Below are 57,671 nucleotides of genomic sequence, written 5' to 3' on the forward strand. Positions count from 1 at the left end.
GAACTAGCCTGTTAGCTTGGGTATGCTGTAATCATTGGATTACTCGACCAAGAAGCCTCCACTTCAATGAGCCGTAGATGAAATAAGTGGAGTGTAGTTCACTGAATAGTGTTATTCTTATAAATTCAAGTAAAAGAAAAAAGAATACATATATGATACTGAAAGAAATATCTGAGATATTAAATGAAAATGATATTTCAACTGAAATAATAAACCTTCATGATTATAATATAAAATTCTGCAATGGATGCGAAGTGTGTGTAAAAAATGGAGGATGTCCGATAAAAGATGATACGGAATTGATACTGAAAAAAATATCAGATTCTGATGGTATTGTCATAGGAACTCCAGTGTACCTGAATAATATGAGTGGAATACTGAAAACATTCATAGATAGAACATGCAGCTGGTTTCATAGAAGTGAGGTTTATCAGAAACCTGTTCTAATTGCTGTAAATACACGGGGATCCGGTATAAAAAATACTAAAAAGTCAATAGACGAGGTTCTGATACAGTGGGGAGTAAACAGATGTGGCGTTGTATCGAGAACTGGTACAACGATGAAGAATTCTATTGATAAAAATGAAGTGTCTGCTTTTATTGATGCGATTAAAAAAGAAGGTAAAGGATATAAACCATCAATGAAAGAGATATTTACATATAATATGCAGAGAAGTATGGCAAATAATCTTTTTCAGATAGATAGAGGTTACTGGGAAACGAAAGGGTGGATGGACAAACCATATTTTCCAGAGAGTAACTCTGGAATAATAAAAAGTACTTTTGGAGAATTATTATACAGATTTATGTGCAAAGTGATAAAACCTATAGATAAAAACAAGATATGATGCACTATAATAATCTGATATAATAAAAATTAATAATGAATACACAAAGTAGGAGGAATTAATATGAAATTTACATTTGCACACAATAATATAAATGTATTCGACCTTGAAAAAAGTCTAAAATTCTATAAAGAAGCACTTGGACTTGAAGAAACTGGAAGAATAGAACCTGAAGATGGAAGCTTTATAATAGTATATCTTGGAGATGGAGTTACAGGACATAACCTTGAGCTTACTTGGCTTAGAGATTGGGATAGACCATATAACCTTGGGGATAATGAATTCCATCTTGCACTTAAGGTTGAGGATTTTGATGCAGCTCATGAACTTCACAAAGAAATGGGATGTATATGTTTCGAGAATGAAGCCATGGGTATATACTTCATAGCTGACCCGGACAATTATTGGGTAGAAATAATACCACAGGATAAATAAATATAAGGAGTAGTGATAAAATGACAATGAATAAAAAATACATATCAGTTGTTGCATCAGTTGCAATTGCATCAGGAGCACTAATGTCTACAGGTGCAATAGTATCAGCAGCTGAAAAAGAAGAACTATCAGGTGCAAACAGATACCAGACAGCAGTTGAAATAAGTAAAAAAGGATGGGCTAACGGAGCAGAAAATGTAGTTATAGTAAATGATTCAGCAATAGCTGATGCACTTGCAGCAACTCCATTTGCAGAATCAAAAAATGCGCCGATACTTCTTACAGGAGCAAAAAGTCTTAATCTGGATACAGCAGCTGAGATAAAAAGATTAAATGCAAAAAATATATATCTTATAGGAGGAGAAAGTGTTCTTTCAGAGTCACTTAAAGACTCATTCAGTGGAATGACAGTAGAAAGAATAAGTGGAGATACAAGAGAAGAAACAGCACTTGCAATAGCTGAAAAACTTGAAAATGTAAAAGAGGTTGCAGTTGTAAATGGTACTACAGGACTTGCAGATGCAGTAAGTATAGCATCTACTGCAGCAGAAAAAGATATGGCAATACTACTATCAAACCCTAAAAAGGGAGTTGAAGCATCTGAAAAATATATAAAAGATAATAATATAGAAAAAGCATATGTAATAGGTGGAACTTCAGCAGTTTCTGATGAAATAATGGATACTCTTCCTAATGCTAAAAGAATAGCCGGTTCAAACAGAAATGCTACAAATGCAGCAGTTGTAGATAAATTCTACACTTCTTCAGAATTAAAGAATATCTATGTTGCAAAAAATGGAATGGAGGATCAGGGACAGCTTATAGATGCACTTTCAGTTGGTGTTCTTGCAGCTAAGAATAACTCTCCGGTTGCAATAGTTTCTTCAAAAGGACTTTCTGATGAACAGAAAGAATCTTTCTCTAAAAAAACTTTCGCTACAGTTACAAAAGTAGGTGGAAATGGAAACGAAAAGGCATTCGAGGAGATATATAATCTTCATCCAGAACAGAACATAACAACAGTAACAGATCCTAAAAAGCTTGGAGAAGCGATAGAATCTGCACCTGAAAAATCTACAGTGACACTTAAGCCATCATCAGAGGTTTCAGATGCTCTTGAAATAAAGACAGACAAAGAAGTTACAGTAGTTCTTGAAGGCAAATATACAGGAAAAATCACTCTTGAAAGCAGTAAGATATCTCTAGTAAACAAAGGTGATATAAGTTCAATGGAAATAAAAGTAAATCCTGCATCATTTAAAAATGAAGTAGGTGCAACTATAACTAATCTTGAAGCTCTATCAGAGAATACTCTTGTAATAAATAATAGTGGTACTATAAACACACTTAAAGATACAAATCAGAAAGTTACTGTCGAAGGAAATAAACCAGTAGAGACAAAATAAATAAATCGAAGGAATAATGCCTGTTTTGAAGATTTCAAAACAGGTATTATTTTTTAAAAAATAAATTTATTTAGTATAATATAGATATAAATAAGTTATAGGAGATGGTAATATGTTTGGAGCAATAATCGGTGACATAACAGGTATGAAATATGAAAATACAAATGAAATAATAGATGAAAATAAAATAGAACTGCTGGATAGAAACTCATCGATAACAGATGACACAATAATGTCTATAGCAGTTGCAGAATCTTTAGCTGAAAATTGGGGTAGAAAATCAGATGAGATAAAAGAATCAATAGCTGATAATATGAAAAAATATGTACGCATATTCCCTGATGCAGGATACGGAGAAAAATTCAAAGAATGGGCACTATCAGATTCTAATGAAGGATATGAAAGCTATGGAAATGGATCAGCCATGAGATGTTCATGTGTAGGATGGATGGCAGAAAATTTAAATGATGTGAACATATATGCTAGACTTTCAGCTGAAGTTACACATAATAGCAGTATAGGAATAAAAGGTGCACAGGCTCTTGCATCAGCTGTATTTCTGGCAAGAAACGGATGTGGTAAAAGAGTAATACAGAAATATCTTAACAATGAATACGGCATAAAAATTATCTCATATTCTGATCTTATTACGGAAAATCCAGCCGATAGAGATTATAATGCGGTAAACACTGTCACATATTCGATGTCAGCATTTATGTCAGGAGAAAATTTTGAGGATGTAATAAAAAAAGCTGTTGCACTTGGTGGAGATACGGATACAAAAGCTTCTATTGCGGGAAGTATAGCAGAAGCATATTATGGAATCGATGAAAATGTAAAATCTGAAGCTGAAAAATTTATTCCAGAAGAGTTGAAAAAGGGACTTAATGAATACAAATATTATATGATGATGAAGAATATAAAGAGATTAAATGTATATAAGGAATTGACAAAGGATATTGAATTTTTCAAGAAGAAATCTGAGGAAACACGGAAAAAAAGAGTTCCGATATTTATGCAGCAATGGGATGAAACTCCGGTGGAAATAGAAGAACTTGTAAAATGTGTGGATAAAGAGGAAATAATAGATAGAGGATATGTTGATACTATAGAACTTCATAATTTATGCATGGATTTTGATGTTTATAAAAGAAACGCTGATGAAGCCGGAATATATCTCCTAAGGGCTATGCTTACAAGTATTGTAAAACAGGAAATATTTAACAGAGGAATAATTGATGAAGCCTGTGAAAAAGGAGTGATATACAGTATATTAAACTCTATGGATAAGATAATAAATAAAAAATAAAAAAATAGTGTTGACTTATAATGCTGAAAATGTTATCCTATAAACAAGTTAAAAATGGATAACCAATTTGGAGTGTTACTGGTAGAGCAGGCAAGACCGAATTTTATAAATACGCTATAGGTGTATTTTATAAAGTTGGGTCTTTTTTTGTTTATTATAACAGGATAAAGAGATATAATATATAGTTGAGAATTCAGAAATATATTAAGAGAGGCATGAATTTATTTATGAAAATAACTAAGGTGATAAACAATAACTTTGTATGTTCTCTGAATGAAAAAAACAAAGAAGTTGTTGTTATGGGAAAAGGAATTGGTTTCAAAGCCAAAGAGGGGGACCCTATAGATCCCGAAAGAATAGAAAAGACATTTATTATGGATGGAAAATCTGCAATAGATAAATTCAAGAGACTGATTGAAAAAATGCCTATAGAGCACTTCAAGGTATCAAATGAAATAATAAACTACACAAAGAGAACTCTCGGAAGAAGGTTAAATCAGAATATATATATAACACTTACCGACCACATAAGTTTTTCTGTATACAGATACGAAAATGGAATGAATTTTCCTAATCCACTTTTATGGGAAGTTAAGCAGTTCTATAAAGCGGAGTATCTGATTGGAGAATATGCAGTAAAACTTATAAATAAGAGACTCGGAGTGAATTTCGGTGAAGATGAAGTTGCAAATATAGCCCTTCATATAGTAAATGCCGAATACAACACAGAGATGAATGATGCTCTGAAAATGACAACACTTATATCGGAAGTGCTGAAAATAGTGGGGGAATCTCTTGATATAGAGCTGGATGAAGAAAGTCTTCATTATACAAGACTGATAACACATCTAAAATTTCTTTCTCAGAGAATATTCCTTGGAGAAATGCTGAAGGATACAGATGATATATTTGCATCGATGATAGCTCATAAGTATCCAAAAGAATATGAATGCAGTATAAAGATAAGAGACTTTATAAAAGAGAGATATAATCAGGAAATTTCGAATGAAGAACTTGTATATCTTACAGTTCATCTAAAAAGGGTGTCTACAGTTGAATAATTAACGAGGAACTTTAGAGGAATTTTTATAGTAAGTAGAAGAGGTGCTTTAAATGTTTAAAAAATTATTTGGTAAAAAGGCTGCAGTTGATAATTCTGCAAAAATAGCTTCTCCTATAACAGGTGAGGTAATATCTATAAAAGAAGTAAATGACCAGACTTTTGCAAGTGAAATGCTTGGAAAAGGAGCAGGAATAAAACCTGCTGAAGGAAAAGTAATAGCTCCTGCTGATGGAGAAATTACAATAGTATTCCCAACAAAGCATGCAGTATCAATGCTTGCTGATAATGGAGCAGAAATACTTATTCATATAGGTCTTGATACAGTAAATCTTAAAGGAGAACATTTTACATCTCATGTAGAAGTTGGTCAGAAGGTTAAAAAAGGAGATCTTCTTCTTGAATTTGATGTAGAAAAAATAGCTGAAGCAGGATATGATACAACAAGTCCTGTTCTTGTATGCAATCCTGATACATTCGCAGGATTTGAAAATATCAAATTCGGTGCAGTAGAAGCCGGAGAGGATATAATAAAACTTACAAAATAGTACAGAGTAAGTCAGCTGCTATGCAGCTGAATGTACAAAAAGAAATCGTTTATTCGGGCATAAAGCCCTGGAATAATAAAAAATCTATTATGAAAGGAGAATATTTCTCATGATGAAATATTTACAGAAACTTGGTAAATCATTAATGTTACCAGTTGCATGTTTACCGGTTGCCAGTATAATGATGGGTATCGGTTATTGGATTGACCCAACAGGTTGGGGAGCTAACAACGTAGTAGCAGCTTTCCTACTAAAAGGTGGGGGAGCACTTATAGATAATATGGGTATACTATTTGCAATAGGTGTTGCAGTAGGTATGGCAGATGACAATGACGGTACTGCAGGTCTTGCAGGTCTTGTTTCTTGGCTTGTTATAACTACTTTACTTTCACCAGCAGCAGTTGCGTTCTTCAAGGGAATACCAGAAGATCAGGTTGCAGCAGCTTTCACTAAGACTCAGACTCAGTTCATAGGTATATTAGCAGGTCTTATAGGTTCTTATGGATATAATAAGTTCAAAGGTACTAAATTACCTGACGCTTTATCTTTCTTCAGTGGTAAGAGAAGTGTTGCTATAGTTACAGCTGGTATATCAGTAGTAGCAGCAGTTATATTATTCTTCATATGGCCAGTAGTTTACAATGCTCTTGTATCTTTCGGTGAAGGAATAATATCTTTAGGTGCTGTAGGAGCAGGTGTATACGGATTCTTCAACAGACTTCTTATACCAACAGGTCTTCACCATGCACTTAACTCAGTATTCTGGTTCGATGTTGCAGGTATAAATGATATAGGTAACTTCTGGGCTGGTACTGGTGTTCTAGGACAGACTGGTATGTACATGACTGGATTCTTCCCAGTAATGATGTTTGGTCTTCCAGCAGGAGCTCTTGCAATGTATCACACTGCAAAAGACAGCAGAAAGAAAGCTGTATACGGACTATTATTAGCAGCAGCTGTTTCTTCTTTCTTCACAGGTGTTACAGAGCCTCTTGAATTCGCATTCATGTTCCTTGCTCCAGGTCTATATGTAGTACATGCTTTATTAACAGGTATATCTTTAGCAGTTTGTACACTTCTTCCAGTAAGAGCAGGATTCAACTTCTCTGCAGGACTTGTTGACTGGGTACTAAGCTTCAAAGCACCAATGGCATTAAATCCATTATGGTTACTTGGAATAGGTTTAGTTGTAGGTGTTGTATACTATGTAGTATTCAGATTCGTTATAACTAAGTTCAACCTAAAAACTCCAGGTAGAGAAGATGAAGATGAAATGGAAGCTGAAAAATCTATAGTTCTTGAAAACAATGATTTCACAACTATGGCAGCTATAATACTTGAAGGTTTAGGTGGAGCAGAAAACGTAACATCTATAGATAACTGTATAACTAGATTAAGACTTGAAGTAAAAGATAATACTTTAGTTGATGAAGCTAAAATAAAATCTTCAGGAGCAGCTGGTGTTATAAGACCAGGTAAAACTTCTGTACAGGTTATAATAGGAACTAAAGTTCAGTTTGTTGCTGACGAGTTCAAAAAACTTTGTAAATAATATATAAAGTAAATATAAATTAAATTATTGTCACATGAATACTTTTTTAGATATTCATGTGACAGTATTTTTTTTGCAAATTAAAACGACCATAAAGTATAGTTGTGTTTTATGGCCGTTTTTTATATTGATTATTATTTTATAAGTTTGAACTGATGTCCAGGTTTTATGAAATCAAGAAGCATAAGTTCTTCAGGTTTCACTTTTGCAACAAGATTTCTTTCACCATCATCAGGAATTTCTGTAAGAACTATTTCAAGCTCTCCTCTATAGTGCTCAAGATTATCATTTACTATAAGGACATCTCCTCTTGTAAATACATTTTTTTCAGGTTTTCTATAAGGAATAGAAGATTCCTGAGGAGATTTGTTTTCTTTGAACCATAATCTAGGCATAGAAGATCTAAGCATAAATGAAGAATGATCGTATCTATCCCAGTGAGGAGCAAAGTTATACATAATCTCTTTTTCATTTTCAGATATACCACATACCTCGTCTATCTTTATTTCTATAGACTGAAGGTCTATATTTGCAAGAGACTCAAGTTCTTCATCACTTGCAGGATAGTTTCCTATTATTATATCGTCTATATCTCCTGCAGCAAGCATATATCTTGCCTGAAGATCGATAGGCATATTTCTCATTATTTCAACAGTAGGAAGTCCGCAGAAAACTTTCCAAGGTCCTATTGTATTTTCGTTGTTACTAGATACGAAAGCAGCAGTACGAAGATTTAATTCTTTCCAGTAACGGTTGTATTTTCTGAAAAGATCAAAGTCAAGTCCAGTGTATCTTTCAGGATAGAAATTATGGCACATTATAATCTGGTCCTTATTTCCACCGCTTTCTATAAGAAGCTTTGTACCCATATCAAAACTAGCATTAAATTCAACTTTTATGTTGTATGGATTTCTTGTTATTTTTATATCTCCAGTAGTTCCAAAATTTCCATCAAGTCTTATTATATCAAGTCCAAGATCTGCAAATGGTTTTATATCATCTGGAGTAGCTCCAAGAAGTTTGAATACCTCTGGATTTGTATCTGCAGCAACTTCAAAACCAAGTTCGTGCGCTTTGTTTATGAATTCTTTGAACTCAACCATATAGCTTTCTCTTTTTTCCTCAGGAACAGATAGGAAACAAGTGAATATTCTACTGTATCCAAGTTTTGCAGCTTTTTCAAGATAGCTGAAAACTTCTTCCTTTGGTGATTTATCCGGATATACCGAAATTCCTAATTTATGCATGACTTACCTCCTTAAGGATAAAAATTGATTTGAATATAGATATATTCAGCTTGATTATATCAGTTTGTATAAACAGATTTTATAGGAAGTGAATTCCTAACAGTTAGGAAATAATAATGGAAACCTTGTCTACAATGGGTATAGTAATATATATAATATGAAAGGAGCGGTTTATATGATAAACAATAGACAGATGAATATAATAAATATTCTGAGTGATGCCGATGGACGGATGACAGGCAAAGAAATAGCCAGAATATTAAATGTGACAGACCGTACAGTACGTTCCGATATAGATGCGATAAATAAATATTATGAATGTCAGATTATAGTATCAAATAAAAGGACAGGGTATAGGATAGATAGTACGCTTATAGCCAAAAAAGATATAGAAATAAAAGAAATGATACCACAGACATCAGATGAAAGATGTATATGGATTATTCACGATCTTTTGTTCAGTGATAAAGAAATAAATCTTATAAAACTTCAGGAAAGAGTTTTTGTCAGTGGATATTCCATAGATAATGATATAAAGAAGGTTAGAAATATTATCGAGGCATATCCAAGTCTTAAAATAATAAGATCAAAAAATCATATAAGACTTGAGGGAGATGAAGCTGATAAAAGAAAATTATACAAATATCTTCTTACACAGGAAACACAGGGAAATTTCATGAATTTAAACTCCATAGCAAACTTCTGGAATGATTTTGACCTTATAAAGATAAAAGATGAATTTGTAGATGTATGTGATAAATATGATTACAAAATAAGGGAAACAGTATTTCCTATGATAATGATGCATGCAGGAGTAGCTATAGAAAGAATAATAAATAAAAATTACCAGAAATGTGAGACAGACGAAAAGCTAAAAGAAAGTACAGAATATATAGTTTCAGAGGAATTTTTTAGAAGAGTAAGTAAAATTCTCAATGTGGAAGTTGTAGAAAGTGAAATAGAATTATTTGCACTATTACTTATGGGAAAAGGCGCAAGTGATTACAGAAAACTTAAGAGCAGTAAAGAAGAAATAAAAAATCTTATTGCAGAAATTTTAGATAATCTTTCTGAATATTTCGGAATAGAGTTTTCAAAAGACTGGGATCTTAAAATTGGTCTTGAAACACACATTGCTTCCCTTATAGAAAGACAGAAAAATAATATAAAAGTCACAGATATATATTTGAAAGAGATAAAACGTAAGTATCCTCTTGTATTTGATATGGCAATACATGCCGCAAATATAATAGAAGAGCGTACCGGTTATAAAGTTGATGAAGCCGAAATTGAGTTTCTTGCTCTTCATTTAGGGTCTGCGTACGAAAGAATAAACAGTCATCAGAAATACAGATGTGTTATTATAATACCGCACAATCAGATGCTTTCAAAACCTTGTATAGATAGAATAAATTCAAGGTTTGATGACAGGATGGAAATAATAAAACGGTTCAGCTTTTTTGAAGAAAAACAAATTATGGAATATGAACCGAATATTATCATAACAACAGTTCCTGTCAAACACAGTCTTGATATACCGACAGTTCAGATAAATTTATTTTTTAGTCATGAGGATGAAAGTAAAATATTCCAGCTTCTTGAAAAAATGGATAAAAGAAGATACCAGGATGATTTTACAACTCTTATAAAAAAACTTATTAAAAAAGAACTTTTCCACGTAAATGAATCGTATGAAAGTTCAGCTGAAATAATAGAAGTACTGTGTGATGAGCTTATAGAAAAAGGATTTGCAGATAAGAGTTATAAAGAAGATGTATTCAAGAGAGAGGATGTATCGGCTACATCGTTTTTATATGGATTTGCAGTTCCGCATTCAATAAAAGTATCAACAAAAGAATCATGTATATCGACAATGATACTAGATAAGCCTGTCAAATGGGGAGATTTTGAAGTTAGGCTTGTAATACTTCTGGGAATAAGAGAAAAAGATAATAGACTTCTTAAAATATTTTTTGACTGGTTATCAAATATAGTAACCGATTCAAAAAAACTGAACCAGTTACTAAGTGTAAACAGCTATGAGGAATATATGAAATTTGTGGTCGAATAGGAGGAAATATGAAAAAAACAGTTGATAAAAACCTGACTTCGGAAGAAGCTGCATTAAGCAGAAGATTTTTTGCATATCTTATAGATTGGTATGTAGGTGGTCTGGTAACAGCATTACCAATAGGCCTTATATCACAAAAGTTATACGGAACAATGACGAATCAGAATATAATGGAATTTGACGCACCATTTGGTGTTATAGGAGGAGTATTGGCTGTTATATTTGGGATTTTGTATTTTGTGGTTATACCTTTGTTTGTATATAGAGGTCAGACTCCAGGAAAAAGAATATGCAAAATAAAAATAGTAAAGGTTGACAATAGTGAAGTCGATATTAAGTCGATGTGTTTAAGACAAATTATAGGAATGATAGTTATAGAAGGTGCACTTGTTACAGTAAGTGCAATATGGCACCAGATTTTTACAATTGCAACAGGTATAGATGTGGTTGTTCCTCTTATGTATGCTGGAATGGCAGTAGGAGCTGTAAGTGCTGTAATGGTTGTATTTATGAAGAATCATAGGGCTATTCATGACTATATAGGAAATACAAAAGTAGTATCGTGTAAATGATTTCCTATGCTTAGGAAAGGTATATACCACATAGGAAATGATAATAAATGTATAATAAAAACATAATAAAGATGGAGGTAACAATATGGAAGGTTTAGAAATGATAAGCTTTCAGATAATATCATCTGTAGGAATGGCAAAATCTATGTATATAGAGGCAATGAGATTTGCTGAAAAGGGAGAATTTGAAACAGCTGAATCAAAAATAAAAGAGGGAGAGAAAATTTTCCTTGATGGACATAAGGCACATGCACAGCTTATACAGAAAGAGGCTTCTGGAGAGAGTGTTGTACCAAATATGTTATTAATGCACGCTGAAGATCAGCTTATGGCAGCTGAAACAATAAAAATAATGGCAGAAGAAATAATAAAATTAAACAAACGCATAAATGCGTTAGAAAAATAGGAGGGGTTCAATATGAAAAAAATTTATTTATTCTGTAGCGCAGGAATGTCAACTAGTATGCTTGCAAGTAAAATGCAGGACGTTGCCAATGAACACAAATTACCAATAAAAGTGGCAGCATTTCCACATGGTCAGATAGGGGAAATAATAGAAACTGATAGACCTGACTGTATACTTCTTGGACCACAGGTTAATTATCTTTATGATGAGACAGTAAAAAATCATGGCGATAAAAATATACCAATAGCAGTTATAGATCAGGCTGATTACGGTATGATGAATGGAGAAAAAGTTCTAAAAAAAGCCATAAAAATGATAAAAGCAAACAAATAATAATCTAACAACAAGAAGGGAGAAGAAAAGGCTTATGATGAAAAAACTAGAAAAGATACTTATGCCTATGGCTGAAGCTATCGGACGTAACAAGTATCTTATGTCAATTCGTGATGGTTTCCTACTATCAACACCACTTCTAATAGGAGGGTCTCTATTCCTGTTAATAGCAAACTTCCCAATACAGGCATGGATAGACTTCCTTAATAATACTGTAGTAAACCCTAATACAGGGCGGACATTAGCATCTTATATATCAAAACCAGCAGATGCTACATTTACAATAATGGCGGTATTTGCAGTAATAGGTATAGCTTATTCATTTGCAGGAAAAATGGGAACAAATAAATTATTCGGTGCAGCGACAGCACTTGTTTCTTGGTTCCTTATAATGCCTTATACTGTTACAGGAGATGTAGAAATAAACGGTGTAGCTCAGACAGTTAATTTAACTGGTATACCACTAGGATGGGTTGGAGCAAAAGGTATATTTGTAGGTATATTCTGTGCATTTATAGCAGTTCATTTATATACATTTGTTGAAAAACGCGGTTGGACAATAAAAATGCCAGCAGGTGTTCCTCCTACAGTTGAGGAATCATTCGCAGCATTAATACCAGCAGCAGTTGTTATGATAGTATTTTTCCTTATAAATATAATATTCGGATACCTTGGAACAGACGTATTCCAGATAATATTCGAATTCCTTCAGACTCCGCTTCTAAACCTTGGGGATACATTAGGAGCAATGGTAACAGCATATATATTCCTTCATTTATTCTGGTTCTTTGGAGTAAACGGAGGTTCTGTTGTTGGAGCAGTATTCAACCCAATACTTCAGACTCTATCAGCAGGAAACGTTGCTGGAGAACATCACATAATATGCCAGCAGTTCCAGGATTTATTTGCAACATTTGGTGGAGCAGGATCAACTCTATCACTTGTTATAGCAATGCTTCTATTCTGTAAGTCAAAACGTATAAAAAATCTTGGTAAAATGTCACTTGTACCAGGTATATTCAATATAAACGAACCAATACTATTCGGACTTCCAATAGTACTTAACCCAGCTATGATAGTACCATTTGTAGTTGTTCCAACAGTAAATATAATAATATCTTATATTGCTATGGATATGGGAATAGTTCCAATATGTTCAGGTGTAAATATACCATGGACAACTCCACTTGTAATATCAGGATTCCTTGCTACAAACTGGGTAGGCGGTATATTACAGGGATTACTTCTTATACTTGGAGTATTTATATACATGCCATTTATAAAAGTTCTTGACAAAGAGTATCTAATGGAAGAACAGAATAATGTTGAAGAAGATGACGATGATGATATATCATTAGACGATTTATCATTTGATGATCTGTAGGAGATGATTGATTATATGAGAATTATAATGATTTATGACCAGATACAGTCTGGTGCAGGAATAAAGGATGACCATAACGTTCCTCTAGGTGCAAAAAAGGAAACTGTAGGACCTGCGATTATGATGGAGCAGACTTTAAAGAAAGTAGGCGGAAAAGTTATAGCATGTCTATACTGTGGAGATGGAACTTATGCTGAAAATCCTGATGAGGTAAGTCGTAAACTTTGTGCAATGGTAAATAAACTTAAAGCTGATGTAGTAATGTGTGGTCCATGTCTTAACTATCTTGGATATGGTAAAATGGCTGCAAGAGTTGCATATGATATAAATAATACAACTGATGCAAAGGCATTTGCGGCAATGTCACAGGAAAATGAAGAAACTATTTCAGAGTACAAAGATAAAATACATATAATAAAAACACCTAAAAAAGGTGGAACAGGTCTTAATGAGGCACTTGATGCTATGTGTATGCTTGCAGATGCTATGCACAATGAAAAAGACTGCAGTGAAATTGTTTCAAAATATTGTTTTTAATAATAGAGGAGAGGATGCTCAAAAGGCATCCTTTCTGTATAGGAGGTAAATTTTATGTGGGGAATAATAGCAACATGGCGTATGGCTGTGGAAGGAATAACAAAAGCTGATGAGATGTTAAAAGAAGGTGCTGATGCAGGGGATGCAATAGAAACAGCAATAAAAGAAGTTGAAGATTTTCCATACTATAAATCAGTAGGATATGGTGGACTTCCAAATGAGGAAATGGAAGTTGAACTTGATGCAGCTTATATGGATGGAGATACACTTGATATAGGAGCTGTTGCAGCAATAAAAGATTATGCGAATCCAATATCTATAGCGAGAAGACTTTCTCATGAAAAAGTAAACTGTATGCTTGTTGGCGAGGGAGCAGAGAAATTTGCTCACAAAGAAGGATTTGAACGTAAAAATATGCTTACAGACAGAGCCAAAATACATTATAGAAATAGAGTTAAAGAAGTTCAGCAGCAGGAGATAAAGCCTTACTCTGGTCATGATACAGTTGGAATGGTATGTCTTGATACTCATGGAAAAATGACAGCAGCAACATCTACAAGTGGACTTTTCATGAAGAAAAAAGGTAGAGTCGGAGATTCTCCAATATCAGGTTCAGGATTCTATGTAGATTCTAAAGTAGGTGGAGCAAGTGCAACAGGTCTTGGTGAAGATCTTATGAAAGGGTGTATATCTTATGAAATAGTAAGACTTATGAAAGAAGGAATGCATCCTCAGGAAGCATGTGAAACTGCTGTAAACAAATTAGATGAAGAACTTAAGGAAAGAAGAGGAAAAGCAGGAGATCTATCTCTTATAGCAATGAACAACAAAGGTGAATGGGGAGTTGCAACAAACATAGAAGGGTTCTCTTTTGCAATAGCTACTGAAAATGAAAAACCTATAGTATACCTTACAAAAAATGTTGATGGAAAATGTATACATGAAGTTGCAAGTCAGGAATGGCTTGATAACTATATGAAAACAAGAACTGCACCATTGGAGGAAAAATAGGATGGAATCAAAAATTATTCAGCAGGTTGAAAAAAACTCAGCTGAAATGATAGAAGGTATAAAAAAGATAGTAAGTATGCCAAGTGTTGAGTCTGAAGCTGAAGAAAATGCTCCTTTTGGAAAAGATATAGCGATGACTTTAGAGGAAACACTTAAACTTGCTGAAAATCTTGGGTTTAAAACAAAAAATCTGGATAATTATATAGGATGGGCACAGTACGGAGAAGGTGACGACTATATAGGAATAATAGGTCATCTGGATGTTGTTCCAGTGGGTGAAGGTTGGAAACATCCACCATTCAGTGCATATGAAGAAGATGGATACATATATTCAAGAGGAATACTTGATAATAAAGGACCTATATTATCATGCCTTTATGCACTCTATGCAATAAAGCAGTTAAATATATCTATGAAAAAACCTGTTCGTATAATATTTGGATGTGATGAAGAAAGTGGATTTGAGGATTTAAAATACTACTTAGAAAAAGAAAAAGCTCCTGTTATGGGATGGACTCCTGATTGTAAATATCCGGTAGTATATGCTGAAAGAGGTAGAGCTGTAATAGAAATTTCATCTGAAGAGAAGAATATAGATGAGTTTTTTGAGTTTGTAAATACATATTTTATGAATGCGAAGCCAAATGGTGAGAGATTAGGTGTTGATTATAAAGATGAAGAGTTCGGTGTAAATGAAATGAGAAATTACAAACTTATACATAGAAATAAAGAGGTTGTATTTTCTGTAACATTTTCATATCCAGCAGGTGTTGAGCTTGAAGACATGATGTCAGAAATCAGAAAAAGAGCGGATGGGTTCAAGGTGGAATGCGTACAGCATTACAAACCTGTGAGATTTGAAAAAGACTGTCCTATGGTAAAAGCACTTCAGAGTGCGTACGAAAAAATAACGGGAATGGATGGAACACCTGTAACAACGACAGGGGGAACATATGCAAAACTTATGCCTAATATAGTTCCATTTGGTCCTAGTTTTCCTGGACAGAAAGGAATTGGGCATCAGCCTAACGAATGGATGAAAGTAGAGGATATAATTTCAAATGCTAAAATATATGCACTTGGAATATATAATCTTTCGAATCTGTAAATAAGGAAAGGAGTGGGCAGTAAGTAACTGCTGTACTTATTATGAAAAGAATACTTGAAATATGCTGTGGAAGCTATGAAGATGCATACAATGCATATAAAGGAGGAGCCAAAAGAATAGAGCTAAACAGTGCTCTTCATCTTGGAGGGCTTACTCCGACACCTGCATCTGTAATAATGACTAAAGAAAATACGGATTTATCTGTAATATCTATGCTTAGACCGAGAGGAGCAGGATTTTTCTACACAGAAACTGAATTTGAAGTTATGAAGATGGATGCTGAAATACTTATGAAAAATGGATCTGATGGTTTAGCGTTTGGATTTCTTACTGAAGATGGAGAGATAGATGAGGAAAGAACAAAAGTAATCGTCGATATAATAAAGAAATATAATGGCGAGGCAGTTTTCCATAGGGCCTTTGACTGTGTAAAAGATCCTTTTACAGGTGTTGAAAAGCTTATAGACTTAGGTATAGATAGAATACTTACAAGTGGGCTTGAAGAAAAAGCATATCAGGGAATGGATATGATAAAGAAACTTCAGGAAAAATATGGAGATAAGATAGAATTTCTTGCCGGAAGTGGTGTAAATATATCAAATGCAGAGGAGATAATGAATTACACTGGAATACATCAGGTACACAGTTCATGTAAAAGCTGGGTATGTGATCCTACAACAAGAGGAAACAACGTAAGTTATTCATATGCACGGTCTCCAAATGAAATGAATTACGATGTGGTTTCATATGAGCTTGTAAAAAATCTGGCTGAAAAAATATAAATTTATTTGTTAAATAAGAATAATATACAGGAATAACCGGTTCTTTTAGAGAATATTCTCAATAGAGCCGGTTTTTATATTTATAAAAGAGATTCGATGATACAAAAGATTCAATCGGGGTATATTTATAATCGGAAAATTTATTGTAATAATCTGTTAAAAATATATTTTTTATGGTATATACTTGTTTTTTAAGCTAAAAATATTGGGGATTTATGTATAAATTATACGTAAAAAAAGGTTTTTCAGATAGATTGACAAAAAAATAGCTAAAAAAATAAAAAGATGTAAAATTCAGATAAAAGAATAAGATAAAAAACAACTTTCAAAAAAGTGGGAGTTGTACATAATGTGCAAATGTCATAAACTTCAAATGGTTTCAAAAAATATCAACGTTTTCATTAAGATATATTCTATAAAAATAAACATAACATATAAATCAATAAAAAATAAAATATTGAAAAATAAAGGAATTTAAGACTTTAAAATACAGTATACCTGTATACAAAATTCTTTAAAAATCAGAATGTAAGTTACAAAAAAATAAATGTGAAAACGTATTCATAAAAAGGGTAAAAACGATAGAATTAAAATCTATACATTCAAAATAAGTAAGAAAATTGAAGAAATGAAGAATGTAAAATGCAAAATTGAGCGTTTGAAAATTGACAAAAGCCCAAAATATAAATATAATAAATGTAATCGTATAATAATATTTAAAATTTTGGCCAATTTCAAAAGGACAGGTGGTGAAGAGATGTCATCAATTGAATTAATGAAAGTGATTAGTGAAACAGAAGAACAGGCCGACAAAATCAGAAAGGATGGTGTTCAGAGTGCAAAGCAGGTAGTGAATGATGCAAACAGAAAAGCATCATTTATAATATCTGATGCAGAAGAACAGGCAGATGCGGAGTATAGAAGTGCAATACGGAAAGCTGAAAAAGAAGCTGAAGAAATGTACAATGGTATACTTGATAAGACATCTGAAAAGTGTAAGGTGATTTTAGCTGAAGCAGATGAAAAAATCGCTGCTGGAGCAAAGGTTGTTCTAGAAAGGATTGTGAAGTCTAATGTCAATAGTTAAAATGAAAAAACTTTCTGTCATAGGACTAAGCACAAAAAAAGAGGAAATCATAAAACGCCTTATGGATCTTGGTGTTGTAGAAATCAGTCTTCAGGACAAGAAGCTTCTTGATTCTGAATGGGCTGATATTGTTACAAAAGATGGCAATGATGACGAAGTAAGCAGGATAGATTCTGAAATACAGAAACTTTCGGTTGTACTGTCAACACTTGCTTCGTATGACAAAGGCAAGGCACCTCTTATAAATACAAGAAGGGCTGTAACAGGCAAAGAGTTCAAAAATATACTGGAAGGAAGCGATATAGAAAAGTCAGCTGATAAAGTATATGAACTTCATAATAGTCTTGTGGCATTGAAGGGACAGGAAAACAGAATAGAGACTAATATAATATCTCTTAAACCGTGGCTTTCATATGACATTCCGGTTGAAAAAACAGAAACCAGATGTACAGAAATACTGATGGGGGTTGTACCAGCAGTAACTGATTTTGAGCAGATGAGAAAATCTCTGGAGGAAGTTACAGAGTGCTCAGTATTGAAGCTTATTGGAAGTGATGCAGATCAGCATTATATATCACTGATAGCTTTAAAAGATGAGCTTGAAGATGTTCTTGATTCAGTTCGTCAGTATGGATTCAACAGAGTTAGTTTTTCAAATATGGAAGGGACACCTGCCCGGATAACAGGAAACTTTGAAAAAGAACTTGCAGAAATAGCAGTTGAAAAAGAAAAAGTAGAAAAACAGATAACTGAAATGGTCTCAGAAAGAAAAAACATAGAATGTCTTTATGATAAAAGAATAATAGAAAGAGATAGACAACGGATAAGAGGAAGGCTTCTTAACACTGAAGCAGCATTCTACTTTGACGGATATCTTCCTGAGGCTGCAGAAAAAAGTGTGGCTAAAGTACTTGAAGAAAACGAATGTTACTACAAGTTTGCAGAAACTGAAGAAGGAGAGGACGTTCCGGTATTACTTCACAATACAGGATTTGCATATCCTTTTGAGGCAATAACAAATCTTTATGCATTACCGGATTATAAAGAGGTTGACCCGACAAAATGGTTGGCACCTTTCTACTTTATATTCTTCGGTCTTATGCTTAGTGATGCAGCATATGGAATAATAATGACCGTAGCGTGCTTCATACTAAACAAAAAATTCAGACTTGAAGGAATGATGAAAAAACTTATAAATCTTTTCTTCTGGTGTGGTATTTCTACAACTATATGGGGTGCATTATTTGGAGGTTGGTTTGGAGATCTTCCAACAGTGGCAGCAAAAACATTCTTTGGAATAGATAATTTTGCAATAGATCCTATATGGTTTAACCCGGTAAATGACCCTATGAAACTTCTTATATTCTCATTCATACTTGGTGGAATACATCTTTTCCTAGGAATGGGAATACAGGCTTATATGCTTGTGAAAGATGGAAAGGCTATAGATGCTATATGTGATATAGGATTATGGTATGTACTTCTTATAGGTCTTGTGTTATTCGGAGTTGGAGCAAATCTTGCACCAGCTGCAGTAACAGTAGGTAAATATATGTCTATAGTTGGAGCTTTGGGACTTTTATTTACTGGAGGAAGAAAGAAAAAAGGTATATTCGGAAAGATTACTGGAGGACTTGGAAGTTTATACAACATAACTTCATATCTTGCAGATATACTATCTTATTCAAGACTTCTTGCGCTTGGTCTTGCCACTGGAGTTATAGCACAGGTTATAAATACCATGGGAAGCCTTGCAGGCGGAGGAATAAAAGGATCAATAATACTAATAATAGTAGCTGTCTTCGGACACATATTCAATATAGCAATAAACGCGCTGGGAAGTTTCGTACATGCCAGCAGATTACAGTATGTTGAGTTCTTCGGCAAATTCTATACAGGCGGAGGAACAGCATTTGAACCATTCTATAAAAAGACTAAATATGTCGACATAGTTAAGGAGGAAGAATAATATGTCAATCGGTACAATGTTAGCAATTTTAGGAGCATCATTAGCAGCAATAGCAGGTATAGGTAGTGCAATAGGTGTAGGTATAGCAGGTGAGGCAGCAGCTGGAGTAGTTGCAGAGGATCCAAAGAAATTCGGTCAGACACTTATCATGCAGGCACTTCCTGGTACACAGGGAATATACGGATTACTTATAGCTTTCATAATAATGCTTAAGATAGGTCTTATGGGTGGAAGCGGAGTTATGGAACTTACAGTAGCACAGGGTGCAGCAGTACTTGCAGCAGCAGCACCAATAGGATTAGTCGGAGTATTCTCAGCTATAGCACAGGGAAAAGCAGCAGCAGCTGGTATAATGCTTATAGCTAGAAAACCTGAAGAACTTGCAAAAGGTATGATATATGCAGCAATGGTTGAAACATATGCCGTTTTAGCATTACTTGTATCTTTCTTAATGTTAAATGCAATAAGCTTCTAATAAGACAGTAACAGTTTAAGGATGTGGATATAATGAGTATTGAAAAAATAACAGAAAAAATACTTTCTGAAGCTCAGGAATTTGCAGATTCTGCTGTTGCTGAAGCAAAGATGCAGGGAGAAGCTATTGAAAAAAGAGCAGGTGAAGATGCTGAAAAAATACTTCTTGATGTCCAGACAAAAATAAAAGAGGAAACTGAAAAAGTATTCAACAGAAGAAATTCTCTTGCACAGCTTGAAACAAGAAAAATGCTTCTTAAAGCAAAGCAGGATGCAGTAAATAAATGCTTCGAAAGAGCTATGGAAGAATTTGAAAAAATGGGTAAAAAAGAATACACATCTTTCCTTGCAGATACACTAAAAAATATAGGCGTTGATGAAGGTGAAGTATTATTTAACCCTAAGGATGCTGAAAATATAGCTGAAAAAGTTATAGAGAAAGCAAACAAAGACGGAAAGAATTTCCGCGTAAGTGAGAAAAATATAGATGCAAAAGGTGGATTCAAAGTTGTATCTGGAAAAGTTGAAATAACAGCAACAATTGAATCTATGATAGATGATATAAAAGAAGAAATAACACCTGATGTGGTAAAGGCATTGTTCAACTAGAACACAAGGCTTATCCACTTTAAAGAAAGGGGATTGATCAATTTGGCAAAGATTAATAACAGAGATTATGTATTTGCCACTGCCTGTGTACGAAGCGGAGAAAAAAATATGCTTAGCCACGACAAAATCGAAAAAATGGTGGAAAGTAAAAGTCCGGAGGATGCTTTAAAAGTTCTTACAGAACTTGAATACGGAGCAGTTTCTGAGGATGTTTCACCAGAAGAGTTTGAAAAGCTTCTTACACGGGAGCACAAAAGAACATACGAATTTGTAAGGTCTATAGTACACGATTCAAAATATTTTAATCTGTTCCTTTATCCATCGGATTATCACAATATAAAAGTGATACTGAAAGCGGAATTTCTTGGAACAGACCCTGAACCATTTTTTATGGGCAGTGGAACAATAGATCCTCAGACACTTCTTGTTATGGTAAGAGACAGAAATTTTGTAGGAATGACATCAAACATGAAGGATGCCATAGAAGAGGTTCTGGATGTATTCGGTAGAACAAAGGATCCTCAGCAGGTAGATGTAATACTTGATAAAGCATGTTACAAAGATATGTCACTGCTTGCTGAACAGTCTGAAAATCAATATCTAAAAGGATATGTAAAACTTCTTATAGACACAATAAATCTTAGAATATTTGTCAGAATGAGACAGATGAACAAAAGCTGGGATTTCTTCTCAAAAGTGTTTATAGAAGGTGGAAATATAACTGAAAAATTCTTTATCGGTGGATATGATGAGCCGTTTGAGAGTTTTGCTGAAAAGCTTGGTGCATATGGACTTTCTGAAGTTCTTTCAGAAAGCGCTCCAATGCTTAAAGAAAAAGGAAGTTTCACAATGCTTGAGAAAATGTGTGATAATCGCCTTATGGATTATGTCAAAGATTCAAAATATAAATCTTTTGGAATTGAGGCGGTTGTCGGATATATACTTGCTAAAGAGAATGAAATAAAATCTGCAAGAATAATAATGGCAGGAAAACTTGCAGGACTTCCATCAGATAGAATAAGAGAAAGGCTGAGAGAAAGTTATGTATAAAATAGGAGTAATAGGAGACAGAGACAGTGTTATAGGCTTCAAAGCAGTTGGACTTGATACGTTTCCATGCTCAGGTGCAGCTGAAGCCAAAAAGGTTCTTGAAGAACTTGTAGCTGAAGAAAGCTATGCCATAATTTACATAACTGAAGGATTATGTAAGGATATGACTGAGGAAATCGACAGCTACAAATCTCTTATAACACCTGCAATAATACCTATACCAGGAATAGAAGGAAGTCTGGGAATAGGAATAGCAGGTGTGAAGAAGAATGTTGAAAAGGCCGTAGGAGCCGACATTCTATTCGGTGACAATTAAGAATCCAAATTATTAATTATATGATTAATATAGAAAGAAACGGTGATGAAATGAACCAGGGAAGAGTTGTTAAAGTATCTGGACCACTTGTCATAGCAGAAGGAATGCAGGATGCAAATATGTTTGACGTGGTTCGTGTCTCTGAACAGGGACTTATAGGTGAAATAATAGAGATGCGTGGAGACAAAGCATCTATACAGGTATATGAAGAGACTGCAGGTCTTGGACCTGGTACTCCGGTTGTATCTACTCACGCTCCACTTAGTGTTGAGCTTGGACCGGGTATGATAGAGAATATGTACGACGGAATACAGCGTCCACTTGAAAAAATGGTTGAGCGGGCAGGTCCTAATATATCAAGAGGTATACAGGTTCCAGCGCTTGACAGAGAGAAAAAATGGACTTTTGTACCAACAGTTTCAGTAGGAGATACTGTTGAACCTGGAGATGTAATAGGAACAGTTCAGGAAACAGTTGTAGTTGAACTTAAAATCATGGTTCCTGTTGGAGTAAAAGGTGTAGTTTCTGAAATAAAATCAGGAGATTTTACAGTTGAAGAAACAGTATGTGTTGTAAAACTTGAAGATGGAACAGAAAAAGAACTTTCTATGATGCAGAAATGGCCAGTCCGTGTAAGCAGACCATACAAGGAAAAACTTGTTCCTGATATGCCTCTTGTAACAGGACAGAGGGTTATAGATACAATGTTCCCTATAGCAAAAGGTGGAGTTGCAGCAGTTCCGGGACCTTTCGGAAGTGGTAAGACAGTTGTTCAGCACCAGCTTGCTAAATGGGCAGATGCAGAAATAGTTGTATATATAGGATGTGGAGAGCGTGGAAACGAGATGACAGACGTTCTTCGTGAATTCCCTGAACTTCAGGACCCTAAAACTGGCGAATCATTAATGAAGAGAACTATACTTATAGCAAATACTTCAGACATGCCGGTTGCAGCCCGTGAAGCATCTATATATACAGGTATAACAATAGCAGAATACTTCAGAGATATGGGATATTCGGTAGCTCTTATGGCAGACTCTACATCAAGATGGGCAGAGGCTCTTCGTGAAATGTCAGGACGTCTTGAAGAGATGCCAGGTGAAGAGGGTTACCCGGCATACCTTGGATCTCGTCTTGCTCAGTTCTATGAAAGAGCAGGTAGAGTAATAAGTTTAGGATCTAATGGCAGAGAAGGTGCACTATCAGCTATAGGTGCCGTTTCACCTCCAGGAGGAGATACATCTGAACCGGTATCACAGGCTACACTTCGTATAGTAAAAGCTTTCTGGGGACTAGACAGTGAACTTGCATACAAGCGTCACTTCCCAGCTATAAACTGGTTAACAAGTTATTCTCTATATGTTGACAGACTTAATCAGTGGTTTGATAAAAATGTAAATAAAAACTGGTCTGCACACAGAGCTGATGCGATGAAACTTCTTCAGGAGGAAGCAGAACTTCAGGAAATAGTACAGCTTGTAGGTGTGGATGCACTTTCATTTGCAGATAGATTAAAACTTGAAGTATCAAGAACAATACGTGAAGACTATCTTCATCAGAATGCTTTCCATGAGGTGGATACATACTCTTCACTTAATAAGCAGTTCCTTCTTTTAAAACTTATAATGCAGTTCTATCATAAGAGTGCAGAAGCAATAGAAAACGGAGCTGATTTCAACAAAATAGTAGAGCTTCCTGTAAGAGAAAGAATAGGAAGATTCAAATACGTAGAAGAAAAAGATATAGATGATGCATATGCATCAATAGAAGAAGAAATGTTAAGTTGCTTAGCGGATCTGACAGCTAAGGAGGTGGAGTAATTGATAAAAGAGTATAAAACTATTGCAGAAGTGGCAGGACCGCTGATGCTTGTAAAAGACGTAGAAGGTGTAACATATGATGAACTTGGAGAAATAGAGCTTCCATCTGGTGAGAAAAGAAGATGTAAGGTTCTTGAAATAAACGGAAGAAATGCTCTTGTTCAGTTATTCGAAAACTCTGCAGGAATAAACCTTGCAGAAAGTAAAGTCAAGTTCCTTGGACATGGTATGGAACTTGCAGTATCAGAAGAAATGCTAGGTAGGGTATTTGACGGTATGGGTAGACCAAAAGATGGTGGACCAGAAATAATACCTGAAATGAAACTTGATATAAACGGATTACCTATGAACCCTGCAGCAAGAGACTATCCGTCAGAGTTTATACAGACAGGTGTATCTGCAATAGATGGACTTAATACACTTGTTAGAGGACAGAAACTGCCTATATTCTCAGGATCAGGTCTTCCTCATGCAGAGCTTGCATCTCAGATAGCTCGTCAGGCTCAGGTTTTAAACAGTGAATCAAACTTCGCGGTTGTATTCGCTGCAATGGGTATAACATACGAAGAGGCAGACTACTTCGTATCTGACTTCAAAAGAACAGGTGCCATAGATAGAACAGTTCTATTTATGAACCTTGCAAATGACCCTGCTGTTGAGCGTATATCTACTCCACGTATGGCGCTTACAGCTGCTGAGTACCTTGCATTTGAAAAAGGAATGCACGTACTTGTAATACTTACAGACATAACAAACTACGCAGAGGCTCTTCGTGAGGTATCTGCTGCACGTAAAGAGGTTCCAGGTAGAAGAGGATATCCAGGATATCTATATACTGACCTTGCTACAATGTATGAGAGAGCTGGTAGAAAAATAGGATGTGAAGGATCAATAACAATGATACCTATACTAACAATGCCAGAGGATGACAAAACTCATCCAATACCAGACCTTACAGGATATATCACAGAGGGACAGATAATACTTTCTCGTGAACTTTACAGAAAAGGTATAACTCCTCCAATAGACGTTTTACCATCACTATCTCGTCTTAAAGACAAAGGTATAGGTAAAGGTAAGACAAGAGAAGACCATGCGGATACAATGAACCAGCTTTTCGCAGGTTATGCACGTGGTAAAGAATGTAAAGAGCTTATGTCAATACTTGGAGAGGCAGCTCTTACTGAAATAGATAAAAAATATGCCAGATTTGCAGATGCTTTTGAAAAAGAATATGTAAATCAGGGATATGAAACAAACAGATCTATAATAGAAACTCTTGAAACAGGATGGAAACTACTTACAATACTTCCTAAGAGTGAGTTAAAACGTATAAAAGATGCCAATATAGAAAAATATTATCCTGAAAAAACATATGACGGAGATGCTAAATAAAAGAAGGGGGTAGTAATATGGCAAGACTTAATGTAAATCCTACCAGAATGGTGCTTGCTTCTTTGAAAAAGCGTCTCAATGTTGCCAGCAGAGGACATAAACTTCTAAAAGACAAACGTGACGAGCTTATGAAAACTTTCCTTGACCTTGCAAGAGAAAACAAGGTACTAAGAGAAGAAGTTGAAAGTATGATAGATGGAGTATATCAGAACTTTGCAATAGCAAATGCAGTAATGTCGTCACAGGCTGTTGAAGAGGCACTTATGTATCCAAAGCAGGGTGTAATAGTAAATGTCGACAAGAAAAATGTAATGAGTGTTGATGTACCTGTATTTGATTTTGAAACTACTACAAATGATGTTACAGATATATACTCATACGGTTTTGCAACAACTTCAGGAGAACTGGATGCCGCAATAAGTGAACTTTCAAGGGTATTCCCTGTTATGCTTAAACTTGCAGCCATGGAGAAGGAAGCAAATCTTCTTGCCGATGAAATCGAAAAAACAAGACGTCGTGTTAATGCTCTTGAATATGTTATGATACCTAAGCTTCAGGAAACTATAAGATATATAACAATGAAGCTTGATGAAAACGAAAGAGGTAATCAGACAAGACTTATGAAAGTAAAAGACATGATGCTTCAGGAAGCTATCGAAGAAAAACAGGCGTTTGACGAAGCAGTGTACAACGAATACAAAAACAGTAATTCGTAAATATACGATAATTTATAGACCTTCAGAATATGCAAATAATATTCTGAAGGTCTTTTTTGCTTTGTATATAAGTAGTATATATTGAAAAAATTAATATATATATTTTCATTTCAGCAAAGATGTACACGTTATGTTAGAAAGGTGATATAATATAGAATGGTATAAACCTGAAGTACTCAGGTTTATATTATTTTAATGACATTTTATATATGGAATATGACAAAGTATATTTGTTAAGTGGAGGTATTTAATGAAAAACAACAAGACAAAAATGATGGTAATGACATCTATATTCTCGGCATTTATAACTATTGGAGGTTTCATAAAGATACCTTTACCAAACTTTGAATATATTACACTAAGGTTAATGTTTGTAATAATGGCGGGATTCATACTTGGAGAAAAGTGGGGAGCAATAGCTTCTGCAATACATGTTATACTGGGGCTTGTAGGATTCCCTGTATTTGCCTCAGGTGGAGGTTTAGGTTATGTACTGAAGCCATCATTTGGATATATAATAGGATTTATATCAGCAGGATATATCAGCGGATATGTTTATAGAAAAATAGGCAAAACAGATTTTAAATCATCTGCAATAGCAGCTGTATCGGCTATGTTATCTATGTATGTAATAGGTCTTGCATATAAATTTATGATACTTAGTAGTGTCAGTGATGTAACTGAACCAATTTATATACTTATGTTTGCATCTCTTCCGATAGAGATTCCAGGAGATCTGCTTCTGGCTTTAGCTGCAGCTTTTGCAAATGTAAAATTTTCAAAAATAATTTCCAGACATCCGGAACTAAAAATATAGAAATTAATTTTAAAGGGAGGTTTTTATGTGAGACGTGTACATTTAATGAATGAATTCAAAAGACTTTTTTCTATTAAGTCGGATCAGGCGGAAAATGAGGAAATAAAACAGAGAATCGATGAAGCCTCTGCAATAAGCGGAACAAATCTATGGATACTGATAATGGCAATATTCATAGCATCCATAGGGCTAAATGTAAACAGTACGGCTGTTATAATAGGTGCAATGCTTATATCACCTCTTATGGGAGGAATAATAAGTATCGGGTACGGATTTGCAATGGATGATGTAGAGCATATAAAACGCTCACTTACAAATTTTGGTATTCAGGTATTTATAAGTATTATAGTAAGTGTAATATATTTCACAGTGAGTCCTTTATCTGAAGCAAAATCAGAACTTCTTGCAAGAATAAGTCCAACTATATGGGATGTTCTTATCGCTGTATTTGCAGGAACTGCAGGACTTATAGCACTTACAAGAAAAGATAGAGTAAGCAATGTTGTTCCTGGAACAGCAATAGCAACAGCACTTATGCCACCATTGTGTACTGTTGGATATGGTATTGCGGAAGGAAAATGGAATTTTATACTTGGAGCGGCATATCTTTTCTTTATAAACTCATTTTTTATATGTCTTGTAAGTTCGCTTGGTTTCCATTTTATGAAGGTTGTCGATCCTTCACAGGAAAAAAAGGGTAGCAAAAAACATATTATATTCTGGAGTTTTGTAATAATATCCATACTTCCAAGTGTGTATGTGGCATGGAATATAGTAAACGAAACAATTACCCAGAACAACTATAAAAACTTTATAAACTCACAGTTCAGATTTGAAAAGACACAGGTATTCAGCGACAAGATTGACATGGAGAGAAAGAAAATAGATGTTGTACTTATTGGAGAAAAAATTTCAGATTCAGAAATAGAAGAAATAAAAGAAAACAGAAATGCATACGAACTGGAAAAATATAAAGTAAATGTAGAACAGATGGCAGTGTCAGAAGGTGTAACAGAGGACGAAATAAAGAATATTCTTCGGGGAGGAAAAACTGTCAATCTGAACGGTGAAGAAATACCAATATCTGAAATAATACATGATTCAGATGGATATGACGAAGTCAAAAATGAGCTTATGATTCTATATCCTGAAATTGAAGAGGCCGGAATAGCACAGATGAGGGATAAAGATGGCGAGGAAACAAAAGCACTGATAATCAAAAGTCAGAATGAACTGGATTCAGAGAATCTTGATATAATAAAAAAATGGATAAAAGAAAAAACCGGTTCGGAAATGGAAATAATACAGTCTATAGATACTGTAACAGAATAGAATAAAGAAGAGTTGGTAGCATGATAAAAAGAATAAAACAGTTCTATATAAATCTTACGGATAGATACGGGGAAAAGGATGATTTATTTGTCAGGAGTATACTTGATGATTATGAGTATTCTCTTTTCAGTAAACTTTCTGGATCGGAGAAAAAACATAGTGTAAGAGTAGCTAATGAAATAAAAAGAATTTCCCGGGAAAAGAATATTTCTGATACTTTGCTTATAAAGGCAGCGTTGCTTCACGACATAGGTAAAAGCAGAAAAAGAATAAATATAATAGATAAATCCATAATAGTGATTTTAAATAGTATAACATCCGGAAAACTCAGAAATATTAATACAGCAAAAGTACAGTGTTACTATAATCATTCGGAATACAGCTATGACATGCTGAAAGATTATGAAGATAATGAAAGATTATTGTATATCATAAAAAATCATCACAGGGATATATATGATGATGAGGAAATGATGATATTTCAATTTGCTGATGATAAAAGCTAGGAAAAGGAGGGATAATATGCAGGAAATAAAAAATGCCATAGATGAAGTACTATCGTCAAAGCTTATAAAGGCAGTTATAAGCAATAACAAGGATAAAAATGCTGAATACAGAAAGATAGGAATAAATCTAAAGGAAAAATCAAATGGAGAAGAATTTTATCAGATAGAGAAATTTACACAAAAGCAGGTATTTCATGAAAATATATCAGAAAAAGAGCTGAATGATAAGTTTATGGAATTTATGGAAATGGGGTATAGACAGGCTGATATATGGTCTGAGGGAATAAATTTCAATATAAAAATATCTAAAAAAGGAAAGGTATTTATCGGTAAAAAAAGAACAGATAATTCCTCTGTAGCTCAAAAGACAAAACAGCATAACAAGAAAAAGGAATATATACTAAAAGAGGGAATGGATATACAGCCTCTTATAGATTTAGGGGTATTTACAAAAGATGGAAAAGTAGTAAATTCCAAATACGATAAATATAAGCAGATAAACAGATTTATAGAGCTGATAGATCATGAGATAAGAAAACAGAACTTTGAAGAGCTGACAATACTGGATTTTGGATGTGGAAAATCATATCTTACATTTGTTCTTTATTATTATTTTACAGAAATCAAGAAGATAAATGTAAACATGATAGGTCTCGATCTTAAGGAAGATGTTATAAAAAACTGCAATGAAATAGCCAAAAGATACGGATATAAAAATCTCAGATTTGAGATGGGTGATATAAACGGATACCGTTTCAACAATAAGGTAGATATGGTTATAACGCTGCATGCATGTGATACAGCTACAGATTATGCGCTTTATAATGCGGTTAAGTGGAATACGAAAATGATTTTCTCAGTTCCGTGCTGTCAGCATGAGCTTAATGCTCAGATGAAGCCTCAGAACCTTTCTATTTTATCCAACTATGGGATAATACAGGAAAGAGTTGCAGCTCTTATGACGGACTCAATAAGAGGAAATTTACTTGAAGCTGCGGGATATAGAACACAGTTGCTTGAGTTTATAGATATAGCTCATTCTCCAAAGAATATTCTCATAAGAGCGGTTAAGGGAAATATTTCTGAAGAGAAGAAAAATAAATGTATAGATGAGGTTGAAAAACTTATATCAGAGTTTTCTTTCAATCCTACACTTTATAAATTATTCAGGGAAGATGGAATAATATAGAGAAATGCAATGTAAACTTATATTATAATTAGGTTTACATTGCGTTTTTTTTATGGTATTATATACAAAAAGGTAAACCTTGATTAAATAAAAGTTTACAAAAAAGAATATAATGGAGGATTTTATGAATACAAAAAAAATGGTACTTTGTGCGATGTTTACCGCACTTACAGCGATAGGAGCGTTTATAAAAATACCACTGCCGTACTTTGAATATTTTACTCTTCAGCTTCTGTTTGTTATTATGTCAGGACTGATACTTGGCTCAAAACTTGGAGGACTTTCGGTTTTATTATATGTTGTAATAGGGCTTGTCGGTTTTCCTGTGTTTGCTGCCGGCGGGGGACCTGGATATATACTTAAACCCACTTTTGGATATCTTGTAGGATTTGTGGTGGCAGCGTATGTTACAGGATATATAGAAGAAAGAATAGAAAAAAAGAGTTTCAGGGCATCTATGGTGGCCAGTATCGCAGGAATGATAATAATATATGCGGTAGGTATAGCATACAAATATGTAATACTTAATGTAGTAACAAAAGTAGGCGTACCGCTTCCGGTTATGATAATGTCATCAGTGCCAATGGAAGTTCCAGGAGACATTATACTTTGTATAGCTGCATCAATTATAAATGTGAAATTCAGAAAACTTGCATCACTTCATCCGGAAATGAGAATAGAATAAAAACTGGGAGATGATAATATGAATACATATTCTGTGAAAGAACTTGCAGACAGAATAATAAATGGATATAGAGTAAACAGAGATGATATAGATAGAATAAAAAACTCTGATATAAATGAACTGTCAGAACATGCAGATAGAATAAGAAAGGAACTTTGTGGAAATGGATTCAGCCTATGTACAATAATAAATGGGAAAAGCGGAAGATGTAGTGAAAACTGTAAATTCTGTTCGCAGTCGTCTTTTTCTGCATGCGATATAGAAGTATACGATTTTATAGATGATAGTATTATTTCGGAATCTGCAAAGAAAAACAGAGATTCTGGTGTTGGAAGATTTTCAATAGTTACATCAGGAAGAAAATTATCCGGTCTGGATCTTAAAAAAGAAATAGAAGCATATAAAAAAATATCAGATAAAACTGATATAGGATTATGTGCATCAAATGGACTTCTGGGATATGATGAAATGATCCTTCTGAAAAAAGCCGGTGTAACAAGATATCATAACAACCTTGAAACATCCAGAAAATATTTTGAAAAAATATGTACAACGCATACATATGATGAAAAGATAAAAACGATAAAAGCTGCTCAGAATGCAGGAATGAGTGTATGCAGTGGTGGAATAATAGGAATGGGAGAAAATCTTGATGATAGGATAGATATGGCCTTTGAACTTAAAAATCTGGATGTGGATTCAGTTCCGGTAAATGTATTAAATCCGATACAGGGAACACCACTTGAAAATGTTACTTCTCTTGAATATGATGAAATCATAAGAACGATATCTATATTCAGATTTATACTTCCTGACAAAGTAATAAGACTGGCAGGTGGAAGGATATGTATGAATGATAGAGGAAAAAGGACTTTGAAAGCCGGTATAAACGGATTTATAACTGGAGATATGCTTACAACTGCAGGAGCAGGTATAAAAGACGACATATCAATGGTATCTGAAAATGGATTTGAGGTGATTAAATTTGAGTAGATATAAACCGATATTCATAATAGGTACTGATACAGACGTAGGAAAAACCTTTATAGCTGGGCAAATAGCAAGAGAATCTGTGAAAAGAGGGATAAAAACGGGTTATTACAAGGCTGCACTTAGTGGAGCAGAAACAATCAACTCAGAAATAGTACCAGGAGATGCAGTATATGTAGAAAAAAATGCATGTATAGACACAGCAGATAAGAAAAATTTTGAATACAAGGTATCTTACATTTTTGAAGAAGCTGTATCACCTCATCTGGCTTCGGAGATAAATAATGTGGATATTGATCTAAATATGATAAAAAATGACTACAAAAGACTTGAGTCAAAAGCTGATTTTACAATATGTGAAGGAAGTGGGGGTATAGTCTGTCCGATATATATAAAAGGAGACAAAAGGATATTCCTTGAAGATATAATAAAAGAACTTTCTGTAGACACCGTTCTTGTATCGGGTTCCGGCTTGGGAAGCATAAATTCTACAGTACTTACAGTGGAATATGCACAAAGCAAAGGCATAAATATAAAAGCCATAATAATGAACAGATTTGAAGGTAATAATATAATACACAAAGACAATATGAAAGTAATAGAAAATATGACAGGAATACCTGCATATATCTGTAAAGATGGAAGGATAGAAAACCGATTTTTTGAAAATGAAATATTTGTAGATTAATACTTAAATAGGGCTTTTTCAGCCCTATTTTTATGCCTAAAAAAGAAGAAAAGTAGAATATTCTGAATATACAAGTGAAATAAGTCTGCGAATATAGTATAATCTGTATAGAGTAACAATTTGGGGGCGATAAATATGCTTGAAAAACTAAATAAAATACTTAAACTTGCAAAAGAAAACGAAGAGTATAAAAAACTTCTTCTGGATTCTCAGAAGGAAGATGATGTAATGCAGGCTTTTTGCGATGCTGCATCAAAAATGGGAATAGAAATCAGTGTTGGTGATATTTTCCAGATAGAGGAGGAATTTTCATCAAATCTTTTAAAAAGCTGCAATGGTGGAGCGGTATATCCTATAGAATCATGGGGAGACTGGTATGATGACTTTTTTATAGAGCTTAGAAATTCAAAATAAATATTTTATTTATAGATATATAGATAAAAAATACAGTTTTTATAGATCAATATCAAAATAGAAAAGGGTGATAAGATGATAAGTATAATATCTCCATCTAAAACAATGAAAAAATCTATTGAATGGAGAAATACAATAAGCTGTGATGATGTAACATATCCGGCTCTTTATAAGCAATCAAATATAATATTGAAAGAGCTGAAAGGATATCTTGCTGAAGAGATAGCAGGTCTTATGAAAATAAATGAAAGGCTTGCACAACTTAATTACGCAAGATTTCAGAGAATTAAACCCATGACTGGAGATGAGAAAGGAATCTGCCATAAGAAAAGCCCGGCTGTATTTTCATACGATGGAATACAGTACAAGTCTATGATGCTTTCAGAAATGAGCAGAGAAAATATGGAATTTATGAACAGCCATATAAGAATATTGAGTGGATTTTATGGGATATTAAGACCACTTGATATGATTGATGAATATAGACTTGAGATGCAGACAAAAATAAAGATAAATGGTTGTTGTGGACTTTATTCATTCTGGAAAGATACTATAGCAGAGGAAATTATAAAAACTTCAGAGACAAAAGGTGTTGTTCTTAATCTTGCATCAAAAGAATACAGTAAAGCTGTGGAAAAATATATACTTTCATCTGGAATAAGATTTGTTGACTGTATATTTAAAGTTGAAAAAAATGGAAAACTTAAAGTTGAATCAACTGCATCTAAAAAGGGTAGAGGAGCTATGGTCAGATTTATATCAGAAAATCATATAGATGATATAGATGGTATAAAAAATTTCAAAGAAGATGGATTTGAATATTCAGAAGAAAACTCATCAGAAAATGAAATTGTATTTATAAAGAGATAAAATAGAGGTGAAGAAATGAAAATGACAGCAGCGGTCATAGCCGGAACTCCTGTAGATACAATGATGGGAGCACAGTTTCTTGAAAAAAAAGGAATAGATGCAATGTGCTTTCCGGTATCGGAAAATCCAATAAAACAGACGGAGTTTCAGGTTGCATCAGAAAGTGATAAAAAAGAAGTTATAAGAGAAATAATAGAGAGAATAAAATCAGAAAATATAGAGGATATATTTGTATACTGTAATTCATTAAGCGCATCGGTTGATATGGATGAACTTGCAAAAGAGGAAAACATAAGAATCATAACTCCTATGACAGTATATAAATCCGAAGCTGAAGGAAGAAAGAAAATAGGAGTAATTGCCGCAAATGCACAGGGGCTTTCAGGTATAGAAAAAGCTATTGTTGGAAAAAATCCGGAGTGTATTGTATCTGGAGTTTCATTTTTGCAGGCGGTTATAGACATAGAAAACGGAAGAAATCCGGAAGATATAATATATGACAATGGAATAAATCTTGCACTTGATATATTTAAAAAACAGGGAATGGAATGTATGATACTTGGATGTACCCATTTTCCGTATTTTGAAGAAAAACTTAAAAATATTTCAGAGATTGATATAATAAATCCATCTGAAAAAATGTATGAAATACTTATAAATAAATAAAAACAAAAGGATATCAGAATTATGCTGGAGACAAACTGGTTGTGACAGTTACAAATCAACATAAATACAGATATCCTTTTTATTTTCTGCTAAATTAATCTATCCATCCGAAATGCTTGCATGCATATTCTATACCATCTTCAGAAGAACTCTTTGTAACAAAGTCAGCTTTTGCCTTTAGCTCAGGTATAGCATTTCCCATCGCTATAGATGTCCACTCATCTCTGAACATTTTCAGATCGTTTGTATGATCTCCAAATACTACAACATCGCTGTATGGTGCATTGAAATGATCCATTATTTTCTTTATACCTACAGATTTATCATCCGGTTCAACAAAAAGGTACATATCAGAAAATCTTGCATATGGTAACACCTTAAGACCTTCTATTGTACTATCAACCTCTCTGTCACATCCTATATAAAGCTTGAAAAATTTGTCAAACTTGTTTATATCCAGGTCTTTATCAACTATTGTCTGCATATATGAATCATTTGCTCTATCATAAAAAGCCTGATATTTTGTATATCTTACTCTTGTATTATCAGGAGATACCGCCCATGGTATTTTCTTTTCTTCAAGTTCATCTACAAGAGAAAGACACTTTTCTCTGTCAAGTGGGTCTATACTGACAAGTTTGCCATCTAAAGTTATTCCATTACCACCATCGCTGACCATATTTTTAAAGCCAAGTTCATTGAGTATTTTTTCAGCCATTGCCTGACTTCTTCCTGTAGCTATAGCAAGAAAGTGACCTTTTTCCTCAAGAGCCTTAAGTGTTCTTTTGGTAGATTCAGGAACTATATGAGCTGGAAAGCCGGTAGTAAGAGTACCGTCTATGTCAAAGAAAAAATATTTTTTGTCGTTGTTTGAATTCATATTTTTACCTCTCTTAATAAGTGTTGTATAATAATATTGTTGAAGTATTTTACCTTCTTATTGCTAAGAGTTATTATACCACAACAGAAGTATAAGTAAACAGACAGCTTTTTCACAACAGATAGGAAGAAAAGTTGTATTTGGATAAGGAGGAGCTTATGAAAAAAAATGAAAATGTTATAGATATAAATGAAAAAATAGACCTAATGAAAGAATATGAACTAGTAAGTGATAATTTTGTGGATATTCTAATGGACAGAATAAATAATATAATAAAAAAAGATAAGCAGATGAGAGCTCTTTATCAATGTCATTTTGGTACTTATGAAGTTAAAAGAATAGAACTGATGAAAGATATAACAATATACAGCAAAATAATAGAAGAGATAAATGCATATGTATGTGAAGGAAAAGAGATTGATTGCGAAAATCTAAGGATGGAACTGGAAGCAGAAAAGGCTGGATTTGATGAGTCAGTTTCTATACAGAAAAGAGCAATCGAGGATTCAAAGGATTATCTAAACCGCAAAAAGGCAGAAAAAGAAGAACTGGAATATATGGATAAAGTCTTCAGAAGGCTTATAAAAAAATATCATCCTGTTTTATCTGATGATATTACAACAGAAGATTCAGCTATTCTTAATAATGTATTGGATGCATATATAGATGAAAATGTTTCAAGAATAGTGTTGTTTGAAAATTATCTGGAAAATAACACAAAGACAAAAAATAAATCTATGAAAGAAAATGAACTTAAAGAAAGAATAAGTGATATAAGAGGTGCAATAGATTACGAAATAGTAGAAATGATGAACGAAAAAAGTAATGTTGTATTTACTATAGGAGAAAATCTTACTGATTTTAGATGGATAGAAGAAAAAAAAGAGCTTTTGAAAAATCAGCTTAAAGATATTGAAGAGAAAAAAAATCGTATAATAGATAGGTATAATATAATGAGAAAACTTTATAATGTAGAAATATAGTAAGGAGGTATTATGTCAGCAAGACTTGATTTAACAGAAGGAAGAATTGCAGAAAAACTTATAAGACTTGCTCTTCCCATAATGGGAACATCATTTATAAATATAGGATATAATATCGTAGATATGATATGGGTGGGAAGAGCCGGCAGTGATGCAGTTGCTGCAGTTGGAACAGCAGGTTTTTATACATGGCTTGCACTTGCATTTATAGCAATTTCAAGAGTAGGTGGAGAGGTAAAGGTATCTCAAAGTATGGGAAACCACGATATAGAAAGAACAAGAGATTACATAAAAGCAGCCATAGAAATAAATATAATTCTGGCTATTATGTTTGGACTTGTGCTTATTGTATTTAATAGACCGCTTATAGAACTCTTCAGGCTTGGATCTGAATCTGTAACAAAACAGGGCAGTACATATCTTATAATAGTTGGTGCAGGAATGATTTTTTATTTTATAAACCCTGTTTTTACAGCAATATTCAATGGACTTGGAGATAGCAGAACTCCGTTTATGACAAATACTATGGGGCTTTTAATAAATATATTCCTTGATCCGTTACTTATATTGGGATTAGGTCCTATACCTCGGATGGGGGTTGCAGGTGCGGCCATTGCGACAATAACAGCACAGGCTGTTGCAACAGTTGTGTTTATATTGAAAATCGCATCAAAGGAAAAGAAGTATTTTAAAATAAGATATTTCAGAAATCCTAAATTCAAAGATCATAAGGAATTATTTATACTGGGACTTCCGGTAGCTCTTCAGAGTGGCCTTTTTACAGCATTTTCAATGTGCATAGGAGTAATAGTTGCCCAGTGGGGACCTGTAGCCATAGCGGTTCAGAAGGTTGGAAATCAGATAGAATCTGTATCATATACAACAGCTGATGGGATGTCCTCATCTGTTTCTGCTTTTATAGGTCAGAACTATGGCGCAGGAAAGCGTGATAGAATAGAAAAAGGAGCGAAGGTGGGAATCGCATTTGCATTTTTCTGGGGATTTATAACTATGATACTTCTTGTATTTGGAGCTGATTTCATATTTAAGTTCTTTATAGATGAACCGGAAGCACTTAAAGAAGGAGCGAGATATCTTAGAATAATAGGATATGGAGAAATATTCCAGTGCCTTGAAATTATAGTAATGGGTATAATGAGGGGAATGGGAAGAACATATGCAACATCAGCTATAAGTATAATTTTTACGGGAGCAAGAATACCGGTATCGATATTGCTTGCATCTACTTTGGGTATGGGAATAGTAGGAGTATGGTGGACAATATCTCTTAGTATGATAGTGAAGGGAATTCTTATGCTTTCTCTTTACCTTATATATAAGAAGAGAAATATGCTTATACCAGGAAGTTTATGCAGTGAAAAATAGTGTATTCAAAATACATAAAATAATGTATAATATATTAAAGAAAGATTGGAAAAGGGGATTCGTATTTTCGAATCCTCTTATTGTCGTTTACAGAGTATTGTTATAGATTATCAATAACATAAAAGATAAATAAGGGGGAGTATAAATGATTTCAGAGACACTTGTAAAAGCATTTGTAAAAGACAGTGAAAATACAAACGATGAATCGGTAAGAAACAGATATGGATTTCTTGCAGGTGCTGTAGGTATAGCATCAAACCTTGTACTTTTTATAGTTAAATTCAGTATAGGTTTTCTAAGCGGAAGTGTTGCTGTTACAGCCGACGCATTCAATAACTTTACAGATATGGCATCTTCTATCATAACAATTGCCGGATTTAAACTTGCAGGTATGCCTGCAGATGAGGAACACCCATTTGGACATGGAAGACTTGAATATATATCAGCTCTTGTAGTTGCATTTATGGTAATGTTTGTTGGAGCACAGTTTACAAAAACATCTGTGGAGAGAATAATGAATCCTTCTCCTATAGAATTTCAGACTATACCATTTGTGCTGCTTCTTCTATCAATAGCTGTAAAACTATGGTTAAGTGTGTTCAATAAATATATAGGAAACAAAATAGACTCATCAGCGCTTAAAGCCGTTGCAATGGATGCACTTGGAGATGTTTTTACATCATCATGTGTTGTTATATCTTTTCTTGCAGCAAGATTCACAGACCTTCCTATAGATGGATATGTTGGAGTAGCAGTTTCTCTTGCTATATTATATGCAGGATTTTCTCTTGTAAAAGAGACAATAAATCCTCTTTTAGGTGAGGCTCCGGATCCTGAAATAGTATCAAAGATAACAGAAAATCTTATGAAATATGAGATAATAACAGGAGTTCATGACCTTATAATACATAACTACGGTGTAGGAAGATGTATAGCATCAGTTCATGCAGAAGTTCCAGCGGATATAGATGTAATGGATATACATGAGGTTATAGATGATGCAGAAAAGGAAATTTCTGAAAAAATGAATATACATCTTGTAATACATATGGATCCGATATGTTTAAAGGATGAAGAATTGAACGAGGCAAGAGCGGAAATAGAGGATATAATTTCAGCAAGAGAAGAGTTAAAATCAATACATGACCTTAGAATTGTTGGAAAAGGTGAAAGAAAAAATCTTGTTTTTGATGTTGTTGTAGATCCGGCCATGGTAAGCCATAAAGAAGATGATAATATAAAAAAATGGATTGATTCCGAAATGAAAAAAAGACATGGAAAATACAATTGTATAATAGTAATAGATAGAGATTACTCTGGTAACCAGTAAAATAAAAGCTGCCTGATTTGAAAGGCAGCTTTTTATATTATATTATTATTTATTTACTTTGAAGAAAATACACTTCTGACAATACTTAATATTTCAGAAACCATATCTATATTACTTTTTACATTTTCCTTTGTAACAATAACATCTGCAGCGATGTCTGTAACAACATCAGTAACATCCTTCATATTTTCACCGACCTGCCCAAAATCTTCTACAACCTGAGGAAGAGCAGATATTGATTTTTTTACATTTGCAGAATTGTCGTCTATAACTGAAGAAACTTTTTTTATGACAGAAAGAAGTTCAAACAGTACTTTAATAAGAAGAATAAGTGCAACGCATCCGATTATTGCAAGGATAAAAAGAATTGTATTAATGTCTATTGTAAATGTCATGATTATACTTCCTCAACATTCTCTTCAGATAAATCTGAATCGCAGCATCCTTCTCCACAGCAGCATTCTTCTGCAGAGTCTGAATCACAACAACATTCTTCATCTGAATCAGAAGATTTTCTTGAAGCAAGATATTCTTTAACCTTTTCTTTAGATGCATTTAATTTTTCTTTCTGAGCACCTATAAGATCTTCTGTTTTTATTTTTGCATCAGTAGCCTTATCTGCAACAGCTGCAGCAGCCTGAGCTGAAGCGTTTTTTATATCTTCTCTTGTTTCTTTTCCAGATTTTGGAGCAAAAAGAACTCCACCAACAGCACCGGCAGTTACACCAACAGCAGCACCAACAGCAGCACCTTTTGCGGCAAGTTTAACTTTCTTTGCCTTTTCAGCCTTTATTTTAGCCTGTTTCTTCATTTCTATTTTTTCTGATAACTTCATAATATATGTCTCCCTTCAAATTGTATTGTAATATCCATTTTATCAATGCCGTTTCAAGTTATATAGAATTGATAAAAAATAGCTATTATTAAATATATTATACTACTTATTTTACCCAATAAATACAGTTTTAATAAGAAAATTTTGACAAAAGAATAGTGATGTTTTAATTGTCTGAAAAAATATTACAAATTGTAACTTTTATAGTAAAATATGATTATTTTAGTGGAAATTGTTACAATTTGTTATCAGGATATATAAAAAAATAAAAAAATTTTATGGAACAAAGTAAAAACATGTTGTTACTGAATCTATCTTATGAACACGTTGAAATATACAAAAACAAGACTAATCGTGAAAAAATATCATATACAAACATTATATATGTTGTTGTTTGTTGTTTCTTTAAATTGCAAAAAAAGTCTTTACAAGCTTGTAACTTTTATATTATGATATATACAAGTCAGGAAAAAGTTACAGACTTGTAACAATTTCTAATCATTAATAGGGAAATATATGAATGAAATAAATAATAAAACAGGGAGGAACATATGTTAAAGAAAAAGCTAGGTTCATTAATATTAGCATCTATGATACTATTATCAAGTACAGCATTTGTCTTTGCAGATGAAACGAAAACTGGAGAAGAAATAGAAGGAGTACAGACAAAAGAGATATCTGAAGAAACTGCTGATGGAAAGTGGTTTAAAATAGGAGATTATCATTATTATATGCTAGAAAATGGAGATTTTGCCAGAGGTTGGAATGAAATAGACGGTAAAATGTATTATTTCTGGTATAGTTCAGGAAAAATGGCAGAAGGACTTTCTGTTATAGGTTCAAAAGGAGAACATATATATATAACAAAAGAAAATGGTATACATAGAGGAATTACAAAATTAGAAAATGGTGATACTTATTACTTTGATGATAATGGTATCGGAAAAGAAGCCAAAATAAAGCAGGGTGATACTGTTTATTATTTCAATAAAAATGGTAAACTTTATCAGAAAGGTAAATCATATATATCAAATGCATCAGCATATTCAGGGCATTCAACTACTGCTACAGGACAGAAACCAAGATTTGGAACAATAGCAGTTGACCCAAAGGTAATACCTTATGGAACAAAAGTTTATATACCTTATTTTGATAAAGTATTCGTTGCAAATGATTGCGGTGGAGCTATAAAAGGAACTAAAATAGATATATATATGAATTCAAGTAAAGAATGTTATAAATTCGGAAGAAGAAATATAGAAATAGTAGTTCTTGAAGACATAAAATAAACATTTAAAAATCATATCAATTATCTCTAAAAAGACAGCTGCCAGCTGTCTTTTTTATGTTGTTATATAATATATAAAAAGTAAAACCCGATGCATGTTATGCACCGGGCTTATCTATTATTATAATTCTTTTTTCCATAATCCATGAAGATTGCAGTATTCATAAACTGCAACTGCTTTTTCATCAGATGCAAGAGCAAACTCTGCAACAGGTTCCTGACCTGGTTTAAGATCTCTTCTCTGAACTCCTTTATTTGTTTCAAGAAGTATGAACATTATATAGTGTTTATCTTCCATTGGATGTTCAACTGAACCAACTTTAGCCTTTACCACATTTCCTTCAACAGTTACTTCAGGAACATGCTTTTCAGTTGCTGCATCTACAGTATTTGGAACAAGTTCTGTCATTTTCTGTCCACAACACATCATAGGAACCGGAGTTTCGTATACTACCTCCACCATATTTTTACACTTTTCACATAAATAGAATTTTGCCATTTTATTTCCTCCTAAAGAAATACCTTTTCGGTAAATTTATATTAATCATATTAATCTCATATCAGAGTATCCTTATTGGATAACTGTTATAGTATATAAATACCCGTATGATAATTTCTCAAACATATTTAATTGAACAAAATGATAATTATATAAAAAACGAAAAAATGTTCGATTTAAATGTGAATTTATCCCTAACTCATTTTAATTATTGAAAAAATGAAATATAATAGTATGTATATTACTTGTTTATAAAACAAACTATAAAATATAGTGCAATCGGGAGGTTTTTTATGAGCAGGGTTGCAAAGGCGGCTATGGGGATATTTGCCGTTACCATGATATCTAAAATTTTCGGATTTGCGAGGGAGACAATACTTGTATATGTTCACGGGGCTGGAGCGGTTACCGATGCTTTTATAACATCGATGAATATACCGACAGTTATATTCTCAACAATAGGATCGGCTCTTGCAACAACTTTTATACCTATGTACTATACTGTACAGAAGGAAAAAGGTGAAAAAGCTGCATCTGATTTCGTAAGCAATGTATTCAATATGATAATAGTGATAAGCCTTATGCTTTCTGTTCTTGGATATATATTCTCGGATGAGCTGGTAAAGATATTTGCCATGAGTTACAGTGGAGAGAAGCTCCAGATGGCTTCTGAGTTTACAAGAATAATGATCTGGGGAATGATATTTATAGGTCTTAGCAACATAATGACTTGTCTTATGAATATAAACTCGATGTTTGTTGTTCCGAGTCTTACAGGAATACCGTTCAATATAATAATAATTGCAGGTATTTTTCTAAGTGCAAAAGCAGATATAAGGCTTATGCCGTTATTTACACTGATAGGAATGGCGAGCCAGTTTGTTTTCCAGCTTCCATTTGCCAAAAAGGGAGGATATACATACAGACCATATATAAATATAAAAGACGAATACATAAAAAGAACGCTTTATCTGGTACTTCCGGTATTTATAGGTGTGGGAGTAAATCAGCTTAATACAGTTGTCGATAAAACACTTGCATCGACACTTGGGGATGGTATAGTAACTGTACTTAACAGTGCATCTATTCTTAATACGTTTGTAATAGGTGTATTTATTTCCAGCATACAATCTGTTATATATCCGCTTATGTCAAAACTTTCAAGTGAAGGTAATGAAAAAGCTGTGTCTGGAATAATACAGAAAAGTGTCGATACAGTAACCGTACTAATGATACCTATAATGGTGGGTATAATAGTTCTTTCCGAGCCTATAGTAAAGATTGCATTTGAAAGAGGACGGTTTGACTCTACGGCAACAGCACTTACTTCGTCTGCGCTTGCATTTTATGCACTTGGACTTCCGGCATCAGGACTTAGAAATATACTTGGAAATGTGTTTTATTCATTTGGAGATACAAAGACACCTATGAGAAACGGTATGATAGCGATGATTATGAATATATCTATGAACCTTGTATTTATAAGATTTATGGGACACTGCGGTCTAGCCTTTGCCACAAGTGTATCATCAACTATATGTATAATCACGATGTTTATAAGCCTTAGAAAGAAAATAGGTGATTTTGGACAGAAAAATATAATAAAAACGGCGCTTAAATCATCGATAGCATCTGCTATCATGGGCGTGTTTGTATATTTTACATATAAATATACTCAAAACAGTTTTCCGAATTCTACAAGATGGGAACTTCTTCGGCTGATGATTTCTGTATCTATAGGTATATTGGTATATACTATAATAGTACATAGAATGAAGATAAATGAGGTTGAAAATCTGCTTGATCTTGTAAAAGGAAAACTTTCAAATATACTATCAAAGTTAAAAAAGCATTAGCTTTATGGAGGACATTATGAGAGAGGGAAAAATCAGAGAATACGCATCACAGAAGGGCACATCAAAGCTTGTACTTACAGTAGGAGTAATAGATGGAGATAATATGGACTTTTCAGTATATGGTCCAAAAGGAAAAGAGTTTCCAAAGACAGAGCACAGATATGAAATAGGATCTCTTACAAAACAGATAATGGAATCTCTTCTTGCAAAGGCAATTTCGGAGAAGAAGGTATCAATTGATGATAAAATAGATAAGTATATAAAAATGGAAGGTGCAGAACATATTCCGACTATAAGAGAACTTGTTACACATACGGCAAGATATGGAAACTCATATCCTAAAGCAGTTGCCAGAAGAGAAATGAAAAATGCTCTTTTAAGCAGAGAAAATCCATATACAGGATATACAAATGAAAATCTTTTAAAGGATGTAAATTCATTTAAGCCCAATCCAAAACATAGAAAATGGGTATACTCAAACTTTGGAGGAGCTGTTCTGGGAAGAGTTTTATCTGAAGTATATGGAAAAGATATAAAAAATCTTATTGAAGAATATGCAAAAGAGGAACTTGGCCTTGAAAATACAGGGTATACTCAGGACACAGATGTATCAAAATGCTGGAAGTGGAATGGCGATGAGGAATATCTTGCAGTAAATGGACTTGTATCTACAATAGGAGATATGATGAAATTTGTAGATGAAAATATAAATAAAGAGCCATCATATCTGGGAGAAGCACATAAGAAGTACTTCAATATATCAAAGGACAAGTATGATATGGGACTTGGCTGGATAATAAATCACGATACAGGTATAATATGGCATGATGGAAGCACAGATTTTTCTGATTGTTTCATAGGATTTGAAAAAAAATCAAAGAAAGGAATAGTAATACTTTCCAATAAGGCAAACAGCGGAAAAATAAATGCTGCAAGACTTGGAACAGAACTTCTTTCAGAAATGATAAAAAATAGAAAACATAGATAAAAACTACAGGGGGTAAACTTGATAATACTTGGAATAGATCCCGGGATAGCCATAGTCGGTTATGGAGTTGTTGAGTACAAAAACAGCAGATTCAGAGTAATAGATTATGGAGCAGTTACAACACCGGCACACACCGATGTCACAACCCGACTGGATATGGTTTATAGGGGAATAGATACAATAATAAAAAACTACAATATAGATGAGGTGGGAATAGAGGAACTCTTCTTCAACAAAAACGTAAAGACTGCAATAACAGTTGCACAGGCGAGGGGAGTTACTCTTCTTGCGTGTAGACACAATAATATACCTGTATATGAATACACGCCACTACAGGTAAAACAGGGTGTATGCGGGTACGGAAGAGCTGATAAAGCTCAGGTTCAGAAGATGGTAACATCATTTCTGAATCTTAAAAAAGTACCAAAACCCGATGATGTAGCCGACGCACTTGCAATTGCTATATGTCATGCACATGCAAACAGACTTGAAAAGACACTTTCAAATATACGGAAATACTAAAAAGGAATGATCAGATGTACAGATATATAAAGGGAACTGTCGAGGAAATAAATCTCGACAGTATAGTAATAGAAAATAATGGAATAGGATATAGTATAATGATGTCTTCAAATGCAATATCGAGATATTCAATTGGAGACAACGCAAAAGTATATACAAAGCTGATAGTAAGAGAAGATGATATGTATTTATGTGGATTCTACTCTGGAGAGGAAAGAAAGATGTTTGATTTACTAACATCTGTGTCAAAAATAGGCCCGAAAGTTGGACTTTCTATACTTTCCTTTGCAGAACCGAAACAGCTTGGAGCATATATAATAAGTGGAGATATAACAAAACTTTCAAAGGCTCCGGGAGTAGGCAAAAAGACTGCAGAGAGAATAGTTCTTGAACTGAAGGACAAAATAGACAAAACAGCTGTTGAATTTGAGCCTACACTTCTTGAAACAAAACCGGCTGTATTTACAGAGGACGAGGCAGTGGATGCACTTATGGCGCTTGGATATACACAGGCTGAATCAAAGGAGGCTGTATCATTTGTAAAATCTCCGGGAATGAATACAGAGGATATAATTAAAAAAGCACTTATCTACATATCTTCAAAAATGATGAAATAAAAATATAGAGTTATATGATAATAAAAATAAAATTATGCCTTCATATGCACATATGTGACAAAAACATGTGTATATGTGAATAAATATGGAAAGAGAGGTGGAGAATCTATGATGGACGAGTTTGATGAAAGCAGGATAATAACATCCACTATGCAGTCGGATGATATAGATATAGAAAACAGCCTGAGACCAAAGACCTTATCTGAATATCTTGGCCAGGAAAAATCAAAAGAGCAGCTCAGTATATTTATAGAGGCTGCAAAAAGCAGAAATGAACAGCTGGACCATGTACTTCTTTATGGACCGCCGGGGCTTGGAAAAACAACTCTTGCCGGAATAATAGCAAATGAAATGGGAGTAAACCTTAGAATAACTTCAGGTCCTGCAATAGAAAGAGCGGGAGATCTGGCTGCAATACTTACAAATCTTCAGGAAAATGACGTACTTTTTATAGATGAGATACATAGGATAAATAGAAGCGTCGAGGAGGTATTATATCCTGCGATGGAGGATTTCTGTCTGGATATAATAATAGGTAAAGGTCCTTCAGCAAGAAGTATAAGACTTGACCTTCCTAAATTTACACTTATAGGAGCTACTACAAGGGCAGGAATGCTTACAAACCCACTTAGAGATAGATTTGGGGTAATCTGCAGACTTGACTATTACACAGAGGATGAACTTTCAGAGATAGTAAAAAGATCATCAAGACTTCTTGATGCTGAGATAGACGAAAGAGGTGCACATGAAATAGCCAAAAGATCTCGTGGGACACCTAGAATAGCAAATAGACTGCTAAAAAGAGTAAGAGATTATGCACAGGTAAGAGCTGACGGAAACATAACTGACGGTGTAGCTGAGGATGCACTTGAACTTCTTGGAGTTGATAGTCTTGGACTTGACTATATAGATGAAAAACTTCTAAAGACTATAATAGAAAAATTCTCAGGTGGACCTGTTGGACTTGATACTCTGGCAGCATCTATAGGTGAGGATAGAAATACTATAGAGGATGTATATGAACCATATCTTCTTCAGCTTGGATTTATAAACAGAGGTCCAAGAGGAAGAACTGCCATGCCACAGGCATATAAACATATGGGAATAGATATAAAAGAAAAATAATATATACTGTGGAAAAAGAGTTGCTTTTTTGTTATTATTATAAATAGTATGCAAAAAAGCATCTTTTTGATGTGTAAAAAATTATTCGGTATTGACCGGGTTATAAAATATAGAAGGGAAGATATAGATTGAAAACCAGTGATTTTAAATTCGATTTACCACATGAGCTTATAGCTCAGGTGCCTATAAAAGATAGATCTGCATCAAGACTTATGGTTCTTGACAGAGAAACAGGAGAAGTTGAGCACAGAATCTTCAGAGATATAAAAGAATATCTGAATCCAGGAGATTGCCTAGTTCTCAACGATACAAGAGTAATACCTGCCAGACTTATAGGTGAAAAGGTGGATACAGGTGGAAAAATAGAGTTTCTTCTTCTAAAAAGAAATGAAGATGATACATGGGAATCACTTGTAAAACCTGGAAAAAGAGCAAAAATAGGAACAAAGTTTTCTTTTGGAGAAGGAAAACTTATAGGAGAAGTTGTTGGAATGGCAGAAGAAGGTGCCAGAATAATAAAATTCCACTACGATGGTATATTTGAAGAAATACTTGATGAACTTGGAAATATGCCTCTACCTCCATATATAACAGAAAAGCTTGAAGAAAAGGAAAGATATCAGACTGTATATTCAAAACATGAAGGATCAGCCGCAGCACCTACAGCAGGACTTCACTTCACAAACGAACTTCTTGATGAAATAAGAGCAATGGGGGTTGAAACTGCTTTTGTAACACTTCATGTAGGACTTGGGACATTCAGACCTGTAAAGGTTGAAAATGTACTTGAACATGAAATGCACTCTGAATTCTATATGGTAACACAGGAAGCAGCTGACAAAATAAACAACGCAAAGAAAAATGGGAAAAGAGTAATCTGTGTAGGAACTACAAGCTGTAGAACAATAGAGTCTGCTGCAGATGAAAATGGAATGATGAGCGAAAAAAGCGGATGGACAAATATATTTATATATCCGGGATATAAATTCAAGGTGCTTGACAACCTGATTACAAACTTCCATCTTCCAGAGTCTACACTTATAATGCTTGTAAGCGCCCTTGCCGGAAAAGAAAATGTTCTGAATGCATATGAAAAGGCTGTAGAGGAAAAATACAGATTCTTCAGCTTTGGGGATGCCATGTTTATAAAATAAAAGACAGGTGATAATATGAAAAAGAAAAACGGTATAATATTGAATATCGCATATCTGTTTGAAAAAATACTGGCGGTTGTCGTTCTTATAGCGGTATTTTTAGGAACAATAGATGTGTGCAGACTTATATGGGATACCTATATAGTAAACTTTGAAAATATAGTACAGTATGACCAGTTGAATGCTATGCTTGGTCAGATACTTCTGCTTGTAATAGGAGTTGAACTTGTAGTAATGCTTTCTCTTCATATACCAGGAGCTCTAATAGAAGCACTTTTATATGCAATAGCGAGAAAAATGCTTCTTATACCGAAAAATGAGGGAATGTTTGAGATACTTCTTGGGGTTATATCGATAGCAGGTCTTTTTATGATCAAAAAATATATATCTCCACCACCTGAAAAAGCAGGCGGAAAAGTTCTTTCTACAAGTATACACAGCGATGATGAAACAGAGGAACTTGAGAGATTAAATGATCATCAGGTTGATTTTTTCTGTAGAATATCGCCTACAGTATGCAGAATAAAAAACAAGATTACTAAAAGCGAAAGATGTGCAACATGTGATTTTTATAAATCAAAAACAGCACAACACTACAATAACATATTAAATGATTATACAAAGAAAGATAATCCGGAAACAGATAAAAATCCGGATAAATAGAATAACAATATAATATAAAAAGGAGATGAGGATTTGTACGCAGTAACTTATGAACTGATAAAGACATGTAAACAGAGTGGAGCAAGACTAGGTGTACTTCACACACCACATGGAGATATAGAAACTCCTATATTTATGCCGGTTGGAACTCAGGCAACAGTAAAATCAATGACACCGGAAGAACTTAAGGAAATAGGTTCTCAGATAATACTTTCAAACACATACCATCTTTATCTTAGACCGGGACATGAGCTGGTAAAAAAAGCCGGTGGACTTCACGAATTCATGCACTGGGATAAGCCGATACTTACAGACAGTGGGGGATTCCAGGTATTTTCGCTTGGACCACTTAGAAAGATAACAGAAGAAGGAGTGGAGTTCAGATCTCATCTTGATGGATCAAAACATTTTCTTACTCCTGAAAAAGCCATGGAAATACAGAATGCGCTTGGTTCAGATATAATGATGGCATTTGACGAGTGTGCACCATACCCTGCAACAAAGGAATATGTAAAAAACTCTCTTGAAAGAACTACAAGATGGCTTGAAAGATGTAAAGCAGCACACAAAAATCCTGAGAAACAGGCTTTATTCGGAATAATTCAGGGTGGAATGTACAAAGATTTAAGAGAGCAGTCTGCAAAGGAAATAACAGCAATAGACCTTCCAGGATACGCTATAGGAGGACTTAGTGTAGGTGAGCCAAAACCTATGATGTATGAAGTACTTGAGTATACGACTCCTCTTATGCCTGCAGACAAGCCTAGATACCTTATGGGTGTAGGAAGTCCTGACGACCTTATAGAGGGTGTAATAAGGGGAATAGATATGTTTGACTGTGTACTTCCTACAAGAATAGCGAGAAACGGAACAGCTATGACAAGTCAGGGAAAAGTTGTAGTAAGGAATGCATCATATGCAGAAGACTTTACACCTCTTGATCCTGAATGTGACTGCTACACTTGCAGAAATTATACAAAAGCATACATAAGACATCTTGTGAAAACAAATGAAATACTTGGAGCAAGACTGATAACAACACACAACCTTCATTTCCTTCTTAAGCTTATGGAACAGATAAGACAGGCGATAAGAGAGGATAGACTTCTTGATTTCAGAGAGGAATTTTTTAGAAAATATGGATATGAACTTTAAATAAATCTCAATCTGATATATAATACTCTCTAGCACGATAAAAGTGCGGAATATATAACCGATAAAAAGGAGGGCTTATAAATGCCAGTACAGCAGATGATAATGAGTGCTGTTTTATGGATAGCAGTACTTGCAGTATTTTATTTCCTATTAATAAGACCACAGAAGAAAAAGGATAAAGAGCTTAACGATATGAGAAGCAACATATCTGTAGGTGACAAAGTGGTTACAATCGGGGGAATGATAGCTACAGTTGCAAAAGTGGAAGAAGAAACTGTAGTACTTGAAGTTGGAGCAAACAGAACAAAAATGCCTTTTGAAAAATGGGCTATAGGAAGAGTTATAGAAAAGAGCGAAAAAAAGGTTAAAGAAGAAAAGAAAGAAGACAATTAATACTATAATATGTTATAATTAACTATACAGTATTATTTTTGAAATATAAATGGAGGTAAATACCATGGAAAAGAAACATGTAAAGACTTTATCTAAAGCTACTTTAAAAAACAGTGCATCTAAAGGTGGATGTGGTGAGTGCCAGACTTCTTGTCAGTCAGCATGCAAAACATCTTGTACAGTTGCAAACCAGGAATGTGAAAGATAGTCATAGACTATTGAATCAGAAAGCGGACATATATGTATGTCCGTTTTTTTATTGCCTATATAAATTTATATCTTCATAATATATAATTATATTAAAAAAAGAAAAAGGAGTAGAGATAATGGAGATTAAAAATCTAAATATGAGAACAGCAACAGAAAATGATATTGAAAGAATAGCCGAGATAGAGAAGGAATGTTTCCCGGAGGCTGAAGCAGCTACAAAAGAATCAATAAAGGAAAGAGTGAAAGTATTTGGAGAATCTTTTATTGTTGCGGAATATGATGAAGAAATAATCGGATTTATAAATGGAGCAATAACAAATCAGAAAACTATAACAGATGATATGTTTGAAGATGCATCACTTCACAATCCGGACGGAATATATCAGTCTATATTTGGACTTGATGTAGTTGAAAAATATAGAAAAAATGGTGTGGCTCGGGCGCTTATGAACATAATGATAGATAAGTCAAAAGAAAGAGGAAAAACAGGACTTATACTTACATGTAAAGAAAAATTAATTGATTATTATTCAAAATTTGGGTATAAAAATATGGGAGTATCGGAATCTGTTCATGGCGGTGCAGTCTGGTATGACATGATTCTAAAGCTAAAATAGAGTTATATAGTTATAATAATCCCATAAAAATAGTATAATTAGATTAACCAGATAAAATACAGGGGGGTATAATTTATGAAAAGAAAAAGAATATATTCACTTCTGATATCTCTGATACTGGTATTTGGTGTTTCTATTTCGTCTGTAATGGCTCTTACAGTTACTGAAATAAAAGGTCAGGACAGATATGAAACATCTGCACTTATATCAGATAAGCAAAGTTATTCGACTGCAATACTTGTAAATACTACAAAAAGTATTGCCGATGGTCTTAGCGCGAGTGCTCTTTCAGGAGCAGCAAATGCACCTATAATGTTTGTAAAAAGCAATTCAATACCAAATGAGGTTGCGCTTAGACTTGAATGTACAAATCATGTGTATATAATAGGATCAGAAACTGCAATAAACACTTCTGTTGAAAATACTCTTAAAAATGCGGGGTTTATGGTAACAAGAATTGGTGGTTCAAACAGATATGAAACATCTGTAAATGTTGCCAAAGAAGTAAAAAGAATAAAAGGTGGAGCAGACAAAGCATTTATAGTAAACGGGCTAAAAGGTGAGGCAGATGCAATGAGTATATCGTCTGTTGCAGCCAGAGATTCAGCTCCTGTTATACTTACAAATGGAACATCTATAACAAATAGTGCGCTAGATGTAATAAAAGGAATAAATAATAAGTATATAATAGGACTTGAAGGTGTTGTGAGCAATTCAATTAAAACACAGACAAATGCTGTTAGAATAGGTGGAGAAAACAGATTTGCAACAAATAAGGAAATAATAGGTTATTTCTACAAAAATGTAACATCTTTCCATCTAAGCAAATCAGATCAGTTTGTCGATGCACTTGCAGCTGCACCGATTACAAAATACAAGCCTATAGTACTTGTAAGTAAAAATGGAGATAAAAGTGTACTTCAGGGTGCAACAGAGCTTGTAGCACTTGGAGGTATTGATAAAGATGTAATTGAAAAGTGCAAGGAAGCTGCACAGAATTAAAAAAGAGCCGAAAGGCTCTTTTTATTTGTACAAAAACAAAATTTATTGTGAAAAAAAATTCACATATACTTATCGTTATATAGATATTCAAAACTAATAAAAATATGATATACTAAAAAATAACGCATAAAATAAGAAATCAAGAGGAGATATGTTAAATTTTATAAAAGAAAGGTAAAATTTATATTATGAAAAAGAATAGAATAAAAAAAAGAATCTCTCAATATAATAAAAGAACAAGAGATATAAATTATTACATAAATAAATTTATAAATTTTGAATCTATAAAAGAGATATCATTGTGGGCAGTGGTTTCTGTATTTCTTATTTATGCAGTAGAATTTATGGCAAGAGGAAATATGGATGAGGTGAAATTATTTTTATCTCAAAGAGATATTGCTGCACATATAAATCTTATAATCGTAATGCTTTTTACAGGAATATCTTTCTTTGCAAGAAGAAAAAAGTTCTGCATATGGATAATATCGTGTGTAATATTGATTTTAGGGGCCGTAAATAATCTGGTAATAAAATCCAGAGGTATGCCGTTCTCTTTCTCGGATATATTCAGTATATCAGATGCACTAAGCATAGCATCAAAATTTATAAGTATTAATATGGTAATAGTTGCAGCAGCATTGCTGCTTATATTTATTTTGGTGACAATACTTATATGGAAAAAAGAGAAAAAAGGAAAAAGAATAAATGGATATATAACTATATTTATATATATATCTTTGATATTAACTATTAATGGATATAGAAGTACTATGACAGGAGATTACATGCGGACTCTTGCATGGGATGTAACACAGACATATGAGAATAATGGATTTATTTATTCTTTTGCAGAATCGTATGTTGGATATCTTAGAAAAAAACCGGAAGGATATTCAAAAGATGCGATTTTAAAGATAAGAGAAGAAGTAGAAAATAAAGCAAAAAATGACAGCAGCTCTAAAATTGGTTCAAAGAAACCTAATATACTTTTTGTTCAGCTTGAAGGATTCTTTGACCCATCTACAATTCCGGGAATAGAGTTTAACACAAGTCCAACACCTGTGTTTAATAGTCTTTCAGAAAAGTATACAAGTGGTTATATGGATGTACCTACAGCTGGAGGAGGAACTGCAAGAACAGAGTTTGAAGTGATTACAGGAAGTAGTTTCAAATATCTTATAAATGGAGAAATTCCATATATAACAATAGTTAACAATAAACAGGTAAACTCAATAGCGACATATATGAATAACATAGGATATAAAACTCATGCGGTTCATGATTTTGAGGGAAATTTTTATAATAGAAACAAAGGACTTGAAAATCTTGGATTCAATACTTTTACATCTTATGAATATATGAATGGCATAGAAAAGAATCCTACAGGATGGCCAAAGGATAAAGTACTTACTCAATACATAAATGAAGCGATGGACTCAACAAAGGAAAAAGATCTGGTATGTACTGTATCGGTTCAGGCACATTCACGGTATCCATCTGATAGAAATGATAGCAGCTGGCCGTGTAAAATAACAAAATCAGAGGGGATAACAGAACGGCAAAAGAAAGAAATAGAATATTATGCTGAACAGGTAAGGGAAATGGATCAGTTTATAGCAGACCTTAATAAAAGTGTAGAACAAAGAAAAAAGGAAACCGGTGAAGATACACTGATAGTTTACTATACTGATCATATGCCTAGAATATCATATTTATTTGATGGAGATGAGATAATGCCTAGATATAGAGCTCCATATACATTCTATGCAACATATGATTTAGAAAAGGAAAAATTACCTGAAAACTTTGCTTCTTATCAGCTGGCATATAAAGCGATGGAATATGCTGAAGTAGGATATGGACCTATGGAAAAATTCCACAAATATATGTCTGATGAAAAAGATTATATGAAAAAACTTGAACTTGTGCAGTATGACTTGCTGTTTGGAAAAAGATACTATCTTAAAGAATCTGAAAAACAGAAAAAAAATAATATAAAAATGGGTGTAAAAGATATAACAATAGATGAAATCAAAAAAGAAGGAAATAAATATGTCATAAAAGGTGAGAACTTTACCCCTAAGAGTGTATTGTTTGTAAATGACAAAATGGTTGATTCTAAATTTATAGATAGTGGATCTATAGAAACAAACGAAAAAATAAATAAATCAGACGAAGTGTGCTTAAAACAGCTTGGAAAATATAATGCAGAGCTTAGTAGTACAAATATTTATATATACAAGGGAGAGTAATATATGAGGGAAAAACTTATTTATATAGTTGCATTTACTTTGATATTCATATTTCCACTAACTTCAAATACAGAAGCATTAAGCAAAATAGAAAAAATAGCAGGAAAAAACATATATGAAGTATCCGCAAATATTGCATCAAGAAAAACTTATAATTCAGCTGTTGTTGTAAATATGGACAATAGTGTTGCAGATGCGCTTTCAGCATCTGCACTTTCAGGGAAACTTGATGGAGTCATTTTGCCTGTATCAAAAAATAGTATACCGAACGAAACATTGAACAAATTATCAGGTTTGAAAAAAATATATATAATAGGGCTTGAAAATGCTGTAAGTGAAAATGTGGAAAAAGAATTGTCAAAATATGCAACAGTAAAAAGAATTGGTGGAGACGATAGATATGAAACATCACTTAAAGTTGCAAATGAATTAAAAAATATTTCTGGAACACAACCCCAGAATATCATATATGCAAATGGAAAAACCGGTGAAGCAGATGTAGTATCAATTTCATCTATATCGTATAGAGATTCATCTCCGATTCTTTTAACAAACGGAAAAACAATAAATAGTGAGATGAAGGAGTTTTCACAAAAGGCAAAAAATATATATGCCATAGGTGGAGAAAAGGTAATACCGGAATCTCTGTACAGAAATATAGGAGCTACAGAAAGAATTCGGGGAAATACAAGATTTGAGACAAATGAAAAAATAATAGATAAATTCTACTCTACAAAGCCGAAAGAATATCATATAGTTAATGCGAGTGATTACAAAACAGCTATAGTATTGTCATCAATAAGTGATGAATCACCAATAGCATTAGTAGAAGACAATACAAAAGCAACTGTAATAAAAAGTGCTGAAAAACTAATATCTGCAGGAACAATATCAGAAAATGAAATATCAAGAGCAGTTTCTATAGCAGGCGGAATTGAAAATTATGATTACAGCTGGACATCAAAGAATTATATAGCTCATGCTATGGGAGGAATAGACGGAAAAGCATATACGAACTCATATGAAGCTATGGAATATAATTATAAAAGAGGTCATAGAGTATTTGAAGCAGATATAATAAATGGCGGATATGGTGACTTTCTGGTATGGCATAGTTTCGATTCTGATACTATGAAAGAAATGAATCTACCAGAAAAATATTCTACAAATAGACCAGATGCCGAAGAATTTAAAAAACTTAAACCGTATGGAAAATATACTACAATGGTGCCATCGGATATATTCAAATATATGTCCTCTCATAGAGATATGTATCTTGTAATAGATTTAAAATCCAAAAGCGAATATGACACTACAATGCGGTATTCTTCACTTATAAGTCAGGCTAAAAAATATGGTGTGATAGATAGAATAATACCTCAGGCGTATAGCAAAGAATCATATAATCAAATAATGAAACTTTATAGTTTTGAATCTGTGATATTCACATGCTACAATTTAAATACTATTGATGTAAATGATATAACTAATTTCTGTATTCAGAACGGTATAGATGTTATAACTGTGGATGGATCCAAATATAGTACAGCGCTTGTCAATAGATGCAAAGAATACGGAATAAAATTGTATATGAACACATATAATGATATAAAAGAAGTAAATAAATATAAAAGCAAGGGAGTCTATGGATTCTATACAGATTTCCTAGTATAAAAATACAGCCATATGGCTGTATTTTTTTTGAAAACTCTAGAAAATTTCAGAAAAAATCAGAAGAAAAACTTCAATTAATTATTAGATGTAACTTACATCCCCAGAGAATATAATATAATCACAGGCAGGGAACAAAGCCTGAAACGACTGGCCAGTCAAAAGAATAAAAGGGGGAAAATAAAAATGGCAGTAACAGAAACAAAAAATCCAGCATCTTTAAAATTCAGATTTGAAAACGGATCAACTGAGGACGGAAAGACAAAATACAAAACAAAAACAATAGGAAATATAGACCCGGAAGCATTAAATGCGGATCTGATGGAAGTGGCAAACAGTCTTCTGGGGCTGGTAGATGATACGATATCATCTGTAAGCAGAGTGGATAATACAACACTTGAAAATGAATAAACTTAATAATGGGGAATATTATAAACAGGGGGAATAGAAAATGGAAGAAAAAAGATTAGTGATGCAGTTCAAAACAGCAGCAGGAAAAAAATTCAGTATATCAATGGATAATCCAAAAGCGGATATAAATGAATCTGAAATAAAAACAGCAATGGATCTGATAGTATCAAAAGCTATAATAAAAATAGACGATTCACCTGTAGCATCTACAGTAGAGGCAAAAGTTGTGACAACTAATGAAACAGAGTACGATCTAGTGCTTTAAAAACTATAATAGACAAAAACTATATACATAATTCATACACAGGAGGCAGGGAGATACCCTGCCTCTAAAAATATAGAAAAATATAATTGACTGTCTGTATAGAACATAACTAATAAAATTGAATGATATTCTCTTGAAAAATATATAAAAAAGGTATATTATTACAATAAAGACAGAACATATGTTCTATAAAATCAAAAATTTTTTTTAAAAATGGGGTGCTTATATTGAAAAAAGAAGGGAAAAAATCATGTGAAGACATTAAAGAGTTTGATGAGACAGAAAACATTGAAAAAAATCCATCAGCAATCAACGAGTACAAAGAACCAGAAAATGAAAAATATCGTTGTATAAATATGATAAGTAAACAGATAAGTGAACTGATAAATGGAATATCAGACGACGAATTGAAAAAATCCATAAAAGAAGAGCTGGCTATAGGATTTACCACAGATGCGCTGAATCTTGAAAGAGATGATATCAATATGGATGCAATAAAATATACGAAACTTGATTTCGGGGAAGAGGATGTCCCGGAAAGATATTATTTTATAGTGGAATCTATAGGAATAGATGCATTCAAAAAACTTGTAAAAACTGTTGGGGGAGAAAGCATATATATACCATCAAGAAAAACAATGACAAAAAACGCGAGAATAAGATGTATAGCAGAAGCTTTGAAAAATAATAACTATGATTATACAAAAGTTGGGATGATATTTGGAATATCGGAGTCTCAGGTAAGATACGCAGAATCTGAGTATAGAAAACTTGAAAAATAATACAAATGAAAAAGGGGCACCGCATAGCGGAAGCCCCCTTTTCTGTGTGAAAGATACTCGAATGCAACTTATTCAAGTAATTTTAATTATACAATATGTATGTTAAATACACAACACAAAAAAACAAAAAAATAAGTGTCAAAATATATAAATATATAAAATAATAAACGTATTCATATAACAAAAAGCGATAAAAACAGTGCCCAAAGAACTTTTTTCACAAAAAATCCAGTATACACGAAACAGAGTTTAATATATAATGTAAATAGTACGCAAAAAAGAAAGGAGAGAAAAAATGTCGATACTAGATAGAATACTTAGCAAATCAGATGAAGCTGAAATAAAGAGAATAAACTCAATAGTAGATAAAATAGATGCATTAGAAGAGAAATTCAAAGCTATGAGCGATGAAGAACTTCAGAATATGACAAACATATTCAAAGAAAGACTTTCAAAGGGTGAAACACTTGATGATATACTTGTAGAAGCATTTGCAACTGCAAGAGAAGCATCATGGAGAATCCTTGGAATGAGACAGTACAGAGTGCAGCTTATAGGTGGTATAGTACTTCACCAGGGAAAAAT

At 33.5% G+C, this 57,671-nt stretch carries 62 protein-coding genes (1 of these 62 running past the window's edge); 57 read left to right on the forward strand and 5 right to left on the reverse strand.

Going from position 1 to position 57,671, the window contains the following annotated elements:
• The first annotated feature begins 86 nt into the window (after window positions 1–86).
• From EXD82_RS07585 to nagE, 7 genes are all read left to right on the forward strand, one after another.
• Window positions 87–848: a flavodoxin family protein gene (locus EXD82_RS07585; RefSeq protein ID WP_142536314.1), complete on the forward strand. Its 762-nt coding sequence runs from the start codon at window positions 87–89 to the stop codon at window positions 846–848.
• Between the two features lie 63 nt (window positions 849–911).
• Window positions 912–1,283 (forward strand): VOC family protein, encoded by a 372-nt coding sequence (locus EXD82_RS07590; RefSeq protein WP_142536315.1) that lies wholly within the window; start codon window positions 912–914, stop codon window positions 1,281–1,283.
• A gap of 20 nt (window positions 1,284–1,303) precedes the next feature.
• Window positions 1,304–2,689 carry a cell wall-binding repeat-containing protein gene (locus tag EXD82_RS07595; RefSeq protein ID WP_142536316.1) on the forward strand — a complete coding sequence of 462 codons (1,386 nt, stop codon included), beginning with the start codon at window positions 1,304–1,306 and terminating at the stop codon, window positions 2,687–2,689.
• A gap of 112 nt (window positions 2,690–2,801) precedes the next feature.
• Window positions 2,802–3,998, forward strand: a complete 1,197-nt coding sequence (locus EXD82_RS07600; RefSeq protein WP_142536317.1) for an ADP-ribosylglycohydrolase family protein — start codon at window positions 2,802–2,804, stop codon at window positions 3,996–3,998.
• Window positions 3,999–4,225: 227 nt separating this feature from the next.
• A complete protein-coding gene (gene licT / locus EXD82_RS07605) occupies window positions 4,226–5,059 on the forward strand; it encodes a BglG family transcription antiterminator LicT (protein WP_142536318.1) in 834 nt (277 codons plus the stop codon).
• 52 nt (window positions 5,060–5,111) lie between these two features.
• On the forward strand, window positions 5,112–5,606 hold the full coding sequence (locus EXD82_RS07610) for a PTS sugar transporter subunit IIA (RefSeq protein WP_142536319.1): 495 nt from the start codon (window positions 5,112–5,114) through the stop codon (window positions 5,604–5,606).
• Between the two features lie 109 nt (window positions 5,607–5,715).
• Window positions 5,716–7,158 carry an N-acetylglucosamine-specific PTS transporter subunit IIBC gene (gene nagE, locus EXD82_RS07615; protein ID WP_174919193.1) on the forward strand — a complete coding sequence of 481 codons (1,443 nt, stop codon included), beginning with the start codon at window positions 5,716–5,718 and terminating at the stop codon, window positions 7,156–7,158.
• A 134-nt stretch (window positions 7,159–7,292) separates the two neighbouring features.
• Here the strand turns inward: nagE and EXD82_RS07620 are convergent, their stop codons facing one another.
• Window positions 7,293–8,405, reverse strand: coding sequence for a DUF871 domain-containing protein (locus EXD82_RS07620; protein WP_142536320.1), 1,113 nt, complete (start codon window positions 8,403–8,405; stop codon window positions 7,293–7,295).
• A gap of 175 nt (window positions 8,406–8,580) precedes the next feature.
• Between EXD82_RS07620 and EXD82_RS07625 the strand changes: the two genes are divergently transcribed.
• The 28 genes from EXD82_RS07625 (at window position 8,581) to EXD82_RS07760 (ending at window position 34,202) form a co-directional block, all read left to right on the forward strand.
• Window positions 8,581–10,476 carry a BglG family transcription antiterminator gene (locus EXD82_RS07625; RefSeq protein WP_142536321.1) on the forward strand — a complete coding sequence of 632 codons (1,896 nt, stop codon included), beginning with the start codon at window positions 8,581–8,583 and terminating at the stop codon, window positions 10,474–10,476.
• An 8-nt stretch (window positions 10,477–10,484) separates the two neighbouring features.
• Window positions 10,485–11,048: an RDD family protein gene (locus EXD82_RS07630; RefSeq protein WP_142536322.1), complete on the forward strand. Its 564-nt coding sequence runs from the start codon at window positions 10,485–10,487 to the stop codon at window positions 11,046–11,048.
• Between the two features lie 85 nt (window positions 11,049–11,133).
• Window positions 11,134–11,454, forward strand: coding sequence for a PTS lactose/cellobiose transporter subunit IIA (locus EXD82_RS07635; protein ID WP_142536323.1), 321 nt, complete (start codon window positions 11,134–11,136; stop codon window positions 11,452–11,454).
• 12 nt (window positions 11,455–11,466) lie between these two features.
• On the forward strand, window positions 11,467–11,787 hold the full coding sequence (locus EXD82_RS07640) for a PTS sugar transporter subunit IIB (protein WP_142536324.1): 321 nt from the start codon (window positions 11,467–11,469) through the stop codon (window positions 11,785–11,787).
• 34 nt (window positions 11,788–11,821) lie between these two features.
• Window positions 11,822–13,171: a PTS sugar transporter subunit IIC gene (locus EXD82_RS07645; protein ID WP_142536325.1), complete on the forward strand. Its 1,350-nt coding sequence runs from the start codon at window positions 11,822–11,824 to the stop codon at window positions 13,169–13,171.
• A gap of 15 nt (window positions 13,172–13,186) precedes the next feature.
• Window positions 13,187–13,708, forward strand: coding sequence for a GrdB-related putative oxidoreductase (locus EXD82_RS07650; protein WP_142536326.1), 522 nt, complete (start codon window positions 13,187–13,189; stop codon window positions 13,706–13,708).
• 54 nt (window positions 13,709–13,762) lie between these two features.
• Entirely contained in the window at window positions 13,763–14,719 is a 957-nt protein-coding gene (locus EXD82_RS07655; protein WP_142536327.1) for a N(4)-(beta-N-acetylglucosaminyl)-L-asparaginase, read from the forward strand.
• 1 nt (window position 14,720) lies between these two features.
• The gene (locus EXD82_RS07660; RefSeq protein WP_142536328.1) at window positions 14,721–15,827 is read left to right on the forward strand and encodes a Sapep family Mn(2+)-dependent dipeptidase; all 1,107 of its coding nucleotides are present in this window, start codon (window positions 14,721–14,723) and stop codon (window positions 15,825–15,827) included.
• A 41-nt stretch (window positions 15,828–15,868) separates the two neighbouring features.
• Window positions 15,869–16,609 (forward strand): copper homeostasis protein CutC, encoded by a 741-nt coding sequence (locus EXD82_RS07665; protein ID WP_142536329.1) that lies wholly within the window; start codon window positions 15,869–15,871, stop codon window positions 16,607–16,609.
• A gap of 757 nt (window positions 16,610–17,366) precedes the next feature.
• Window positions 17,367–17,696 (forward strand): hypothetical protein, encoded by a 330-nt coding sequence (locus EXD82_RS07670; RefSeq protein WP_142536330.1) that lies wholly within the window; start codon window positions 17,367–17,369, stop codon window positions 17,694–17,696.
• Entirely contained in the window at window positions 17,683–19,665 is a 1,983-nt protein-coding gene (locus tag EXD82_RS07675) for a V-type ATP synthase subunit I (RefSeq protein ID WP_142536331.1), read from the forward strand. The genes EXD82_RS07670 and EXD82_RS07675 overlap by 14 nt, the downstream gene beginning before the upstream one ends.
• Window position 19,666: 1 nt before the next feature.
• On the forward strand, window positions 19,667–20,140 hold the full coding sequence (locus tag EXD82_RS07680) for a V-type ATP synthase subunit K (RefSeq protein WP_142536332.1): 474 nt from the start codon (window positions 19,667–19,669) through the stop codon (window positions 20,138–20,140).
• Between the two features lie 32 nt (window positions 20,141–20,172).
• Entirely contained in the window at window positions 20,173–20,748 is a 576-nt protein-coding gene (locus EXD82_RS07685) for a V-type ATP synthase subunit E (RefSeq protein WP_142536333.1), read from the forward strand.
• 42 nt (window positions 20,749–20,790) lie between these two features.
• A complete protein-coding gene (locus EXD82_RS07690; RefSeq protein WP_174919194.1) occupies window positions 20,791–21,798 on the forward strand; it encodes a V-type ATP synthase subunit C in 1,008 nt (335 codons plus the stop codon).
• A complete protein-coding gene (locus tag EXD82_RS07695) occupies window positions 21,791–22,114 on the forward strand; it encodes a V-type ATP synthase subunit F (protein WP_142536335.1) in 324 nt (107 codons plus the stop codon). The genes EXD82_RS07690 and EXD82_RS07695 overlap by 8 nt, the downstream gene beginning before the upstream one ends.
• A 50-nt stretch (window positions 22,115–22,164) precedes the next feature.
• Entirely contained in the window at window positions 22,165–23,934 is a 1,770-nt protein-coding gene (locus EXD82_RS07700; RefSeq protein ID WP_142536374.1) for a V-type ATP synthase subunit A, read from the forward strand.
• Window positions 23,935–25,329, forward strand: a complete 1,395-nt coding sequence (locus EXD82_RS07705) for a V-type ATP synthase subunit B (protein ID WP_142536336.1) — start codon at window positions 23,935–23,937, stop codon at window positions 25,327–25,329. It abuts the gene before it with no gap.
• 17 nt (window positions 25,330–25,346) lie between these two features.
• Entirely contained in the window at window positions 25,347–26,045 is a 699-nt protein-coding gene (locus EXD82_RS07710) for a V-type ATP synthase subunit D (protein WP_142536337.1), read from the forward strand.
• Window positions 26,046–26,295: 250 nt separating this feature from the next.
• A complete protein-coding gene (locus EXD82_RS07715) occupies window positions 26,296–26,862 on the forward strand; it encodes a biotin transporter BioY (protein WP_142536338.1) in 567 nt (188 codons plus the stop codon).
• 27 nt (window positions 26,863–26,889) lie between these two features.
• On the forward strand, window positions 26,890–28,194 hold the full coding sequence (locus EXD82_RS07720; RefSeq protein WP_206668153.1) for a DUF389 domain-containing protein: 1,305 nt from the start codon (window positions 26,890–26,892) through the stop codon (window positions 28,192–28,194).
• A gap of 20 nt (window positions 28,195–28,214) precedes the next feature.
• Window positions 28,215–28,700 carry an HD domain-containing protein gene (locus tag EXD82_RS07725; RefSeq protein WP_142536339.1) on the forward strand — a complete coding sequence of 162 codons (486 nt, stop codon included), beginning with the start codon at window positions 28,215–28,217 and terminating at the stop codon, window positions 28,698–28,700.
• Window positions 28,701–28,716: 16 nt separating this feature from the next.
• A complete protein-coding gene (locus tag EXD82_RS07730; RefSeq protein WP_142536340.1) occupies window positions 28,717–29,889 on the forward strand; it encodes a class I SAM-dependent methyltransferase in 1,173 nt (390 codons plus the stop codon).
• Between the two features lie 124 nt (window positions 29,890–30,013).
• Window positions 30,014–30,574 carry a biotin transporter BioY gene (locus tag EXD82_RS07735; RefSeq protein WP_246082030.1) on the forward strand — a complete coding sequence of 187 codons (561 nt, stop codon included), beginning with the start codon at window positions 30,014–30,016 and terminating at the stop codon, window positions 30,572–30,574.
• Between the two features lie 18 nt (window positions 30,575–30,592).
• Window positions 30,593–31,567, forward strand: a complete 975-nt coding sequence (bioB, locus tag EXD82_RS07740; RefSeq protein WP_142536342.1) for a biotin synthase BioB — start codon at window positions 30,593–30,595, stop codon at window positions 31,565–31,567.
• Window positions 31,560–32,252 (forward strand): dethiobiotin synthase, encoded by a 693-nt coding sequence (bioD, locus tag EXD82_RS07745; protein ID WP_142536343.1) that lies wholly within the window; start codon window positions 31,560–31,562, stop codon window positions 32,250–32,252. The genes bioB and bioD overlap by 8 nt, the downstream gene beginning before the upstream one ends.
• Window positions 32,253–32,387: 135 nt before the next feature.
• Window positions 32,388–32,666: a hypothetical protein gene (locus EXD82_RS07750; protein WP_142536344.1), complete on the forward strand. Its 279-nt coding sequence runs from the start codon at window positions 32,388–32,390 to the stop codon at window positions 32,664–32,666.
• A gap of 75 nt (window positions 32,667–32,741) precedes the next feature.
• Complete coding sequence (yaaA, locus tag EXD82_RS07755; protein ID WP_142536345.1) at window positions 32,742–33,536, forward strand: peroxide stress protein YaaA; 795 nt, start codon at window positions 32,742–32,744, stop codon at window positions 33,534–33,536.
• Window positions 33,537–33,551: 15 nt separating this feature from the next.
• Complete coding sequence (locus EXD82_RS07760) at window positions 33,552–34,202, forward strand: aspartate/glutamate racemase family protein (RefSeq protein WP_246082031.1); 651 nt, start codon at window positions 33,552–33,554, stop codon at window positions 34,200–34,202.
• A 94-nt stretch (window positions 34,203–34,296) separates the two neighbouring features.
• Here EXD82_RS07760 and EXD82_RS07765 read toward each other — a convergent pair whose 3' ends face one another.
• Window positions 34,297–35,082, reverse strand: coding sequence for an HAD-IIB family hydrolase (locus EXD82_RS07765; protein WP_142536346.1), 786 nt, complete (start codon window positions 35,080–35,082; stop codon window positions 34,297–34,299).
• 158 nt (window positions 35,083–35,240) lie between these two features.
• Here EXD82_RS07765 and EXD82_RS07770 point away from each other — a divergent pair, with 158 nt between their 5' ends.
• The 3 genes from EXD82_RS07770 to EXD82_RS07780 all read left to right on the forward strand — a co-directional run bounded on the left by EXD82_RS07770 (window position 35,241) and on the right by EXD82_RS07780 (window position 38,781).
• Window positions 35,241–36,065, forward strand: a complete 825-nt coding sequence (locus EXD82_RS07770) for a hypothetical protein (protein ID WP_142536347.1) — start codon at window positions 35,241–35,243, stop codon at window positions 36,063–36,065.
• A gap of 12 nt (window positions 36,066–36,077) precedes the next feature.
• Window positions 36,078–37,451 (forward strand): MATE family efflux transporter, encoded by a 1,374-nt coding sequence (locus tag EXD82_RS07775; RefSeq protein ID WP_142536348.1) that lies wholly within the window; start codon window positions 36,078–36,080, stop codon window positions 37,449–37,451.
• 145 nt (window positions 37,452–37,596) lie between these two features.
• Window positions 37,597–38,781: a cation diffusion facilitator family transporter gene (locus EXD82_RS07780; RefSeq protein ID WP_142536349.1), complete on the forward strand. Its 1,185-nt coding sequence runs from the start codon at window positions 37,597–37,599 to the stop codon at window positions 38,779–38,781.
• 53 nt (window positions 38,782–38,834) lie between these two features.
• On the opposite strand, the gene EXD82_RS07785 is transcribed toward EXD82_RS07780, so the two are convergent.
• Entirely contained in the window at window positions 38,835–39,176 is a 342-nt protein-coding gene (locus EXD82_RS07785; protein ID WP_142536350.1) for a hypothetical protein, read from the reverse strand.
• Between the two features lie 2 nt (window positions 39,177–39,178).
• Complete coding sequence (locus EXD82_RS07790; protein ID WP_142536351.1) at window positions 39,179–39,616, reverse strand: YtxH domain-containing protein; 438 nt, start codon at window positions 39,614–39,616, stop codon at window positions 39,179–39,181.
• Window positions 39,617–40,167: 551 nt separating this feature from the next.
• Here EXD82_RS07790 and EXD82_RS07795 point away from each other — a divergent pair.
• Complete coding sequence (locus EXD82_RS07795) at window positions 40,168–40,905, forward strand: 3D domain-containing protein (RefSeq protein ID WP_246082032.1); 738 nt, start codon at window positions 40,168–40,170, stop codon at window positions 40,903–40,905.
• A 120-nt stretch (window positions 40,906–41,025) separates the two neighbouring features.
• Here EXD82_RS07795 and EXD82_RS07800 read toward each other — a convergent pair whose 3' ends face one another.
• Window positions 41,026–41,403: a desulfoferrodoxin family protein gene (locus EXD82_RS07800; RefSeq protein WP_142536352.1), complete on the reverse strand. Its 378-nt coding sequence runs from the start codon at window positions 41,401–41,403 to the stop codon at window positions 41,026–41,028.
• Between the two features lie 293 nt (window positions 41,404–41,696).
• On the opposite strand from EXD82_RS07800, the gene murJ reads away from it, so the two are divergent.
• From murJ to secA, 18 genes are all read left to right on the forward strand, one after another.
• Window positions 41,697–43,259 carry a murein biosynthesis integral membrane protein MurJ gene (gene murJ, locus EXD82_RS07805; RefSeq protein WP_142536353.1) on the forward strand — a complete coding sequence of 521 codons (1,563 nt, stop codon included), beginning with the start codon at window positions 41,697–41,699 and terminating at the stop codon, window positions 43,257–43,259.
• Between the two features lie 16 nt (window positions 43,260–43,275).
• The gene (locus EXD82_RS07810) at window positions 43,276–44,247 is read left to right on the forward strand and encodes a serine hydrolase domain-containing protein (protein ID WP_174919195.1); all 972 of its coding nucleotides are present in this window, start codon (window positions 43,276–43,278) and stop codon (window positions 44,245–44,247) included.
• Between the two features lie 18 nt (window positions 44,248–44,265).
• A complete protein-coding gene (ruvC, locus tag EXD82_RS07815; protein WP_142536355.1) occupies window positions 44,266–44,769 on the forward strand; it encodes a crossover junction endodeoxyribonuclease RuvC in 504 nt (167 codons plus the stop codon).
• A gap of 14 nt (window positions 44,770–44,783) precedes the next feature.
• Entirely contained in the window at window positions 44,784–45,386 is a 603-nt protein-coding gene (gene ruvA / locus EXD82_RS07820) for a Holliday junction branch migration protein RuvA (RefSeq protein WP_142536356.1), read from the forward strand.
• Between the two features lie 111 nt (window positions 45,387–45,497).
• A complete protein-coding gene (gene ruvB, locus EXD82_RS07825) occupies window positions 45,498–46,511 on the forward strand; it encodes a Holliday junction branch migration DNA helicase RuvB (RefSeq protein ID WP_174919197.1) in 1,014 nt (337 codons plus the stop codon).
• Between the two features lie 128 nt (window positions 46,512–46,639).
• The gene (gene queA, locus EXD82_RS07830; RefSeq protein WP_142536357.1) at window positions 46,640–47,665 is read left to right on the forward strand and encodes a tRNA preQ1(34) S-adenosylmethionine ribosyltransferase-isomerase QueA; all 1,026 of its coding nucleotides are present in this window, start codon (window positions 46,640–46,642) and stop codon (window positions 47,663–47,665) included.
• 15 nt (window positions 47,666–47,680) lie between these two features.
• Complete coding sequence (locus tag EXD82_RS10440; RefSeq protein ID WP_246082033.1) at window positions 47,681–48,328, forward strand: phosphate-starvation-inducible PsiE family protein; 648 nt, start codon at window positions 47,681–47,683, stop codon at window positions 48,326–48,328.
• A gap of 33 nt (window positions 48,329–48,361) precedes the next feature.
• Window positions 48,362–49,483, forward strand: coding sequence for a tRNA guanosine(34) transglycosylase Tgt (tgt, locus tag EXD82_RS07840; RefSeq protein ID WP_142536358.1), 1,122 nt, complete (start codon window positions 48,362–48,364; stop codon window positions 49,481–49,483).
• An 81-nt stretch (window positions 49,484–49,564) separates the two neighbouring features.
• On the forward strand, window positions 49,565–49,876 hold the full coding sequence (yajC, locus tag EXD82_RS07845; protein WP_142536359.1) for a preprotein translocase subunit YajC: 312 nt from the start codon (window positions 49,565–49,567) through the stop codon (window positions 49,874–49,876).
• A gap of 64 nt (window positions 49,877–49,940) precedes the next feature.
• Window positions 49,941–50,084 carry a six-cysteine ranthipeptide SCIFF gene (gene scfA, locus EXD82_RS07850; RefSeq protein ID WP_142536360.1) on the forward strand — a complete coding sequence of 48 codons (144 nt, stop codon included), beginning with the start codon at window positions 49,941–49,943 and terminating at the stop codon, window positions 50,082–50,084.
• Window positions 50,085–50,202: 118 nt separating this feature from the next.
• Window positions 50,203–50,703 (forward strand): GNAT family N-acetyltransferase, encoded by a 501-nt coding sequence (locus EXD82_RS07855; protein WP_142536361.1) that lies wholly within the window; start codon window positions 50,203–50,205, stop codon window positions 50,701–50,703.
• A 75-nt stretch (window positions 50,704–50,778) separates the two neighbouring features.
• Window positions 50,779–51,705 (forward strand): cell wall-binding repeat-containing protein, encoded by a 927-nt coding sequence (locus EXD82_RS07860; RefSeq protein WP_142536362.1) that lies wholly within the window; start codon window positions 50,779–50,781, stop codon window positions 51,703–51,705.
• 188 nt (window positions 51,706–51,893) lie between these two features.
• A complete protein-coding gene (locus tag EXD82_RS07865) occupies window positions 51,894–53,957 on the forward strand; it encodes an LTA synthase family protein (RefSeq protein ID WP_142536363.1) in 2,064 nt (687 codons plus the stop codon).
• A gap of 3 nt (window positions 53,958–53,960) precedes the next feature.
• The gene (locus EXD82_RS07870) at window positions 53,961–55,631 is read left to right on the forward strand and encodes a cell wall-binding repeat-containing protein (RefSeq protein WP_142536364.1); all 1,671 of its coding nucleotides are present in this window, start codon (window positions 53,961–53,963) and stop codon (window positions 55,629–55,631) included.
• A gap of 183 nt (window positions 55,632–55,814) precedes the next feature.
• On the forward strand, window positions 55,815–56,039 hold the full coding sequence (locus EXD82_RS07875; protein ID WP_142536365.1) for a DUF1659 domain-containing protein: 225 nt from the start codon (window positions 55,815–55,817) through the stop codon (window positions 56,037–56,039).
• Between the two features lie 40 nt (window positions 56,040–56,079).
• Window positions 56,080–56,304 carry a DUF2922 domain-containing protein gene (locus EXD82_RS07880; protein WP_142536366.1) on the forward strand — a complete coding sequence of 75 codons (225 nt, stop codon included), beginning with the start codon at window positions 56,080–56,082 and terminating at the stop codon, window positions 56,302–56,304.
• A gap of 227 nt (window positions 56,305–56,531) precedes the next feature.
• Window positions 56,532–57,086 carry a hypothetical protein gene (locus EXD82_RS07885; RefSeq protein ID WP_142536367.1) on the forward strand — a complete coding sequence of 185 codons (555 nt, stop codon included), beginning with the start codon at window positions 56,532–56,534 and terminating at the stop codon, window positions 57,084–57,086.
• Between the two features lie 295 nt (window positions 57,087–57,381).
• A protein-coding gene (secA, locus tag EXD82_RS07890) for a preprotein translocase subunit SecA (protein ID WP_142536368.1) crosses the window boundary here: on the forward strand, window positions 57,382–57,671 show its 5' portion. Its footprint extends 2,278 nt past the window's final position; only the first 290 of its 2,568 coding nucleotides appear in the window; the start codon lies at window positions 57,382–57,384; its stop codon lies beyond the right edge, outside the window.

Source organism: Peptacetobacter hominis (assembly GCF_006861675.1).
Taxonomy (GTDB): Bacteria; Bacillota; Clostridia; order Peptostreptococcales; family Peptostreptococcaceae; genus Peptacetobacter; species Peptacetobacter hominis.

What these genes read in the sequence shown, in the direction of transcription:
- EXD82_RS07590 (WP_142536315.1), top strand. Translation starts at nt 912, where the DNA reads ATGAAATTTACATTTGCACACAATAATATAAATGTATTCGACCTTGAA.
- EXD82_RS07595 (WP_142536316.1), top strand. Translation starts at nt 1,304, where the DNA reads ATGACAATGAATAAAAAATACATATCAGTTGTTGCATCAGTTGCAATT.
- EXD82_RS07600 (WP_142536317.1), top strand. Translation starts at nt 2,802, where the DNA reads ATGTTTGGAGCAATAATCGGTGACATAACAGGTATGAAATATGAAAAT.
- licT (WP_142536318.1), top strand. Translation starts at nt 4,226, where the DNA reads ATGAAAATAACTAAGGTGATAAACAATAACTTTGTATGTTCTCTGAAT.
- EXD82_RS07610 (WP_142536319.1), top strand. Translation starts at nt 5,112, where the DNA reads ATGTTTAAAAAATTATTTGGTAAAAAGGCTGCAGTTGATAATTCTGCA.
- nagE (WP_174919193.1), top strand. Translation starts at nt 5,716, where the DNA reads ATGATGAAATATTTACAGAAACTTGGTAAATCATTAATGTTACCAGTT.
- EXD82_RS07620 (WP_142536320.1), bottom strand. Translation starts at nt 8,405, where the DNA reads ATGCATAAATTAGGAATTTCGGTATATCCGGATAAATCACCAAAGGAA.
- EXD82_RS07625 (WP_142536321.1), top strand. Translation starts at nt 8,581, where the DNA reads ATGATAAACAATAGACAGATGAATATAATAAATATTCTGAGTGATGCC.
- EXD82_RS07630 (WP_142536322.1), top strand. Translation starts at nt 10,485, where the DNA reads ATGAAAAAAACAGTTGATAAAAACCTGACTTCGGAAGAAGCTGCATTA.
- EXD82_RS07635 (WP_142536323.1), top strand. Translation starts at nt 11,134, where the DNA reads ATGGAAGGTTTAGAAATGATAAGCTTTCAGATAATATCATCTGTAGGA.
- EXD82_RS07640 (WP_142536324.1), top strand. Translation starts at nt 11,467, where the DNA reads ATGAAAAAAATTTATTTATTCTGTAGCGCAGGAATGTCAACTAGTATG.
- EXD82_RS07645 (WP_142536325.1), top strand. Translation starts at nt 11,822, where the DNA reads ATGATGAAAAAACTAGAAAAGATACTTATGCCTATGGCTGAAGCTATC.
- EXD82_RS07650 (WP_142536326.1), top strand. Translation starts at nt 13,187, where the DNA reads ATGAGAATTATAATGATTTATGACCAGATACAGTCTGGTGCAGGAATA.
- EXD82_RS07655 (WP_142536327.1), top strand. Translation starts at nt 13,763, where the DNA reads ATGTGGGGAATAATAGCAACATGGCGTATGGCTGTGGAAGGAATAACA.
- EXD82_RS07660 (WP_142536328.1), top strand. Translation starts at nt 14,721, where the DNA reads ATGGAATCAAAAATTATTCAGCAGGTTGAAAAAAACTCAGCTGAAATG.
- EXD82_RS07665 (WP_142536329.1), top strand. Translation starts at nt 15,869, where the DNA reads ATGAAAAGAATACTTGAAATATGCTGTGGAAGCTATGAAGATGCATAC.
- EXD82_RS07670 (WP_142536330.1), top strand. Translation starts at nt 17,367, where the DNA reads ATGTCATCAATTGAATTAATGAAAGTGATTAGTGAAACAGAAGAACAG.
- EXD82_RS07675 (WP_142536331.1), top strand. Translation starts at nt 17,683, where the DNA reads ATGTCAATAGTTAAAATGAAAAAACTTTCTGTCATAGGACTAAGCACA.
- EXD82_RS07680 (WP_142536332.1), top strand. Translation starts at nt 19,667, where the DNA reads ATGTCAATCGGTACAATGTTAGCAATTTTAGGAGCATCATTAGCAGCA.
- EXD82_RS07685 (WP_142536333.1), top strand. Translation starts at nt 20,173, where the DNA reads ATGAGTATTGAAAAAATAACAGAAAAAATACTTTCTGAAGCTCAGGAA.
- EXD82_RS07695 (WP_142536335.1), top strand. Translation starts at nt 21,791, where the DNA reads ATGTATAAAATAGGAGTAATAGGAGACAGAGACAGTGTTATAGGCTTC.
- EXD82_RS07700 (WP_142536374.1), top strand. Translation starts at nt 22,165, where the DNA reads ATGAACCAGGGAAGAGTTGTTAAAGTATCTGGACCACTTGTCATAGCA.
- EXD82_RS07710 (WP_142536337.1), top strand. Translation starts at nt 25,347, where the DNA reads ATGGCAAGACTTAATGTAAATCCTACCAGAATGGTGCTTGCTTCTTTG.
- EXD82_RS07715 (WP_142536338.1), top strand. Translation starts at nt 26,296, where the DNA reads ATGAAAAACAACAAGACAAAAATGATGGTAATGACATCTATATTCTCG.
- EXD82_RS07725 (WP_142536339.1), top strand. Translation starts at nt 28,215, where the DNA reads ATGATAAAAAGAATAAAACAGTTCTATATAAATCTTACGGATAGATAC.
- EXD82_RS07730 (WP_142536340.1), top strand. Translation starts at nt 28,717, where the DNA reads ATGCAGGAAATAAAAAATGCCATAGATGAAGTACTATCGTCAAAGCTT.
- EXD82_RS07735 (WP_246082030.1), top strand. Translation starts at nt 30,014, where the DNA reads ATGAATACAAAAAAAATGGTACTTTGTGCGATGTTTACCGCACTTACA.
- bioB (WP_142536342.1), top strand. Translation starts at nt 30,593, where the DNA reads ATGAATACATATTCTGTGAAAGAACTTGCAGACAGAATAATAAATGGA.
- EXD82_RS07750 (WP_142536344.1), top strand. Translation starts at nt 32,388, where the DNA reads ATGCTTGAAAAACTAAATAAAATACTTAAACTTGCAAAAGAAAACGAA.
- yaaA (WP_142536345.1), top strand. Translation starts at nt 32,742, where the DNA reads ATGATAAGTATAATATCTCCATCTAAAACAATGAAAAAATCTATTGAA.
- EXD82_RS07760 (WP_246082031.1), top strand. Translation starts at nt 33,552, where the DNA reads ATGAAAATGACAGCAGCGGTCATAGCCGGAACTCCTGTAGATACAATG.
- EXD82_RS07765 (WP_142536346.1), bottom strand. Translation starts at nt 35,082, where the DNA reads ATGAATTCAAACAACGACAAAAAATATTTTTTCTTTGACATAGACGGT.
- EXD82_RS07770 (WP_142536347.1), top strand. Translation starts at nt 35,241, where the DNA reads ATGAAAAAAAATGAAAATGTTATAGATATAAATGAAAAAATAGACCTA.
- EXD82_RS07775 (WP_142536348.1), top strand. Translation starts at nt 36,078, where the DNA reads ATGTCAGCAAGACTTGATTTAACAGAAGGAAGAATTGCAGAAAAACTT.
- EXD82_RS07780 (WP_142536349.1), top strand. Translation starts at nt 37,597, where the DNA reads ATGATTTCAGAGACACTTGTAAAAGCATTTGTAAAAGACAGTGAAAAT.
- EXD82_RS07785 (WP_142536350.1), bottom strand. Translation starts at nt 39,176, where the DNA reads ATGACATTTACAATAGACATTAATACAATTCTTTTTATCCTTGCAATA.
- EXD82_RS07790 (WP_142536351.1), bottom strand. Translation starts at nt 39,616, where the DNA reads ATGAAGTTATCAGAAAAAATAGAAATGAAGAAACAGGCTAAAATAAAG.
- EXD82_RS07795 (WP_246082032.1), top strand. Translation starts at nt 40,168, where the DNA reads ATGTTAAAGAAAAAGCTAGGTTCATTAATATTAGCATCTATGATACTA.
- EXD82_RS07800 (WP_142536352.1), bottom strand. Translation starts at nt 41,403, where the DNA reads ATGGCAAAATTCTATTTATGTGAAAAGTGTAAAAATATGGTGGAGGTA.
- murJ (WP_142536353.1), top strand. Translation starts at nt 41,697, where the DNA reads ATGAGCAGGGTTGCAAAGGCGGCTATGGGGATATTTGCCGTTACCATG.
- EXD82_RS07810 (WP_174919195.1), top strand. Translation starts at nt 43,276, where the DNA reads ATGAGAGAGGGAAAAATCAGAGAATACGCATCACAGAAGGGCACATCA.
- ruvA (WP_142536356.1), top strand. Translation starts at nt 44,784, where the DNA reads ATGTACAGATATATAAAGGGAACTGTCGAGGAAATAAATCTCGACAGT.
- ruvB (WP_174919197.1), top strand. Translation starts at nt 45,498, where the DNA reads ATGGACGAGTTTGATGAAAGCAGGATAATAACATCCACTATGCAGTCG.
- EXD82_RS10440 (WP_246082033.1), top strand. Translation starts at nt 47,681, where the DNA reads ATGAAAAAGAAAAACGGTATAATATTGAATATCGCATATCTGTTTGAA.
- yajC (WP_142536359.1), top strand. Translation starts at nt 49,565, where the DNA reads ATGCCAGTACAGCAGATGATAATGAGTGCTGTTTTATGGATAGCAGTA.
- scfA (WP_142536360.1), top strand. Translation starts at nt 49,941, where the DNA reads ATGGAAAAGAAACATGTAAAGACTTTATCTAAAGCTACTTTAAAAAAC.
- EXD82_RS07855 (WP_142536361.1), top strand. Translation starts at nt 50,203, where the DNA reads ATGGAGATTAAAAATCTAAATATGAGAACAGCAACAGAAAATGATATT.
- EXD82_RS07860 (WP_142536362.1), top strand. Translation starts at nt 50,779, where the DNA reads ATGAAAAGAAAAAGAATATATTCACTTCTGATATCTCTGATACTGGTA.
- EXD82_RS07865 (WP_142536363.1), top strand. Translation starts at nt 51,894, where the DNA reads ATGAAAAAGAATAGAATAAAAAAAAGAATCTCTCAATATAATAAAAGA.
- EXD82_RS07870 (WP_142536364.1), top strand. Translation starts at nt 53,961, where the DNA reads ATGAGGGAAAAACTTATTTATATAGTTGCATTTACTTTGATATTCATA.
- EXD82_RS07875 (WP_142536365.1), top strand. Translation starts at nt 55,815, where the DNA reads ATGGCAGTAACAGAAACAAAAAATCCAGCATCTTTAAAATTCAGATTT.
- EXD82_RS07880 (WP_142536366.1), top strand. Translation starts at nt 56,080, where the DNA reads ATGGAAGAAAAAAGATTAGTGATGCAGTTCAAAACAGCAGCAGGAAAA.